Source organism: Paracoccus bogoriensis, from assembly GCF_019431455.1.
GTDB lineage: Bacteria > Pseudomonadota > Alphaproteobacteria > Rhodobacterales > Rhodobacteraceae > Paracoccus > Paracoccus bogoriensis.
The window spans coordinates 1-54,573 of the sequence record NZ_JAHYSR010000022.1 but is presented as its reverse complement, the minus strand read 5'-3'; the positions used below and the strand labels follow the sequence as shown (position 1 = coordinate 54,573).

Here is a 54,573-nt window from a genome sequence, read left to right as displayed (position 1 = left end):
TCGCGCTCAGCAACTCCGCATCACACCATCCCTTGATCCTGACGGCAGCCGAGGGATTTTTTGACAGAGCTACTGCCGAAAGATAAACGTCGAGAAGGCCCCTCGTTCGCAACTCGCTGATGTCCGCACCAAGAAGGACTGCCGCCCGATCGTAATCTTGCGCCTCATACGCTGTTGCGCCATCCTGCAGAGCGCGCTCGATGGTTCCCTTGGGCGCGAGTAACCGTTCTGGGTCAATAGGCGTTTGCTCGACGAAAGACCTTACAAAGTAGGAAAGGCTGCCGATGCGGCTAAGGTAGTCAAGGCTTCTGTGCCCCGAATTGGGAACGTGCATCAGCTTCGCGTCCGGATAGGCGGGAAGCGCCCACCGCTTGACCAAGGCGCTGTCACGGCCATCGCGCGGGTCATACAGGATCGTTGGTGCGTGAGAGGACCTGGGAAGATCCTTCAGCCGTGCTCTGTGGCGAAACCTTCCATCCGAGCTTTCTGGCTGTTCACCGTCCTCCCAGGCCCACGCATTCGTACGAATCGGGTGGTAAGTATTCCGGGGCGAAGCGGCCAAGATGCGCGCATCGACGGCACCACCGAAATAGAGCGCCGCATACCCTCCGGCACTTGGCCCGTATGTGATGACGTCTCTGCCCTCTAAGACAGGAAACACGCAATCTTGGAACCGCTCAAACGAAAGCGATTGGTATCGCGAGCGCGGGGTGTGCCCAACATACAGATGATTCCAGCCGTTTTTCTTGCAGAACTCTGTTCCGAACCCGCTCTGCCCCATGCCCCCGCCTTTTCTCGAGAAGCAAATCAACAGCTTGTCGGATCCTGGGTTGATTTCATGCAGCGCAAGACGGTGATCGTCGCAAACATCAAGATCGATAACAGACAAAGAATGACCTCCAACGCAGCGCGAGATGCCGCGCTACTCTTAGGATACGTTATTGATCAGCCTCCATCAACATGGACTGCTCGATAGGTACCCAAGCCCCACCGCCACCTTGCCCTCATATCGCGCGGACGAAGCCGCCTCATCGGCCACCCGGCGCGCCAGCGCGGATCAGCGCCTGCGTCAGGTGATCCGGGGCCACCTTGGCGATCTGCTTGACCAGCTCGGCCTCGGCCATGTCCTGCAGGTGCTGGCGGGCGCCGAGCTGGTCGCGCTCCAGGCCGAAGCGCCGAAGGCTGTCGGCCGCGCCCTCGTCCACATAGGGCAGCATCTGGCGGGCGGCGGCGCTGATCCGCTTGCCGATCGGCGTGTCCGCCGCCTGGTCCAGTACCCAGGTCAGCGCGAGCGCTGCGGCGCGCTCCATCGCGGTCTGGATGGTCGCACGGGCGCGGGCGTCCAGCTGCGCGCCGACGAGCCGCGCGATGACAGCGGCAATGGCCGAGGTCGCAGCCGTGGCGATAACCGTGATGATCCAGGCCATCGCCTGATCGACGATCCCGGCCGAGGTCGCGGCCAGTGCGGTCAGCGGGGCCACGATCAGCGCAGCCGAGAGGCCCGCCAGAGCGGGGGTGATGCGTTTCATGGGTCTCTCCGATGTCAGGGGTTCAGAAGTTCGCAGCGCACCGCCTCGCGCAGGCGGTTTCCGATCTGGATCGGGTCGCCGGGCGCCTCCATGCCCGGCAGCCAGGTGATGTCCCATTTCCAGCGCTGGACGATGCCAAAGGTCGGCTGGATCTCGGCATGGCTGAGCATCGACCAGGGCGAGACCGGGATGTCGTAGATCCGCGCCAGCCGCGCCGTCTCGCGCACCATCTCGACCAGCTGCACGGGCAGGATCGGCGCCCGGCCCCGGTCAAAGGGCCGTTCATTGGCGCCCGCCATGGCGCAGATCGCGATGCCCACCGCGCCGCCATTGGCATTTCGGGTATGGCTGCGCTGGACGGTCGGCTGGACCGGACGCACAACCGGACCGGTGGCAGGAATCAGGGCGTGATAGGCCGCCAGATCGGTCGGGTTCGGGACGTGGCCGCCTCCGGTCCAATGCCAGTGGATGCGGGTGATCCCCGAGACATGCTGAAAGGGCAGGCCCTTGGCGTGTTGCGCGGCGCGCGCGGCTTCAAAGGCCGCGCGTGTGCGGGGGCCATCCACCCCGTCGATCGGGCCGGGCCAGAAGCCCAAGGCGGCGCAGCGCGCTTGCCGCGCGCGCACCGCGGTCATCACAGCGGTCATGATGTTCTCCAAATGAAAAGCCCCGCGCGAGGCGGGGCGTGGGTCGTGTCAGCAGATGCGCGGGGTCAGCGATGCCGGTGCGCGCGCTCCTCCAGGATGGTCTCGACGCGGGTCATCCGGTCGCGAAGTACTCGAAACTCGCGCTCGCTTTCCTTCTGCGCCGCCGCGAGCTGGCCGCTCATCTTGTCGGTCATGCGGTCTATCTTCTCGGACAGCTTGTCCAAGGCGGCGGCGCTGGCCTGCCCATCGTCGCGGTCGAAGAAGCCGTATCGCAGTGCCAGCTTGTAGCCGACAAACAGCAGGAAGCCGGGCAGCCCGACAGCGGCAATCATGGACGTGAACGCAACTTCAGTCATGGCGCGACCCCTTCCTGGCGGCATCAGCGATGTCAAAGGCCGACAGCAGCGCGACGGCGACGGCCAGCGTACCGGACGCGATGACCACGATATCAACCCCGGCACTCGGCAAGGCGGCGACCACGAAGGACGCGAAATAGGTCATCATCCAGGCGGCGATCACGATGCGCGTCGGCGCCGTCCACCACCGGCGCCCGTTGATGAACAGCGCCGCCAGATAGGCGGATGCGGGCACCAGCATGGCCAGCGCCCACCAGACCGCAGGGTATTTCACGGCAGCGCCATAGACAGCTTCGGACATATGGAAATGCCCGGTCTTGGCGGCGATCCAGAATGCGCCGCCCATCAGGAACAGCAGGAAATAGAAAAAGAAGCGCGCGCCCTTGGTCACATCCCTACTCATCGCAGCCCCTGGCGCCGATAGCTGAATCAATCCATGCGGTCCGCGCAAGGGCGCGACCCTGTTGCTGTGTCATTGGCCGCCGCTACCCAGCAGCGCGCCATCACGCAGGATCGCGCCCAAGTCCCTTCCAGAGCGGTCGAGCGACGGCAAAGGGTTGCCGAGACGGTCAAAACACCACGCTCCCTCTCCCTGCAGCGGTGGCGGAATGATCGGCAGCGGATTGGTGAATTCTTCGACCGTGAAGTCAACCGGCTCGGACCATGCGGGCCCATACCAGCCATCCGTGAGATCAAGGTTCCATGTGTGTAGCCGTGATGCGAGAGCCCCCGCGTCAAGCATCAGCACCTCTCCGCCATCAGGCAGCGTGATCACAATGTCACGGTTGCGGATCGCTGCGGAATTGTCCACGACGCGGATGGCAGCCCGCATCGCCTGCACGCTCTGGAATGCCCCCTTAAAGGAGAGGCGGTCGCCCTTGGCGGGGTCAAACCCGTAAATGTGCGTAACCGCGCCCGGATCGCAGATGATCCGGTTGTTCCAGCCATAGGGAATGCTGACGGTCGCATGAGGACGCGCCTGCGAATAACCGTGGGAGGGCGGGGGTGCAGGGCGCGGATAGGCGGTATAGATGATCGCGGGACCGCCCTGCGACATGACGACGTGATTACCGTTACCGAGCCGCACGACCCCCCCGCCGGTCCCCAGATGGAAATGGTTGCGCTGATAGTAGTCGACCATCTGATGGTGAATGACTGTCTTCCCATCTCCCCCCAGCACCTGCAATGTCACCGCGCCGGTCAGATCTGCGCAGGAATGGAACGTGGTGCCCGATCCGCCGTAACTGACGAACCAGCCGACGAGCGTTTCGGAGATCTGCGCGTTCGGCAGTGCGGGCCTGATCTCGGTCAGACGATGCCAGCCGTCTATCTCGAACTGCGACGGATCCATGCTGTTGAAGCCCCTTAGGCCGTGCTGTTCCCAGCCCTTCACGCCCGACTGCGCGCCCGTGAACCATTCGGGATGGTTGTCCAGAGACCAGTGCTGGATGGCCTCGGCGGTCGAGAAGCGCCGCGCCAGAACAGGATTGTTCGTCCCGAGCGCAATCCTTGTCGCCGATGCCTGCGCCCAGTTGGCGGCCGGCCACCAGCCGACACCCCATTTCTTTTTCCCCGGCCAACCGACGACACGATCCGTCAGCCAGTTGAGATGTCGGCTGCGGAAGTAGTGCTTATAGTTTTCCCCCTCACGCGCCGGATTATGGCATTGACCGAAGATGTTGGTTTCGGTCACGCAGACCGGATCGCTGCCCAGCACTCCCCACCGGGAGACGAGCGCACGATCATGTTGCGCTTGAGTGGCCGCCCGTATGTCAAACCCGACGTAGAAATGGATTGACCATATCAGCCGATCCAAACCAACTGCCTGTCGAATGGCATCCAGACCTGAAATGCCGCCGCGCGATGGCAGCCGGGTCGAGGCGAGCGTGTTGGCGTCGCCGTTGAACGCCCAGGTTGGGGCGAGAATGGCCTTGCCGTCATCCACGCTGCGGATCAGCTGGGCGATGGCTTCGATGTGATCGACAAAGCGGCCGACGAAATAGGGCAGGTTGCCGGGGAAGCTGTTGTTGCCTGCGAAATACGCGGCGGGCTCGTTCATGATTTCGTAGCCTATGGTCTGTGACCAGAGCGATGGCCGCTCTGAAAGCCACTCGAACAGCAAGTTCCACGTCTCAATCTGGCGCGCGCCCAAGCGGATACTTTCCGCGTGCCAGTCGTCGAAATTCTCGACCGGACCGTAGCTGTTGGGCCATTGGCGGACGCGGTTCGGATCGCCTAGGCGCTGCGTCGGACCGTCATGAAAATCCCACAGGATCCAGAAATCCGATCGGTCTGCAGCACATTCTTCGTAAAATTCTTCCATCTGCGGGTGCATTTGCAGCTTCCCGTTTGCGCCCCGGGTCCAGTAATGCTTGTTGAACGGCGCGCGGATGATCCGCAGCTTCGGGAAGGACCGGCGCAGCCCTTGGCAGAAGAGTGTCGCGCTGTCCGGCGCCGAGCCGTTCATGCCCCAATAGATCTGCTGCATCTCGCCATGCCACAGATTCTCCAGCACTTCTCCGGCGTCGATACGTGCCTGCTGTTCTTCGTTGGGCTGACCCCAGATCTGCGGTCCGATCATATGCATGGGCCGGCCAGCGACATAGAGCATGGACTGCGCGTTGAGATTGGTCGGTGCAGGACCATAGGGATGCGGCGTCATGCGTGACCCATCTGGATATTGGTGATCTGGGTGTGCGAAGGCGTTCCGCCGGCCGTCACGAAGGCATAGATCTCGGGGGCGCCGCCACTCAAGGCTGCCGCCGGATCACCGGCCAGGTCCAGAGACAGCACGATGGACCCGCCGACCAGCACTTGGATCACCGAACCCCCGGCAGGACGCCTGATCTCCAGAACGACCGGATAGCCCCAGGTCTGCGAAAAGGACGCCAGAGAGCGGCGGGTGCCATTGGCCTCGATGGCTTGAAGCGTTACGCCTGTGCGCCGCAGCATTGCCCGGAGCGCCGCCGATCCGCTCGAGTTCAGGCCAAGCCCAACCCCGTCCACCCCGTTCGGGTGGGCAACGCTGTCCAAACCGAGGATCGTCGCACGCATGAACTGGCCGGTCGTGAAATAGTCACGGTACCGCGCACGGATCTGCTGGTTGGCATGTGTCGGGCGCGCTACGCCCCCGGACAGAGACAGCCCCCGCGTGCCGATCGACATGTCCTGAACGAGATTCTGCCATTTTGCAGGCCGGACATTAAAGAGCAGCCCGCTCCCGTTCAGGTCAGCGGTAATGTCGTTCGCACTCACGACCACATCGCGGTCGAGATCGCCCTCGCCCCCGCCCACGAAATTGCGGTGCCGGATCGTGACCTGATGCGGCCCGGCGGGGAGACCTCCGACGAGATAAGCCCCGGGAAGAGCGTCTGGCAGCGCGACCCACGGCCTTTCAGACCCGCCCACCCTGCGGTCCACGCCAATGATGGCCGGGTTCTCGTCCGGGATGCTTCGCAGCACGATAGCGATCGATTGGCCATCACGGGCGTCATAAACGTCCCATGACTGCGCCAGCGGCACCGGCGGCTCAGCCGGTGCTGGCAGCCTGACCCAAGTGTCAAACTTGCGCATACGCGCCTGCGGGCTGTCCCAACAACGCCATGTCACGGACATCTCCGGCGTTACCCAGGTCGGCAAGACGGGCAGGTCCGGCCCCACCTGGTTGAGAACAGGGCCGGACATTGCGGTCACTGCCTGCAACTGGCCGATCGCCAGTCCAGCCGCTGCCAGATCAGATTGGTTCGCCTTATTGTTGACCACCACCTCAAGCGCCGCCACACGTGTCTCGCGGGCCAGCTCTATCCATGGCTTCCATTCGCCATCGACTCGGCGCCGCTCAAAGCGTCGGCCGGATTGATCCCGCCAGGTCTGCCACACACCCGTCACGGACTGCTCGACCTGAACCTCTCCAGTGACAGGACTCCCGAGCCCCGAAGGCGCATTCCCGATCGACAGGTCTGCGAAACGATAGCTCCCGGGGACAAGCGTCCAGTTGTTCGCGTTCCGCTCCTGCGCGGTGTTCGCGCTGGAGATCGTGACCAGCTTGCGAGCTAGCGTGGCCAGCTGTGCGTCGATCTCCCAGCCCTGAACGTCCCCTGCGATGACGCGCAACTGGGAACCAAACCGTCGCATCTTGTAGACCCGGCCCACCACGAACCGCCCGGCGCCCCAAGCAGAGCCGTCCGCGCGACGGATCTGGAACGTCGAGCCGCCAATGCTGATCGTCGGGTTCCCGGCTGTATTGGTCGCGATCGGGATATACTCGACCTCAGAGGCAGACCCGAGCGAAGTGACACCGGCGTCGATGAAGGCCGGGTCGATTGTAGCCGTAATCGCGTCACCGGAGCCGCCAATCCCGGTCAGCGGGATGACAGCGCCGAGTCGAATCGCCGTCAGCAATCGGCCGTGCTCGGTCCGCGTGACATCACCCCGCACAACCCGATACAGGCTGCCGACGCGGCGCAGGACGTAGGGACGCCCCGCCACGAAGCCCCGGGCAGGCCACGCTTCCCCATCGCCGCCGCGCACGCCGCGCGCCGTCCCCGTCACCGCCGAGGCGCTGCCTGCCGCCGGGCGATCTATGCGGATCGTCGGGTTTTGTGCCATGTTAGCTGCAGCCGGGACAAACACGAATTCCTGCCCATCCGCCACGTCGCCCTGCCCCAGCAGAACCAGCGCGGCGGGGATTTCTGCCGTGATCGCGTCACCAGTGCCGTCGACCGCGCCGACGGGCAGCGACATGTTTGCCAGCAATGCGCGCGTATCCTGCCGATTGACGACGCCCCACCGGGGCGCGGTCGCATAGAGGGGGTCATCCGCGGTTGCCGTGCGCGACCGGACGACCAGCGCCGTCCCTTCGCGGACAAGGATTTGCGTCACAGACGCAGGCAGGCCGGATGCCGCTGCCTCTGCCGCCGCACGGCTGGCATAAGTCGGCGTGCTGCGTGGGTCGATATCCGCTCGCAGCGTGGCGTTCAGTTCGGTGATGACCCGGTTGATTTCCGCATCATGGGCCGACTTGGACGCAAGCTGATTGGGCGCCGTGCCGCTGACCGGCAGGCTGTAAACAGGAGTATTCATGCTGTCCTCTGGGGTCAGGTGGTGGCGCTTGCAGACGCCGAGAAGCCGCTAAGGTTGCCCCACTGGTCGCGCGCCCGCGTCCAGTAGAAGCGTGTGGTTCCGGCGGTCAGGCCGGTCTCGGATCGCGTAATCGTGGCCGAGGCTCCGACCGAAGGCTGGAACAGGAGCGTGGCCGTCAGCGGGCTGTCCACGCTGTTGCCGTAGATCAGCAGGGATCGCGCGCGGCTGTCGTCCGCCTGCGTGGCCGTGATATCGATCCGCGACGCGCTGATCCTTGCCGCGACGGGTGCGGGCGGCACCGCGACCGCAGCCTCTGGCCCGGCGGCCGTGATGATGCCTGACTGGCGCCAGGCCGACTGTCCCCATGTGCCCACGGTCCGCACCCTCGCGCGGTATTCGTCGCCGATCCTCGGCCACTGAATGACGGCCGAGAACACTCCGACCCCATCCGCCGCACTGAGGTCCAATGTGCCACCGCTTCGCCAGGTCGACCACGTGCCCCCAGCCGGGCGAAACTGCCATTCCCACAAATAGGAGGCTGCCGACGCGCTGGTCGAGCCCGGCCACGCCACGACCACTCCGGGGATGACCGTGTCGCCCGACACGCTGGCAGCCGCCGTCCCGGTTGTCAGCGTAACGGCCGCCGGGGGCTGCACGGCGGCTATAGTAGGAAGGGCACCCGCCTCTCCGACAATCTTCTCTTCCGTCGAGGGCGACCATGCGTAGATTGCGGCGCTTTCCTGTCGCAGCTGCGCGGGGATGCGAATGGTGATACTGTCCTGGTCCGCGATACCCGCCGCGGGCCTGGCACCGACGACCTTGTATGTTCCAGCCCAAGCCCCATACGGCACTCCAAGCTGGACGGATGCTATTGATCCGGCGACCAAATCGAAATCCTCAGGCATCAGCTCTGCGGCGATGCTCCGCTGCATTCGCGACCGCATCGCCATGATTTTAGAAATCCGCTGCGCCTGCCGGTGATCCTGCACGAACGGCAGATCCACGATCAGCCGCTTGGGCGCGCCGCCGTCCTCGGCCTGCGCGCCGGGGATGACATAGGCCGGCGTCTCGGCGCTTTCATAAGCCCTATCGGGCGCGACGTAGCGTGCGACAGCCTCGGTATAAACCTCATCGGACGGCTGCCAGCGCACGAACTCGGCGGGCTGGCCGTCGCTGAAATCCGTGATCGTCCTGACCGGCGACCGGGCAACGGCTGGCACGATGCCCAGCCTGCCCCCGATCCGCGTCAGCTCCGAGGCCCCTGCGTCCAGCAATGGCTGGATCTGGTCCTCAAGCTCCGACCCGTCGCTGAAGACCAGCACACCGTCCGCCCGATAGCGCGGGATGGTGCCCCCGTCGCGCCTGCCGACCTGCTGATCCGCAACGTCCGCCGCCCATCTGAACGTATCCAGGCGCAGGTAATCATCGGCATAGGGGCGCAGTGGGTTGTTACGCAGCGCATCCAGCACCACCAGAGCCTGATTGGCCGACCAGCGGTACTGGCCGTCTCGCGGATCGCGCAGAATCGACCAGCGCCCTGCGACATTCAACTCGGGCGGGGTGACGGGCCAGCGCTGCTGACGCTGCTCATCCTCGCCGCAATCCAGGCGCGCCCACAGAACGGTGCGGCCGCGCCACGCGTCAGTCGCCAGGAAATAGCCGTTCGTCTCTGCCACGATCTGCGCCGGGCAGGTCGTCTGATCGCCGCGCCCGATCCAATATCGCGCATAGGTGCCAGCCGCTTTGCTGCCCGCGATCGAGGACGGGCCGGAAACCGCCGCGCCACCGCCGGTAAAATTGAATTCGTCGCCGGTCTTGGTCACCGCGCGCTTGTCGAAATACACGGTGAAAGGCCCTGCACTCGGGCGGCTGTTGAGCAGATAACAGATGTAAAGCACCCGCCCGACAACCGTCCACGCGACCGGCGTCCCCGGCGCCCAGGTCTCGCCATAGACGAAACGGTAGGGCGGCAGCGATGTCGGGCGCGCCAGTTCGGCCCGGATCGCCTCTTGCTTGGGCTTGCCCTGCGCGCGGGCCAGAAGTGCACTGACACCGATCGAAAGGCCGATCTGGATCAAACTGGAAACGATGATGAACCCAGTCGTGCCAGCGGTGAAGCCGAGTGCGGTTGCCGCCCACACGGCGACCGGCGCGGCCTCGGCAGGCGCGGCGCAGCCGATGCCCACCAGCGCGGTCGTGATCAGCAGCAGTTTACGCATGCCAGCCCCTTTCGGCGGCTCGCAGCAACGCAAAGCCCCGTCTTGTCTTCCCGGCCCACAGGCCCGGTTGGATGCAGATCAGCAGAGACCGGGGCGCGGTAGCCGTGACGGCCAGGCCACCGATCGCGTGGCCCGGCCTGAGCCCGGCCGTCAGACGTGTGAGGGCCGCGTCAGTCCCGCCCTCGGCCCGGATCGCCCGGACGACATCGGCGCGAGTCTCAAGGCCACGCCACCGCGCCAAGGGGTCGATGCCCCAAAGCCGCAGGAACACGTCGCAGGCTGCGCTGACGCAGTCGCAGGCGCCCCAGACGAAGGGGCGCGCCATGACGGCCTCGACCTCGGCCATCACCATCTCGGGGCTCACGGTGCGGGCCACAGAGTCTTCTGTGCAGACGCCTCGGCCAACACCAGGTGCCGCCCAGCTGTGTCATTCGGAAAGGCTCGGCGCTGGTCCTCGTCGCTATGTGCCACGGCGGCCATCGAGCGCATGGACGGCCCGGTCGTCATCGTGACCTTCAGCTCGAAGACGGTCACGACCATGCCGTCCTGCTGCTCGATCTCGACACGCATCGCGAGGCCATCGGCCGTCCCGGCGCAGATCTCGACGGCGCCGATCAGGCCATTGCCGCCTGGTGCCGTCGTCGCGCCCATGAAGACCCGACCCACGCGACCCCGGATCGGCGTATCGGTGTAAGGCTCGATGTCGGGAAAGTCGGTGATCAGCGACAGGTTGAACTCGGTCGGCACGCCCACCAGCGCCTCGTCCGGGATCGAGATGCCGCCGAACCGTCCGACACCCTCCCATGCGTGGCCGGACCAGTTGATCACGCCGACGCCGCTATGCGCCCGCAAGGGGGCGCCGGGCCAGTCCAGATGCACCAGAACGACCGGATGGAAGTTGCCGCTGGCGATGGCCGCCAGAAGCGGTGCCGGGGTGCCACGGATCAGGTCCATGCGTTCGGCCTTTCCTCGAAGCCGCCGACCTCGGCAGAAAATACCTCGCGCAGTTTCCAGGTATAGGACCAGTCACCCGACAGCGGCTGCACGGCCCGAGGCATCGGTCCATCTGGCCGAAACACCGCCTCGTCCTGTCCCGCCATCATCACGCGCGCGCCGCTGATCGTCAGCACCCGATCCAGCTTCAGCGTGACCGAGCCACTGGCATTCGTCGTCGCACGGCGCATCAAGCGCGCCGTCTCAAAGATGGCCGGATCGGTCATGTCGAATATCCGGATGAAATCACCGGTCCGCCCGACCTCGCGTCGGGGCGGCAGGCCCGAAACGGGCAGCGTGCCCCACGGCCCCGAAGTGCCGGGTGTCCCGCCGATCACGGCATTTCCCGTAACCCACGTGATGCCCTGCCAGGTCAGCGGCGCTGGCGGCGTCGTCCAGGACAGCACTTCAGGGTTCAGTTCAGGCGCGCGACGCGGCAACTCGTCCAGCCACCAGTTGATCGGACTTGACCGCAGGCGCACCCCGTGGATGCCCCCGACCAGAAGCTGCCGCAGCATCTCGCAATATCCTGCACCCTGGCGACCGGCGGCAAGGGCCGATACAACGACCGTCGCCACGCGACGGGGCGGTCGCGATGCCTGCGTAACGTCGCGGCCCGTCAGCGCGGACCGGACGCGGTTCACGGGCTGCTCGATCGTCCATTCCGTCGCTAGCGAAGCGACCGGTGGCCAGGGGTAAACGTGAATTGGCATCAGACCCCCAGGAACCCCTTGGACTTGCGAGCGCCGACGCGGACAGCCCCGACCGCGTCCCCCACAATCGACTGCCGTGCCGAGGCCACGACATTGCCCGCAACGTCGTACATGACCGCCGTCAGATCCCCGACCGACGCGTCAAAGCCGATCGACAGATGGCCGGTCCCGGGTGCTGCCTCTGCATCGGCCATGCGCCGCGACAGATCGGCCGGAAAGACGCGAGTGCCGCCCGGCAGATCGAGGATCTCGCCGCCCCGCTCGTTGACCCGCGCAAGGCCCTCGGGCGAGAATGGCGTGCCGCGCGCAAATCCCGGGATCGAGATCGCGTTGTTCAGCGCAGCCGTCAGCGGATCGACTCCAAGAAGACGCCCAAGGAAGCCGCCGCCGATCCGACCGAACAGGCCGTTGATCAGCTGATCGATCCCGCTGCGCCTGATCCGGTCGGCCATGCGCTGCAGCGTGCGGGCGAACTCGACCTCCAGCGTCGTCGTGCGCGTGATCAGACCATCGATCGTGTCAGCGATCCGCATCTTCATCGTGTCGCCCAGACGATCCGTTGCCGCAGCGACATGCGCCTGACCCTGATCAATGCCGATGCCCAGACCTTCGGCGATGAACCGGCCGTAGCCCATCATGACGCGCGACGGCGACCGGATGCCCATTCCGGTGCTGAACCCCTGGCCATAGGCATTCGCGTCCTCGATGCCTTGGACGCGGATACCAGCCGTGCCGCCGGCCAGCCCCTGGCGCATGTCGGCGGTCGGGGCCGGGGGCGCGATGACATCAAAGCCCTCGGGCGCCACCGTGCCATTGTCGCGCCGACCGATATTGCGCAGCCGGCCGCCAAGCTCGCTCGCGTTGTCCCAGACCCATTTCAGCGCATCGATGACCGGGCGGATGCGATCCATCAAGCTGTCGAAAGCCGAGCCGATCGTGGACAGGATGCTGTCAAGGGCACCCGAAAGCCGCTGCCAGCCGCGCTCGATGTTTTCGGTCATGCCCAGGGCGTCGGTGACAGGCTTGATCAGGTGCTCCCAAGCATAGGTGAAGACCCCGGCGACACCGTCCCACAGAGTCTGAAAGAACCCCTGGACGCCGGACCAGACCGCCTTGATGCCACCCCATGCGCGCGACAGGTCGCCCGAGAAGATGCCGCCGACGAAATCCTTGAACCCGCCGAAGATGGCCCGGACCTTGTCCCACATCTCGCTGAACCAGGGCCCGACCCAATCCCATTCCTTGTAGATCAGGTATGCCGCCCCCGCGATCGCTGCCGCAATCAGGCCGATGGGATTGGCAAGCAACGCCGAAGACATCGCGCGGATCGCGGCGCCCGCGCCGATCACGGCCTTGATGAAGGGGCTGATCGCCATCGTCATCAGGCCAAGCCCGGTCAGGACCGGACCGATCACGATCACGGCGGCAGCAAGGGTCGAGATGAAGGTCTGCAGGCGCGGCGAAAGCTCGCGGAAGCGTGCGGCGAAGGCCACGACCATATCCGAGATCCGCGTCAGCGCGGGCGCCAGATTGGCCGTGACCATCGTGGCGATGCCGCCCATCTGCTTCTGCAGCCGAGACAGGTTGTCGCCGAACTGTTCGGCATTCCGGCCCATCTCGGGGGTGATGACGATCCCGAGGCTGTCGGCCTCGTCCATCATGCCACGCAGCGCATCGCGCCCACCGTTCAGCATGGGGATCAGCTCGGCGCCGCCCCTGCCCATCAGCTCCATCGCCAGCGCGGTCTTCTCGGCACCGTCGGGCATCTCGGACAGAACCTGCGCGACATCGGACAGCACATCGGCGGTCGGCCGCAGGTTGCCCTGGGCATCCTCGACCGCGATGCCGAGCTTGCGGAACCGGTCAGGGGTGCTGGCGATCTGGCGCGACAGCCGCCCGACCGCAGTCTGAAGCGAACCCATCGAGACACCCGACATATCCGCCGCGTGCGCAAGCCGAGACAGGTCATCGACCGGGATGCCGATCTTCTGAGCGTCCTTCGTCATCTGGTCGGCCGCGTTCAGCTGCCCGCGGATTGCCAGTGCGATGCCCGCGCCTGCCGCCGAAAAGGCCGCACCGGCGACCGTCAGGCGCCGCCCCATGCGCTGCAGGCTGGCCTCGGCGCCCCGGACGCCCCGCTGGAACTCGGTATCGTCCAGACCGAGAACGGCGCGCATGCGGCCGATCAGGCGCGATGATGCCATGGCAGGATCTCCATCATTCAGGGGTGTCGGAGCGCGGACCGCGCGCCAGCAATTCGCTCAGCCGGACCTTGGGCAGCGACGACTTGGCGACATCGAGATAGAAGCCGATGTCAGCCTTGCCGCCCTTGCCCAGCAGCTTCTTGAGGGGCGGGATCTTCTTGGCCCGGGCAAGCTTCGCCGACAGCCAGGCGACGGTGATGTCCATCTCCTGCTGCTGCTCAAGACGGCGGCGGGCCGCAGAGGTCTCGATCAGATACAGGCCGGGCGTGATCAGCCAGAACCGCTCGGGATCGAGGCCCAGCACCAGCCAGGCCTCGTAGAGCCTCGGGATGTTCAGCGCCCTTTGCGGCTCCGCTTCGCCGGACGGGCTTGGGCCTTTCTTGTCTCGGGGCTGCCGTTTCCCTCCGCGCCACCATCCATCGTCGCGAAGGCTGCATTGACCAGCTCGACGGGCAACTCGGGGTTGGCGCGCATCAGGTCGTCGGCCAGATACGGGTCGGCATCGCCGTGGAACCGTTCAAGGCCGATCTCGACTACCCGCAGCAATGCGCCGAAATCCGGCACCTTGCCCTCTTCCTCCATCTCCCGAAAGATCGTCAGGTTTTGGTCGTATTCACGCTGCAGCTTGGCAAGACCAAACATGCCCAGGATCAGGCTGTAGGATTTGCCGCCATGGCGAACCTGCACGACGCCGTTGATCTGTGCCATGGGATCAGTCCGCGATAACATAGCTGGACAGACGGAAGGTGGCCGCTGCGGTCATCTTGTCGTCGATCGGCGCGGTCCGGGAATAACCCTTCAGGAAGCCGGTGAAGGTCTCGGGGGTCCCTTCCGCGCCCAACTTGAACTCGATCAGAACCTCTTCGCGCGTGGCCCGAATCGCGGTCAACAGCAGGTGGTCGGCCGAGCCCGGAATGTAGTTCATGGGCACCGTCACTTCGCCGCTGTCGATCAGGCCTGCGATGAACTGGCGGCGAGCACCGGGCGATTCCTGATGCGTGACCTGCACCTCATCGACCTGTTCGTCCGGCGCCTCAATGTCGCCGACCTTGTTCAGCTTGTGCCATGTCGGCTGCGCGCCGCCAGCGGTCAACCGCCCGATCCGGACGGTCGAGCCGTAACCAATCATTCCTTCTGCCATGGTCTTTCTCCTGGCTTGTATTTCAAGGATGGGTGACTTCAGGCTGCCAGCTGTGCAGCCTGAAGCTCATGACCAGCGTGCCGACATAGGAATGGGCGCGGCTGTCACTTACGATGGACAAGTCCTCCAGCTGCACCCGCAGCGTGGGCGACCGCAGGGCGCCCAGGACCGTCGCTTCGATCTCGTCGCTGTCGAGGTCCAGCTGATCTTCGACATCGACCCCGCCGATCCGGCGCAGCGCGACCTGCAGCAAGGTGCGTCGGGTTGTGCTGGCCTCGCTATCACGCGCGACCGGCTCGTTCGGCGTCACGACCCCGATCACGGGCAGCGTCTCGTCGTCCACGGTGCCCGGCCAGATCGGCAGGACATCGACATCGGCAAAGCGCGGACGCGCCTGCAGAGCGGCCCGAACGGCCGCGCGGTATTCGCTGCGCCAATGCGTCATCAGGGCGTCTCCTTGTGCAGTTCCCAGATCACAAAGGCATCGGCGGCGGGCGATCCGCTGTCATGGCTGACCATCAGCCGGTAGAGCCCGCGCCCCGGAACGTCGATCCGGTCTCCGCGCGCGGCTTCCGGGACCAGATCGCGGCTGACGCGCCAGGTCGGCGCGTCGATCCGCAGGATCTGCCCATCTGCACCAGTGATCTCGATCGGCGAAAGACGAAAGATCGACTGGACATCGCGGGCGTCGCCCGTTGCGGGCCGAAAGGCCACCATGGACCCGAAGACTCCCGACAGGGTGCCCGCAATGCCGTCGAAGACGCCGGTCATCAGCGGATCATGCCGTCCAGCAGGACAACGCCATCCGCTGAGGGGTTTGCAGCGGGCTCGACGGCGGCACCGATCAGCTTGTTGCCCGAGGCCGCCGTGGTGCAGACCTTGTCGGTGTCGTTCCAGTAGATCTTCGCGCCGACCGTCCAGGCCTGGGCGCTGACCTTGGGCAGACGAAAGACACCCCGCCGGACCAGGACGGCCTGCTCGCCCTGCGCGGCAGCGCCCTGGGCGATGCCGAAGATGTCGCCGACCAGCACGCCCGCGCCGGGCAGGACGGCAGCCGCCATCGTCAGGGTGATGTGCTCACCCGGCTGAATGTAGTTCTTCATAGGGTCTCTCCGATGGTTGGGGGATCAGAACGTCAGCGGGCGGTCTGACCGCCCGCCGTCTCGCCAGAGGCCGGATCAGGCGCCGTTATTCTTGAAGGCGCCGCGATACTCGACCGCAGCGGCCCCGAAGATGTGGCGGGCGTTCATCACGACCGCATCGGGGTTCATGCCCTCGATCGTCTGCACGGTCGGCGCGGCGTAGCCTTCCAGATAGGCATGCGCGATCGGCGGCAGATCGGAGGAGATCAGATACCACGCGGTATCCGAGCCGCCGGCCGCCGCGCCCAGGTTCGGGATGACGGCGGGCGTCAGGCTCGACTTGAAGGGGTTCACGGTGCCATCGGTGGCCGGGGTCGTGGTGGCGGCGAACTGCATCGCGACCAGCTCCAGCGCGGGCGGAACCAGCAGGCGGTCCGGCTCGATCTGCAGGAAGTCGTCGGCCGAGCCCGAACCGAAGGCGCGCTGCTCCCACATCGCCTTGCGGCCAACAGCGACAGAAGCGGCGCTGATCGCAGCGTTGGCGCTGGCCAAATTGCCGTGGTCGGAATGGAAGATCGCCTTGCCGTCCGATTTCAGCACGGCGTTCTGACGCATCAGCGACCAGACCATGCTGCTTTCCATCGTCCGGGCCGCAATGGCGAACTCGGTCGGGATGCGGTTGAAGGCGCCCATGTCGTCGTTCACCACAGCCTCGAAGGTCAGGGTGATGGTGCGACCGCGCCGCTCGACCTTCAGGCCCTCGGCCTCGTCGGCCAGCACGGCGGACTGATACTCGCCGTTCTCCTTGACGGGCTTCAGGCTGAAATCGCCGCCGAAGCGGACCGAATGAAGTTCACGGAAATCGGTCGCGGTCAGCGGATCGCCGGTGACCAGCGTCCAGGTCGCGGCGCGGCGACGATAGGCGTCCTGCAGGCGGCGGTTCATCACGGCGGTCGTGATGTAGCTGAAGTCGCTGACACCATGCGCGCCACCCATGATCGTCGTCGCCATCATGCCGCGACGGATGGCGTCGGTGTCGCTGTAGCCGCGCTGCGGTCCAGCCAGCTCCATCGCCAGATGGCGGATGCGCATGCCGCGATACTGGCTGGCCGCGCCCTCGGTCTCGCCCGACAGCGCGCCGATCATGGCCTGCACTCGGGTTTCGCCCTCGTCCCGGATGATCGTAGCTCGAGGTGAAGCGCTACGGCCCACCGGCTCTGCGGCGGCCATGGTGGCCATCAGGCGCGACCCGGCCATCTCGGCCGAGACGCCTTCATCGACCAGCTGGTCCACATCGGTCTGCTGCAGCCGCCCCGACGCAACAAAGGGCGCGGCCATGTCGCGGATGGCGCGGGCGCGGGCGCGCTCGGCGGCCAGGATGCTATCACGGCTCGCGGCCATCTCGGCAGGGGCCGGGGCGACGGCGGGAACCGGCGACGGGGTTTCGATGACCGGGGTCTGCGCCGCGGTCTGGGTCGGCTCTTGGGGCATGCTGCTCTCCATTGCAAATTGACCGCTCACAGCGGCAGGGGTCGGCGCAGGCCGCGCGGCTTGCGGCGATTGGCGGTGGCGCAGGCGCGCCTTCAGGCGGTCGCGCGCATCCATGTAATGGGCCTGGGCTGCGGCCAACGTCGCCGCCTGAGGCATCTGGGCCCCGATTGCGGGCGAGACTCCAAAGCCGTCCTCGTTGCCGGCGATGCTATCCGCGAAGCCCTCGGCGACCGCGGCCTCGGGGCCGTACCAGGTCTCGGCGCGCATCAGGGCGCGCACCTCTTCGGGCGTTTTTCCCGATGCTGCGGCATAGACGGCGGCGTAGGTGTTGGCGGTCACCGCCAGCTGGTCGGCATGGCGCCGCGCATCATCCTCGTTGCCCCAGATGAGGCCCGAAGGATCGTGGATCATGATATGCGAACCTGCCGACATCACGCGCTCGGCGCCTGCCATCAGGATCAGGCTGGCGGCCGAGGCGGCGATCCCCTCGACCACGATGCGGACGCCGCCGGGATGCCCGGCCAGCATCGCGCGGATCTGCTCGCCCGCGTTGACATGGCCTCCCATGGAGTTCAGGCGGACCGTCACGCGGCCCTCGCCCAGATCGGTCAGCGCGCGGCGCACCATGGCCGGGCAGAAGAACACGTCCTCGTCCCGCATCCACGACGCGTATTCATCTTCCAGAACCGATCCGCTCAGGATCAGCTCGCCATTGACGATCATGTCAGGCATCAGTTTCGTCCTCGTCTTGCGCCTGCGGCGGGGTGATGGCGGGCGGCAGCGTCGGGCCACCCCCGAGACGGCTGTCGTCCTCGGCGTCCTGGATGCGCTCGGCCCGGATTCGGGCGGGGTCGCGGCCCAGCTCGCGCTGAACGCCCTGCCTGCTGTTCAGCCCGGCCTCGACCTCATCGATCATGGCGGGGATCTCGCGCGTCGGATCGACCAGGATGCGGCGCGGCGGGGTCCAATCCATCGTGAAGGTCAGGTCGCCCCGCCCGGTCAGGCGCAGGCCCTCACGGAACCAGCGCTCCATCCCGGCGCCGAACTGCATGACCATCAGGCCGCGCTGCCACATGCGGACAAGCCGGTCCATCTCGTTGCGGCCCATCCGCCCGGACGAGAAATTGACCCCACGCAGATCCGCCGTCAGTGCCTCATAAGTCACGCCGATCCCGGCTGCGATCGTGCGCAGGCCACGACCCATGAAATCGTCATAGCCATCGACAGAAGGCGGCTCGACCAGCTTGGCCTCGGCCCCTTCGGGTAGCTCGACGATCGCGCCCGGGGCCAGCTGTTCCAGGCCGGCCCCGGCCTGCGCCGGACGGTTTGCCCCAGGCTGATACTGCAGCATGACGGCGAGAAGGGCCGACATGCGCTGCTTGACGATCTGCGCATCCTCGTAATCCGCTAGATCGGCCAGCGCCAGCATGACGGGCGCCAGCCATGGCACGCCGCGCAGCTGACCCGGCCTGTCGAAGCGGCGGATATGGATGATGTCCGACCAGTGGACGCGGGTCGACTCCAGCGGGCGGCGATGGCGCACCGCGCCGGGATGCTCATTATAGAGATGATAGGCCTCGATCGCGCCGGTCGGCCCGTATTCGACGCCCTCGATCACCAGGTTCTCGCCATAGCTCTGAACGGTCGTGTCGAGGCAATCGACCTCGACCAGTTCGCATTGATAGGGCAGCACCAGACCGCGCCCGAAGCGGCCAGTTCGCATCCGGCGCCGGATCAGCGCCTCGCCATCGGTGAAGACCGCCGACATCGCGATCTGCTGCATTTCCAGCAGGTCGTATTCTTCCATCGCGTCCAGCGACGAGGTCAGCAGATGCTGGCGCATCAGCGCGGCGACCTCGGCCTGATGCGCCTCGTTGTCAGACCGGATCGACGGCATGATCCCGTCGCCGACGATGTTCGCTACGATCACCTCGCGCGCGCGGGCCGCATAGGCGCGGTTGCGCACCATATCGCGCGACACCTGACGCAGCCGCTCGCGCGACCCATAGGCGGCGGCGTCGGCCGAGGTGCTGGGCGCCTTCCAGTCCAAGGTTCTGCGGCTGCGGCTGGCCGCGTCGAAATGCATCAGCGCCGAGGCCTGCACCCGCGCCGCCACCCGGCGCAGCCCCGCCTCGGGCGCGAAGAAACCGATCACCCGGTCAAGAGCGTTCAGCGAGGGGCGCGCATCATCGGGCCTTCCCATCACAGCCCCCGCGACGTGACGGGATAGCTGACCCGCGCCGCGCCGCGCGGCTGGCCAGCCAGTTCGTCCTCGATCATCTGCAGCGCCTGGCGCATCTCGGCCAGTGACCGATAGCTGACCTTTTCGCCGTTGATCTCGACGGACTGGACGCCCTTCGCAATCGCCGCCTTCAATGCGGCGGCGTCGGCTGGCGTGAAAGCCATGTGCTTATCTCCTCAGATAGCCGATGCGCTTGGGCACGGATTTGGCAGCGGGCGCAGGCTGCGCGCTGTCGGGATCGCCGGGCCGCTCAAGCGGCACGGCATTGGGGTTTTCCAGCCCGGCCAGACACCAGGCGGGCGGGGCCTCCCAGTTGACCCGGTTCAGGCCCAGATACTCGGCAAGGGCGAGGCCCTGCACGCAATGGTCGAGGCTCTCGTTGCGTTTCTGGCCGGGTCGCAGCGACCAGCCCTTGTCGCCCCGCTCCTCGGCCAGCAGTTCGGCCAGATGCTCGGCATCAAGCCAATTCGGCACATGCTGCGCCCCGACCGGAGTGTCGGTGCGGCCCAAGGCCGCCCAGACCGAATCCTTCAGACGATCCACCGCCATGTTCAGCAGGCGGATGCCCCGGGCGCGCTTGCCGTTCGACGCGCGCTCGGGCGCCTCGTACCAGACGCGGTCACGCTGGTTCAGACCGTCCCGACCGATCGACAGGTAGAAGCAACCGCCCCGCCCCTCGCGGGCCTGCTTGCGCCAGAATTTCTCGGCATGATCAGCCCAGCCCTTCGGGCCGTTGAAGTCGATCACGACCCCGACCGGCTTCAGCCCCCAAGCCTGACCCTCTACCGGAAAGACCCGGTCCGGCAGATCGGCCAGCGCGTCGGCATCCTCGGCATATCGCCCGGGATCGACAGCCCGGTATCTCCCATCCTCACCCTTGGCGCGCGGCGCGTGGTCAGGCGGCTGATGGATCGCATAGCGGTCGATGATCTGCCGCTCGCCCTCGGCGCCCCAGGCCATCGCCATGACCTCGAAGCGATTGCCCTGCACGTCCACCATCACCGTGACGAAGCGCGTCCAGGACGGTGCGACACCCCGATCCCCGCTCAAGGCGTGCGCCTTCAGGCTCTCGACGCTCAGCGCGTCAGCGTCCGCGTCCCTCGGGCGGCGATACGGAATTCCGATCTCGGTATAGTGGACGCCCGAGAAATCCGTCTCGTCGCCCGTCGCTTCCAAGGTCCGGCGCGCCGATTCGTAGCGCTCGACCAGTCCTGACCACGACGCGAAGGCTGCAGCTGCCCCGTTCAGCGCATAGCTGACGAAGGGCACGCTGCGGACTGCCTCATCATCGACGCGGCAAAGCTGGCGTTCGCCCGCCTCGTTCACCACGCGGCTCTCATGCAGCCAGCCCCCGTGCCTCTGCAGCGCGCGCCGATTCAGCTCGGCCTTGTGGCGGTGCGGGATGACGCTGCCGCAATGCGGGCAGACCATCGCCGCCATTTCCCCGGCCTCGCCAGGATCGAGGTCCGGGTTGTAGTCCAGCCGGTCATAGCGCGGCTCGAAATGCCCCGCGCAATCGGGGCATTCCCAGAACCAGCGGCCCCGCGTCCCCTCGTTATAGAGGTTCACGATCCCGCCTGTCGTGGCAGGCAGCAGATGCGGGTCCAACGCCGTGGCGGGCTGGGCCTTGGCCTCGTCCACCGGAAAGGCCGGCGTGCTTTCCACCACGACGCAGCCGCGGCTCAGATAGGTCCGGATCCGCTGCAGCGCCATCCCGAAGGGGCTGGCCTCGGGCGCATCCTTGGGACCAAGCCGTTGCGGCATGTGGTCGTAATCCGTAAGCATCACCAGACGCTGCGACCGCGACGACAGCTGGTTGGCGACCGGATAGCCGATTGTGAGCCTCATCCCCTTGAACCGCTTGCGGCTGAAGGTGCTGTCATCGCGCGCCCTCCCCAGCCTTTCGACCAGCGAGGGGCTGTTGAAGATCGCCGGGTCCAGCTTTTCCTCGACCCACGCATCCGCATCGGTCTTGGTCATGTGGATCAGCTGCACCGGCCCCGGTGCGCTGGTGATCGCATGAGCCGAGACCGACAGCAGCATCTGCGACTTGCCGCATTGCGACGGCCCCACGAAGATGACCGCCTTGAACCGGCGCGACTGCGTCATGTCCTGCGGTTCGACCATGTAGGGCGTGACCGTCCGGTCGTATTGCTGCCAGCGTCCCGCCACCGGCACCCGGAGGGCCTGCTCCGCTGCCGTGGTCACCGTCACCCGGCTCGGCGGGTCCAGCAGAGGCAGGGCATCAGCGACCAGTTCCTCGGGCGTGACGAAGGGCGGCAGAGGCGGGATCCGCGACAGCGGCCCCAGACCCCGGTCCAGCATCTCGACCATCAGAGCCCCAGTTCCGTCTGCCGACCGTCCAAGGCCACCACGACACCCGGGCGCCCCAGCTTCTCCTCGATCAGCCGCCGGACCTCACCCCGCAGCTGGTCACAGCGCGCCTGCAGCTGATCGACCTGCGCGGCGGTCAGGCCGAACTGCATCTCGCAATAGTCGGGCAGCGTGTCCATTTCGGCCCCGAAGGTAACGAAGATGTCCTCGATCAGCGCCCGCATCCGGTCCGCACGCAGCAGATCGCCGCGCTGTTCCGCCACCCGGTTGCGGTGATACTCGGCCTCGGACCACTTGCGCAGGTCGTCGGCCGTCAGCTCACCCTCTTCCTCGGCCTGATCGTCGTCCAGGTTGCGGAAGGCCAGCGCCGCCTGAGCCGCCAGCTGATCGCCCCGCGCCTTCGAGGCGCGCAGCTTCTCGTCCCGATCCTGACGCCATGCCCAGCAATGGGTCAGCCGGAATTCATAGCTGACGCCGTTGGCGCCGGTGCTCTCGACCGGCATGCCCTGGCCGAGCCATTTGGTGATCGTGTTCTCGGACACGCCGAAGGCGCGCGCGAGCTGGGCACGGTTGAGGGGCGTGCCGTCATCCTCGACGCCCGCCGGAAGCGGCCAGCGCGAGACATCCAGCACGCTCCCATCGGCGAGCGTGATGGGCGACGTCATGCGATCCTCTCAAGAACAACAGCAACCCCAACCGCAGCAGGCGATTGAAATTACTGACCCAAATGTCACGGGGTGCGAATTACCCGCGTGCGATCCATGCGGGGAAGGACCCGCGAACTTTCAGGCGCCCGAGGCCAGCCGCTGGACCATCCTGTCGAGGATGCGGGCGAAGTGCTCGGGCATCCGCTCGGCATAAAGCCGTTCGGCGCCATCCTGAAACCCGAGGCGCTCGGAATAGACCGGCGCGACGGCGCTGAAGTGCAGCACCTTGCTGATCGACCCGTCCGGGTCGCGCTTCCAGATGCCGGGCGACAGCCTGGACCCCGGCTTGGGCACGAAGAAGCCCGCGCGCCGCCGGTTCCTGCGGCGCGAGGCGTCGGTCGTGTTCGCCGTGCCATCGCGCTGCGCCCTCACGCCGGACAGCGCCTGATTGCGCTCGCCCGTGGACCAGTTGCCATAGGCATCCAGCTTTGCGCCCGAGGCGGGAACAGCAGCTTGCAGCACCCCGTCATAGGCCAGCCGCGACCCGAGCAGCTTTTCCAGCCCGGTCTGGCCGCGCCGACCGCCGATCTCCTGAACCTTCAGGTAGTGACGGCTGCCGACCGATGGCCGCTCGATGACTTCCGCCTCAAGCTTGTTCGGCTTGGCGCGCCAGACCATCAAGGCATTCTTCGTGAAGCGGGTCGGGCGATCGAAGACCTGATCCATGCGAGACTGCATGTGATCCAGCACGTCCTGCGCCGTATCGTTCAAAGACCAGGCTGCCGCGCGGCGCACGTCCTTCTCGGCCAGCTGGCGGATGTTTCGCTTCACCTGTTCGTCTTCGAAGGACAGTTTCAGCATGACGCTACCCCTCGGAACGACGAACGCCCGCGAGGGATGATCCCTGCGGGCGCACGTCTGGATAATAACGATTCTCCTGCCACAGAGCGACGTAAGCGGTCAAGAGGTTTTTTCAGCCCCGATATCCGATCATCGCATCCAGCGAGGCGCTCAATGCCTCCATAGCCGCACGGCAGTTCCGACCACTATCCGACCACCGGAACGTCTTCAGCGCCTGCTTGATGCTCAGCCCTTTCAGGCAGACCGCATCGACCAGATCGCGGCGCGTGAAGATTTCCGGCGCGCGCTCGCCTGGCGCAAGGTCGCGGTGACGCTGCGAGGGACGGATGCGCCGCAGCACCATGACCGGGCCAACGCCCAGCCTCCGACGCATCGCCTCCAGCTCACGGGAAAAGGCCAAGCGGCGGTCCATCCAGTCGCGCGCATCCGGCCCGCCGCACGACGCTTCCAGGCTGGACAGCTTCGTGCCATCCGAAGCCAGCAGCTCGACCAGATCGCGGTAGCGCCGCCCGATCGAGATCTGGCCGTGGGTCAGGGGCGACGGCTGCTTGCGACGGGCAGCGGCGGCCAGCATCGCGTCAAACGCATCGGCCTGCCGGATCGCCGCGCGGCCGCCATAGCCGCGATGGACGGCCTCCACCCTGTCGCCCACGGGCAGAAGCTCAAGATTGCGGACCAGCACGAAGCCGCCGCGCGCAGGCGCTGGCGCGATATCCGGCCCGCATGCAGCCGGTACGGCTACAGCGGACCTCACGGCTTCAAGTCGGGCCGCAACGGCCATGGACATCAGTTCAACCTTGGTGGCCTTGGCGTTGATCAACATATTGCGTCCCTTTTCCTTCATCCTACTATCCGTTGCTTTTCTTGTGCAAAGATTGGGCTTGGTGGGCTTAGTGAGAGGTTGAGAGGGCTTGAAAACCAAGGTGGGCTTAGTGGGTCCGATGTAATCAAATCATGGGCTTATCCTGACAATTTGGGCCGGACGGGCCTGACGGGCTTGAAATATCCACCTATGCATGAGGCAATTTTCCCCCTGACCCCGCTGATTACACGCGCGCGCATGGGTCAGAATTTCAGGCCCGTCAGGCCCGTCCGGCCCAAAATCAGCCTCTAAGCATCTGAAACCATTGAACCGGCATCCCCCTGACCCCTCTGTCAGTCGCGCCCAACCGCTCGCCCCGCTAAGCCCGTCCGGCCCACGCGCCACGGCGATAGCCAGACATGCGCGACGGGCCCGAAGGCCCGCCTGGTCGAAGATCATGATAATGGGGTGCGGGGTCATCGCGTCCATAAGCCGCTCCAGCTCGGCGCGCTGTCCTTTGCCGTGCCCTCTCGCATCCGGCGCCCGAACTCGTCGGTCAGCCTGATCCCGCGATAGCCCGTAACGCCCGACTTTCCGGCCGCAAAGGTCTTCTGCGTCTCAGGGTGCCGCCAGGTGTCGGCCTTGGCCTTCAGGCGGTTCGACACCGTCCTACTGCCCCATCGCGTCTCGCCACGCTCCTCGATCCAGTAGTTGAAGGCCTCCATCAGCTCGCGGGCTGTCATGAAGTCGCCCTCATAGCCGGTGACCAGCGTGGCATCAGCCAGGAAGGTGCCGATCGGGTCACTATCCTTGCGATAGTCCTCGGTCGCGGCCAGCACCTCGTCGGGCTCCTGCAGGCCGCCATCGAGGAAGTCGAGCAGCCCCTGAACCATCCAGTTGAGGATGCCCGACCGCTCCTCCCAGAGCATGGCGTCCATGTCCTTCTTGGGGATGCGCTTGGCCTCCGGTATCTGCACCGGGAACTTGACCAGCATCACCCGCCGCCAGATACCGTCATCGCCGCCGCGGATCTCGGGCAGGTGGTTGCCGCTGATCGTCAGCTTGAAATAGGGCTGCACGACGATCATCCCCGAGAAGAGATCGCGGATCATCATCGGCTCGCCCCCGGTCAGCGCCTTGACGAACGCCTCCTGCAGGCGCTCGCCGTCTTCTGGTTCGGATGTCCGAACGCTGCGGGCGCCGATCAGCGGGATCAGGTCCGGCTGCGCGGCCTCGCCGGACTTCTTGTTCTTGCCGGTCAGGCTTTCGATCTTCGCGGTGGCGGAATAGTCGCCCATGATCCGCGAGATAACGTCCACCAGGACCGACTTTCCGTTCGCGCCCGCGCCGTGGAAGAAGGCCAGCTTCTGGATCGGGATGCCGCTCATCGACAGGCCGAACCAGCGCTGCAGGAACTGCCGAACCTCGATATTCGGCTGGATGGTTCGCAGGAACTCGTCGAAGCGCGGACATTTGGCCTCGGGGTCGTATTCGACCGGCATCAGCTTGCTCAGCATCTGGTCGCGGTCATGTGGCAGCAGATGGACCTCGGGCATCGCGGATGCGCCCGAAACGGGGTCCGGGGTCACGCTGAACTTCAGCACGCCCGAAAGGGTGTTCGCGACCAGATCGTCCTGGTCGAGGTCATCGACCGTGATCGACTTCATGACCGAGGCCTCGTTGACCATGTTGGTCATCGGCCCCGAATTGCCTGCGTTCTTGGCATGGGTGACGATGCGGCCGATCGAGGTGCGATAGCCCTTCAACTTGCTCTCGATCCCGCGCAGACGGCCATCGATCGTGCCCAACTCGCTCAGCAGTGACTCGTCGGCAGCATATCCGGCCGTGCCCTCGATCTCGGCGCGCCGCTTCACCAGCTGGTATTCCTCTTCCAGCAGCTTTCGCTCCCGGGGCGAGGGCACCATGAAGTCGATCTCCTGCTTGATCAGCTCGGACATCTGCTGGGCCAGCTTGCGGATCGTGGGCGACAGCCCCTTGCTGATCTCGGCATCCTTGCGCCACCGGCGTCCATCCCAGATGTGCCAGCCGACCTGCGAAACGTGGCGAACGTCATCCCCGAAATGGATCACGAACCGCTTGGCGTTGCCGATGTCGTTCAACGGCTGCGCTGCGGCCAGGGCGATAGGATTCGGTGACTCATCATCGCCCGCACCATCCTCGGGCAGCGGCGGGGGTGGGAAATAGCCCTCGGGATAGCTGTCCGCCGGATCCTCGTCTGCGACATCCTGCGGCAGCTCGATCCCCTCGGGCAGATCGACCTCTTCGGGCGCGGCCATGGCGGCGCGTGCCTTCTCGATTCCGTCGTCGTTCATTCGTCCCCCTCCCGCTGTGTGACGTCTGTCGCGCCCATCAGCAGGTCGTTCATGTCGATGCCCTCGCCCGGATGGACGATGGCGGCGGTCAGGCCGGGCCGCAGCGCCATGGCGCGGCGCAGGCCGGACAGCAACTTGGCGCGGGTCAGCTTCGGCTCGCTGTCGCCGTCCTGGACGAAGACCAGGCGCTTGACCCATTGCGGCGGCACGAATGCGTCCCGATCGGTCAGGTCGGGCAGGCCCGCATACTTCAGGCCCGGACCGAGGCGGCGCGCGCCGGCCATGTTGCCCAGATCGACTCCGGCCCAGAAAGCGGCGCCCTCAAGCTGTCCGTCGCGCGCGACCATGGCCGACAGAGTCGTCTCGATCCCCTCGGCCATCACCATCGCCTCGGCATCGCGCGGCGTGTGGATGCGGATCGCCCCGCCCTTCTTGGATCCATAGACCTTCTTGGCCGCGACCGTCTCACCAGCCTTGAACGGGTGCGGAATCACGACCTTGCCCTTGGGCTGGCCAAGGTCGATCCATGTCCGGTGAACGCCGGTCAGCGCGCCCGAGGCATCGCTGATCGCGGCCAGCATGGCCGGGCCCTCATGGACGGTGACGAATTCGCCGCGGCGGTTGTCATCCGGCACGACCAGGCGTGCGGATGGCTCGAAGCGGAAACAGCCCGGCATCTGAGCGCTGTCGCGCAGGATGATCCCGCGCCGGGCAAGATAATCCACGACCGGCGTCCGGGTGGCAGGCTCTGCCCGGGACCATATCTGGCGGGCCAGCGCGATCGCGTCCTGCCTGCGACGCTCGGCCTCGGCCTCACGCTGACGGCGGTGCTGATCGGCCCGGCGCCGCTGCTCGGCGCGCTGCTGCGGTGTCAGGTTCTGACGCGGCCCGACCAGCCATTCCAGCGCGGCCGGGAAATCCAGACCCAGCACCAGCTTCACCAGCGCGATCTGGTCCCCCTTGGCATCGCAGCGGCGGCACAGGAACACGCCCTTGCGCAGGCTGACTCCGAATCGATCCTTGCCGCCGCAGCCAGGGCATGGCCCGACCAACTCGTCGCCAGTGCGGATCAGCGACGGGATCGCCAGCCGATCAACCAGCTCTGCCATCGGCACCCGATGCGCCAGCTCAACCCGGCCATCATCACGCATGGCGGTCGTCCTTGTTGGTCAGGCGCTTGTATTCGTCGCGAGGCAACCGCACGGCGGAGACAACCTGCGCGGGGCCGATTTCCATGCCCGCCAATGCCGCCAGAAAGCGGGCGTCACGAGATCGAAAGTAGCGGCTGGCAGAGTGCAGCACGCCTTCCGGATTTCCACGCCTACGGCCCAGTTCCTTGTTGAACTGGGCGTTGAAATCGTCCAGCACCGCCAGCAGGACCGAGGCGAACAGCTTGCGACACCGCGCCGCGTCGATGTCCATCACGACCGCGCCTCGCGGCTGACTTCGCGGATTGCCGCGATCACCTGGTCGATGGGATCGACTTGGCGCGCCACCGGCCGGCGGATCGGCAGGGTCTTCGGCGCGGTTTCGTCCACAAGCGCGGGCGGCGTCTCGAATGGCGGCTCGGCCAAGGTCACGGCGACCTTGTAGCGCTTGGCCTCCCAAGGCTTGACAGGAACCAGCTTGTCGCGGCTGCGGGGCCTGGGCTTCTCGACCGTCATTTCACCCCCCGAGCGGCATCCCAATGAGCGCCCAGGGCGGCGCGGTCGAAATCGGCCAGCGCGCGGGCGATGTGATGAGCGGTGCCCCGATGCAGGGCCTCGTCAGGATGGACATGGCGCGCAGCAGCGACCAGATCGGCCATCAACCCTTCGCGGCTGGCGCGCTCGGCTGCGACGGCCACGATCCCGGCGACCAGCCGGTGATCATCGGGTCGCGGCACGATCGGCGGGCGGGCCAGCAGGCCCAGACCATGGATCACGCAACGGTCGTAATGGGTCAGCTTCATGGATCAGCCCTCGATATCAACCCGCGCGACGGGCTGCGGCCAGCAGGATCGCTCGACCGCGCGGAACAGGCTCTCGCCTGCCTTGGTCAAAAGTTCCGGGTTGCGGCGGGACAGCGGGAACAGGTCGGCAAAGTGCCGGACCTCGACGGCCAGCGGATCGGCCTGATCAAAGCTGTCTCCGACCGCGATCACAGCCAAAGCCAGCGCCTCGGGATCCGGCTCGCCCAACTTGGCGCGCATCGCCAAACCCAAGGCGATCATGCGCGCGGCGATGCGGTTGCGATATGCCATCGGGGTCCTTGATCTGATTCAGCGCTGAAAGGGTGCGCGGGGGTGGACATGGAAAGGGACGCGGCAGCGATGGGACGCCGCCGCGTCAGTTGCCGGGCCGAAGCAGAACAGGCACCGGGAAAGCTGCCCTGCTGCCGCGAGGCAGCTCTCGGCCGGGCCAGCCGCAGGTTCCGTGATCGCGCACCAGTCCGCAGACCCGAGGGCGGACGCAATCACGGCTTGAGCGGGTTTAAGGTGGACCCCGGCCGGGACTTGATACCTGGCCGCCACTCCCGCCCTCGGGTGTCCTGAGAACCCGGTCTGCATGTCACCCCATGATCTCGCCGTAGCGCGGCAGGGTGCGCACCGCATGGGCGACGTGATGGCCATAGGGCGCATTCGCACCATCGAACCAGTTGCAGGCCGCCTGGAAGGTCACGCCGAAATGCACGGCGCAGGCCTCGCGACTGGCAAAGCTGGCGATCATCAGCAGCGACCACTGCCGCAGAAATGCCTCGCGATCCGATCCGATACGGCCATGCGCGCGGCGAGCCGCAGCGCGGCCCCGGCCCCGGCCGTCAAACGGATTGGCCAAGGACGTAGGACGGGACATTGGACCGCAAAGCAGGTCAGGCTGCGTCGGTGCAGTCAGAGGATGGGTCATCATGGGTTACCTCAGGGTTGGAGTTGGATGGCGTGGGCCAGTTGGCGTCAAACCACGCCATGGCGGCGTTGAAACGCCGCACAGTGATGTCGCCGCCTCGCCTCAAGGCGCCGAGCTTCTTGGTGTCTCCGAAAACACGATGAGACACGGTCGTGTCCTCGTTGATCCCGGTCGCTGCCTTGTAGGCATCTGCACGTTCAATGAGTGTTGCGGTGTCGATCATGCGCCAGTTGTGCGGTTAAAAAACCGCAATGTCAACGGTAATCTAACCGCTGCCGTCGCCCTAGTGGGTGCGGTAACATGCCCCGCATGGACATGGACGCCGTGATCAACCGCATTGCCGAGAGAATCGCCGAACTGAAGGCCGCCGGACGTAAGGTCAGCGAGCGATCTATCTCGGTTGAGGCGACAGGCTCGCCGGACACGATCCGCAACTGGCGGCGATCGTTACAGAGCGGGCGCGAATCAGGGGCGACGACGGTAAAACTCCAGCAAGTGGCAAAGGCCTTGGGCGTAACACCTGAATGGCTTATGGTTGGCGGGACGAACGACGATCGAGCGCTGGCCATAGCGGAGATTGTGGCCCTTCTTCGAGAGCTAGAACCTGAAGAGATCGAGATGCTGCGAGCTGCCGCAGAAGGCGTTCGCGCTCGGCGCCACAAGGCAAACTCGTAAGGCGCTTCAATTCCGAAAGGACATGGCCTGCAGCGTCCATCCGACCCCCTCAATTGCGAACATTAAAAGAACATTTGCCGTGATATTCAGCCGCGCCGCAAGACGTTTTCATAAACGGCACGGCTTCACCGATGCAGCTATGCGGTTAATATACCGTATTTCATCTTGACAGCGGTTTTATTACCGCGCACCTTGCCTTTCATCGCTTACCGATGGAGGTTCCCATGCACTCCCCCGAACAGAGGCACGTTCTGCGGATTCGCCAGCAAGCCCGCGCGCTGCTGACCGACCCGCAGCTTGCCGCTCGTGCCAGCGCCCAGACCCGCCGCTTTGCCTGGTATATCGAGGCCAGCGCGCGCGGTGCAGCACCCCGCCAGACGCACCGCCCCGCCAACACCGCCGGCAGGCCGCACCAATGACCGGCCATCATCCTTTCAGCGGCAAGCCTCTGCCGCGCGCCCGGCCATTCTCGCGCCCCCTGTCCGAGGCCGAGGCCGAAACCGTCATCCGCAACATTGACCAAGGATGGGATGCCGCCACGCTGGCCGAGGCGCGCGATGTCCAGATCGCAGCGCAGCGGCGCGCCATGGATCACCTGCGCCACGACTGGATCGCCGAGGCCAGCAACCAGCCCCACGCGCCGGTCGGCGACTGCCGCAGCGAAGGCCCGGCCAGGATGACCGCCGCCAAGGCGTTGTTCGTCATCCTGCTCTGCCTGATCGCAGGCGGCTTGGGACTGTTGGGCGCCCACATGGTCGCATTGCTGCTCTGGGGGCCGACATGACGCAAATTGTTCCCGGCCCGATGAACACCAGTAATGCCACTGCTGTCGATGCTTATGAGCTGGACGATAGCGGCAATCTTGAGCGAGTCGTCTGTCTTGCCATCGGCGATATCGAGGGGGCGCATACCAATCTGCGTGCCATGGTCGAGATGACGCCCAGTGGCGCGCGAGAATTGGCCTTCGAACTGATCGACGCCGCCGATCTGGCCGAGGGCGAATGTCACCTGCGGCGTGTCACCGCGCGGGCGGTGCTGTCATGAGGTCGCAGATCGAATATCGGGGCGCGTCGATCATGCTCACCGACATGCCCGGGCCGCTCTTTGCCTGGACGCATGACGCGACGGATGGCCACGGCACCGCGGCGACCCTGTTGCAGGCCAAGATCCAGATCGACGCGCATCTGCGCCGCGTGACACCCCCACCCCTGCCCTTGCCCGGCACCACCCTCAGAGGTCTGGACTGCCCCGCCCACAACCCGCGTGCCGATGCGGCGCGCGAGGCGCTCGACACCCTGGGTGACATTTGCCGCACCGCGCGGCCCGACGCCAGCAAGGTGACGCGATGACGATGATCGAAAAGCATCCCTGCCCGATGGTCCTGCATATCGGGCGCAGCACGATCCAGCACACCCACCCGGACCTGCTGAAACCGGCAGCGATCCGGGCAGCGCTGATCGCCAGCCGCGCCGGGCCGGCCGATCAGGACGCGACCAGCCCGGCGCGGCTGGCGATGCCCTACATCGAGGCGCCACGCGATGGCGAGATGGAGATCGTCACGCAGCAAGGCCGTCAGATCTACAGGCCGGGCGACGCCGCCGCCCGCAACATGCTGGCCAGCGCCCGCGCCATGACCTCGGAGGGCGTGACATGACCAGCCATTTCCGCCGCATCGACATCGAGGGGATGCAGCCCTGCGAACTGGCCTCGCAACCTGCGCCCCAAGTCATGTGGGTCGAGATCGACCAGCTTCTGATCGACGACCGCTATCAGCGGCCTCTGAATGCGGGCAACCGCGCCGCGATCCGCCGGATCGCCGCAGATTTCAGATGGTCGCGCTTCACGCCGGTGATCGTCGCCCCGGCCGAGGGCGGGGGCTATGCGCTCATCGACGGCCAGCATCGCGCCCATGCGGCGGCCCTGGTCGGGATCAAGTCGATCCCCGCCATGGTCGCGCTGGTCGCACCCGAGGAACAGGCGCAGGCGTTCATCGACATTAACACACGCCAGATCCGCGTGACCGGGCACCAGATCTACCGCGCGGCTCTGACCGCAGGCGAATACTGGGCGCAGGCCTGTCATGACGCTGTCGCCGAGGCCGGCTGCCGCCTGATGACCAGCAAGTATAGCCTCAGCGCCCGCAAGCCCGGCCAGGTCTTCGCCATCGGGACGATCCGGGGGCTCATCGAGGCCCGGCAGAACGCGGCGGTGACGGCAGGGCTCAAGGCGATGCTGGACTACGACCCCGACTCGGTCGTCAATTTCAATGATGCCCTGCTGACGCCGTGGCTCAAGGCGGCAGCCGAGACCGGCGCCCGCGCCGATGTGCTGCTTGAGGCGTTGCGCGCCCGCCGCCCCTGGCTGGTGATCGATGCCGCCGACCGCATGGCCGAGAACGACCGAACGCCCAAAGCGACCGCCCGCCGGGATTTCTTCGTCGCTGCGATCCGGGAAAGGCAAGCCAATGGATGAGCAAAAGGCCAAAGTTCTCTATCGCTACTACGACGACAACGGCCTGTTGCTATACATCGGCATCAGCGAGCGTTTTGATGCACGTGTACGCCAGCATGAGAACAAGCCCTGGATTCACCAAGCAAAGAAAATTGTTCTCGAACAACATCCAGATCGCAGCGCCCTGCTTCAGGCTGAGAAGCTCGCAATCCTGCGCGAAAGACCGCTATTCAACGTTCATCACAACACGCGCATCCGTCCGGCCAAATCGCTTCCAAAGGTCGTGCGACTTGGCACGATTTATGTTTCTGCGGTAGATCAGTCGGATCGCGCGCGCGAGATGCTGGAGAACAGGATCTGGCACCTAACGAACTTCGTCCGACTGATGGGCTACTACTTTTATCAGTCGCCGTTTCGCCCGCAGAAGTATCGGTCAAGTCAGATAGCTGCCATCTCTAACGCACGAGAAGTATCGTCTTTGACAGGCGTCTCCTTTCGGGACATCTGCTTGGCTGTGGGGCTCGACTGGGAGTTTCGTCGCACCTATGCGGCGATCCGGGACTGGCGCTCTCAGCAAAGCGATGAGGGTTGCACATGCGCATCCTGATCGCCTGCGAGACCTCGGGCGTGATGCGGCGCGCCTTCGCCGCGCGCGGGCATGACGTATGGTCCTGCGACCTGCTGCCGGCCGAGGATGGCAGCAACCGCCACATCCGGGGCGACGTGCGCGACATCTTGGCCGATGGCTGGGACATGATGGCGTTGATGCACCCGCCCTGCACGCGCCTCTGTCGCTCTGGGCGTCGCTGGATGTCCGGCCCCGGCAAGTGGACGCCGCCCAAGCAGCTGCCGCGCGGGCGCAGCTGGGCCGACCTGCGCGCCGAGTTCGAGGACGGCGTGGATTTGTTCATCGCCTGCTGGCGCGCCCCGATCGAGCGCGTGGCGATCGAGAACCCCGAGATGAACGATCTCGCCTGCGACCGGATGCCCGCCGACCTGCCCGTGCCGCAGATTGTCCAGCCGTTCTGGTTCGGTGAGCCTGCATACAAGGCGACCGGCTTCTACCTGCGCGGCCTGCCGCCGCTGGTCGAGACAAACCGCCTGCCCGAGCCCGCGCGGGGCAGCGACGAATGGAAGGCCTGGAGCGCGATCCACCGCGCCCCGCCCGGCCCGGACCGCTGGAGGATCCGCAGCCGCACCTTCAGGGGCGTGGCCGAGGCCTGCGCCGAACAATGGGGCGGCCATGCCGCCGAAGCAATGGAGATGACGAAATGACCGACCCGCGCAGCACACTGAAAGACCACATCACCGCCCTCATCGAAGGCATCCGGCACCTCAGCGTCGATGATGCCGCCGACCTGCTGGCCGAGGTCGCCGACGATCTGGCAGAGGATCAGAGCGAGGACATGATCAACGGGGCGATCCTGGACGGCATCCGATGGGGATACGCCGCAGCCGTGAGCGTCGAGATGGGCGGCGGGGCGATGCTGCGCGCGATCCTGCCCGGCGGCTGCGGCATCACCCACGAGTGGGCAGATCACGCCGTGGCTCAGCCCCAGATCCGGGCCGCGTTGGAAGGTCTGCATCATGCGCGGGTCAGCGCGAACAATGTGGGGGATGAATGTTGACCGACCAAGACATGGAGCGCATCCTGAACGAGGCCTTCGCGGCCGTCTGGCGCAAGCGGGGCGACAAGTGACCGCCCTGCAGCAGTTCCACGCCCTGAGGCCCTTCGGCGGCTTCGACATGATCATGGCGGACCCGCCCTGGTCCTACGAAATGCGGTCCGAGAAGGGGCATTCGCCGAGGCCGAGCGCCTGATGCCCACCGCCCGCCGGATCGAGGTCTTCAGCCGCCAGCGCCGCCCCGGCTGGTCGAACTGGGGCAATGAGGCCGAGAAATTCGAGGAGACGAGCTGATGCCACGAGGCGCGAGCTTTACCGAGGCGCAGGTCAAGCGGGCAATCCGCGCCGCGCGGGAAATCGACCCGAGGCTGATTGTGGAGTTGACCCGCGACGGCATTATCCGGATCCTTCCGCCGGCCAAGTCACAGGCCCCACAGAGCGAGGTCGATAGCTGGTTCGATGGTCAGGGTTAACCTAAAGGGCATTCACCGCGTCCGCATGAAGCTCGCGGACGGATCTGCGCGCGAATACCACTATGCATGGAGAGGGAAGGGGGCTCCCAAGTTCTGGGACAGCGCCAGTGGCATCCCTATGGGCGGCGCCGAGTATCTGGAGGCTCTGGCGGCAGCCCGCCCGAAAGCCCAGGCCGCAAAGGGGAAGTTCCGCGAAGCGATCATCGCATTTCTGGACAGCGCGGATTTCACCACGTTGGCGCCCCGCACGCAGGCCGACATGCGCAAATCGATGTATCATCCGACCTCGGGCATTGATGCCAAGTTCGGCGGCGCGCCCATGGCAGCGATGAACGATCCACGCATCCGGACCGAGGCGCTGAAATGGCGGGACGGCATAGGTGGCAAGGTCGGCGACGACCGCATCCGGCATCTGCAGCGAATCGTCAGGTTCGCCCTTGATCGCCGCATGATCCAGCAGAACCAGCTGCGCGACATCCGTTCGGTCTATCGATCGAACCGCGCCGAGATCTTCTGGCTTCCTGACGAGATCGAGGCCTTCCACAAGGGGGCGCCCGCCCACGTCTCGCGCATCCTCGCCATTGCGCTAGAGACGGGGCTGCGGCCCGGCGATCTGGCATTGCTGTCCCGCGAACACATCCACCGCACCCCTCACGGCCGGCGGATCGTGATCTGGACGCAGAAGCGCAAACGGCTGGCGTCGATCCCGGTCACCGACCGGATGGCAGCGCTGATCGACGCCACGCCCGCCGATCAGGCGCGGCTCATCGTGAACAAGCGCGGCAGTCCGTACCAGCACGAAAACTACCTTGGGGACGCCGTCAGCCAGTGGCGTGACACCCTGAAGCTGCGGCGCGAGCTGAGGCTGTATGATGCTCGCGGGACCGCGGCGACCCGGCTGCTTGAGGCGGGGGCCGAGCTGAAGGAGATCGCCACCCATATGGGCTGGTCCCTCAAGCATGCTTCGGAGGTCATCGAGCGCTATGTGGCCCTGTCGCCCGCCATGTCCGACAGCCTCGCCGAGAAGCTGCGGAAGGCCGAAAAGCGAACGTCTCTGTAAAATGACCTGTAAAACGGAGACTAGGGAAGACCCCTAAGCCATGGTCGGGGCGAGAGGATTCGAACCTCCGGCCTACGGTACCCAAAACCGTCGCGCTACCAGGCTGCGCTACGCCCCGACGCGTGCCGCATACCCCATCGACCGGCCCGAGAAAAGCGCAAAGAGCCATTCAGCGGCTACAAGCTTCGCGCGCGCCAGAAGTGCGCGAAGTTCGGGACGGCATGAACCCGCAATCCGTGCCCGCCCAAGCGCCGCTTGGATCGCCTTGACGCTTGGCAGACTGTCGCGGGCAATGGCGCGCGTGATCGTGTGCACACCAATCTCGGAACAGGGTCAGAGAACCGCCCCGCGATCAGGCACCGTCTCGCCCGGATGGCCGCGAGGATCGTGGGGCCGAGGCGGGTGAGATAGTCGTCCAGATGCGCGCGAGAGCCCGATCAAAACCAGGCTCTTTTCAGAACGCGTGCAGGCGAAGGCGTTGTCAACGCTTCGCAGCGACTTCTGGTGATCTCGTCGGCCGTGTTCGCCAGCCGCACGACGGTCCGGTTCCGCCCATCAATCAGGGGATCGCGCCCGATCGGACTCAGCCGGTTGAGCCTGCCGAGGTTCAACACAACGCGAATGCAGACCTTTCCCTGCGCGTCGCGATGGCCCTCGACGGGTTGGATGTGGCTGCGGCCGCCCGATGTCTTGATGCGCCTGCGGATTGGCGAATGATGCAGCTTCTGCTGACCGCCGCGCAAGCCCGAAAACCGGCAGACATGCCGCAACAAGATAACGCTGAAACCGTCGCCTTGACGCCTCCGTGCCGCTGAAGATCATCAGGCCGCCCGCGCGGAGGAAGGCCAATTCCCGCCTGTCTCGGTCGAACGTCCATGGGTGATACCGACCTGCTTTCCATCTTCATGATGGGCTGCTGCACGATGCCGGCATCGCGCAGACACATACCGCCGCTATGTCATCGACGCGAACCGGGGCAGACCACGACCGGGTTGCTTTCGCTGACCGCCGCTCTCTTGGGGATGGGGATTGGAGTCATCTGCGTCGCGACATGGCCAAGGATCCGCATGAGCTGGCCGTCGATGACAGCAGCGGCTGCGCCGCCCGCACATGGGAGGAGTTCGAGCCAACCTGCCACAGCCTGCACGCGGCGCCGGAGGACCAGGCCCCATCGGGCAAGATGGCAGTATTTCGGCGAACTCGAAACCTGGCGACTGGCCATTCATGGCCAGTCGGTGGCGGGCATCATGCTCCATACAAGCCCCGGGGCATCTTTCTGGGCACAGACGAGAATCCCGCCCAAACCGGACGATAGCATTGAGCCGCAATCCGCGCGGATGCCGGATCCCGCGACAGGATGGTCGGCAAGATGGGGCAAAGCGGCCCCACCCGCGATCAAGACCGGCGTGTTCTGGCGCTGTTTCGGCCGCCCGGTCGCTCCGAAGCGACTGATGGCCGCCATGTCCCATGGCCTCTCGAACCGCCTTCCGAAAGGGCCGAACAAACAAAGATCAATATTTGCTTTGCCGCTCGCAGACATGATACCAAATGATGAGTAAACGGCCAGATACCTGCGCTGACTCAAGGGGGTGATGCAATGGCTGGCGAGAGGGCGATCAGAACCAGACCCGAACGATCCGGACGTTTCATGCGGGCCCTCGGTGCGGCCCTGATGGCGCGGCGCAGCCTGCGTTACGAGATCACGTTCGCCCTGTCAGCCATCGCGATCTCCACCTGGCTGCGACACGCTCTGGACACTATCTTGCCACCCGGCTTTCCTTTCCTGACCTTCTTTCCGGCAGCGATGCTGACGCTGGTCCTGTCATCGTTGCGTTCGGGCATCGTGGTGGGCGTCGTTTGCGGCGTAATCGCGCTACATTCCTTCATCGAGCCAGTGGGCAGACTGACGCTCGACCCCGGTTCGATGCTGGCCCTCGGCTTCTACACGCTGATCATTGGGACCGATGTCGTCTTCATCACCGCAGCCCGGCGCGCCTTGTGGCAGCGCATGCGGGCCGAGGCGCGGGCCAGCCATCTGGCCCATGCCCGAAGCCTGATGTTCTCGGAACTTCAGCATCGCATCTCGAACAACCTCTCGACGGTCGCGGCGCTCCTCAGGCTGCAGAGCCAGCAGATCGCCGACGAGACGGCGCGACATGCCCTGATGGCGGCGCAATCGCGCATCCGGTCGATCTCGTTGCTGCAGCGCCGCCTGCACGCGCCCGACATGCAGGATCTGGACGCCGCCGATTACCTGCGCGACGTTCTGTCCGACGTGGTCGAGGTCGCGGGTGCGGGCGACGTGAAACTGGATTTCAGCGCAGACAGCCTGCCTTTGCCCCATGATAGCGCCGTGCCTCTGGGTCTGATCGCCAGCGAGCTTGTGATGAACGCGATCGAGCACGGGGCGGCCGATGGCCGCGTGAACCACGTCACCGCGCGTCTCAAGGTGGACGGCCCGGCGGGCCAGGGCCGCACCGCCGCCACGCTGGAAATCCGCGACCGCGGCCCTGGCCTGCCCGAGGGCTTCGCGCTGGAACGCTCGGACAGCCTGGGCCTCATCGTGGCACGTCAGTTCGCAACGGCGCTGAACGGCGAATTGTCGCTGAACCGTCACCCTCAGGGCGGCACGGTCGCCCGATTGGGTTTTGCGGTCTCTCCCCCGCAGGACAGCCTCGCCGCATGATCAAGGGGCGCTTGCAGGCACCCCCCTTTCATTTCAGAAATCCCAGTCCTCGTCCTGGGTCGCGACGGTCTTGCCGATCACATAGGACGAACCCGACCCCGAGAAGAAGTCATGATTCTCGCTGTCCGGCGACAGGGCGGCCAGAATCGCGGGGTTCACCTCGCAGGCGGCCGGCGGGAAAAGCGCCTCATAGCCCAGGTTCTGCAGCGCCTTGTTGGCGTTGTAATGCAGGAAGGCCTTCACATCTTCGGTCAGGCCGATTCCGTCATAAAGCTGCTCGGTATAGCGGCTCTCGACCTCGTAAAGATCGAATATCAGCGAAAAGGCAAAATCCTTCAGCGCGGCCCGCTCGGCCTCGGTCAGCCGCTCCAGCCCACGCTGAAACTTGTAGCCGACATAATAACCATGCACCGCCTCGTCGCGGATGATCAGGCGGATCAGGTCGGCGGTGTTCGTCAGCTTCGCCCGGCTCGACCAATACATCGGCAGGTAGAAGCCCGAATAGAACATGAAGCTTTCCAGAAAGACGCTGGCAATCTTGCGCTTCAGCGGATCGGCCCCGGCCTGATACTCCTCCAGGATCAGCCGCGCTTTCTGCTGCAGATGCGGGTTCTCCTCGGACCAGCGGAAGGCGTCATCGACTTCGGGCGTCAGGCAGAGTGTCGAGAAAATCGACGAATAGGACCGCGCATGGACTGCCTCCATGAAGGCGATGTTGGACAGGACCGCCTCTTCATGCGGCGTGATCGCATCGGCCATCAGCGCAGGCGCACCGATACTGCTCTGGATCGTGTCCAGCATCGTCAGCCCGGTAAAGACGCGAATGGTCAGCTCGCGCTCCGCCGGCCGCAGCGTTGCCCAGGACTGCACATCATTCGACAGCGGCACCTTCTCGGGCAGCCAGAAATTCACCGTCAGCCGATTCCAGACCTCCAGGTCCTTATCGTCCTCCAGCCGGTTCCAGTTGATCGCGCGCGCCGCGCCCGTCACCATGTCACGCATCGCCCAAGCCTCTTCTCCGTTGTCCAAATACCCCACGGGGGTCCGGGGGTGTGAAACCCCCGGTCCGACGCCCCCTCACAGCGAGCAGCTGACGCAGCCCTGCACCTCGGTCCCCTCCAGCGCGGCCTGACGCAGTCGGACATAGTAGATTGTCTTGATCCCCGACTTCCACGCCTTGATCTGCGCCCGGTTGATGTCGCGCGTCGTCGCCCCGGCCGGAAAGAACAACGTCAGCGACAGGCCCTGGTCCACATGCTCGGTTGCCGCCGCATAAATGTCGATGATCGCATCCGGCCCGATCTCGTAGGCGTCGCGGTAATATTCCAGGTTCTCGTTCGACATGAAGGGCGCCGGGTAATAGACGCGGCCGATCTTGCCTTCCTTGCGGATCTCGATCTTCGAGACGATCGGGTGGATCGAGCTGGTCGAGTTGTTGATATAGCTGATCGAGCCGGTCGGCGGCACCGCCTGAAGGTTGCGGTTGTAAAGCCCGTCCCTCATCACCGCCTCGCGCAGCGCCGCCCAATCCTCGCGGGTCGGCAGTGCGATCCCCTGGAACAGGCGCACGACCTCAGGCCGCTCGGGCAGCCAGTCGCGGGTCACATATTTCTCGAAGAATGACCCGTCCGCATAGCGCGACTTGTCGAAGTCCTTGAAGGTCTTCCCCTTCTCGCGCGCCAGCGCATTCGAGGTGCGGATCGCGTGATAGGTGATTGCCGCGAAATAGACGCTGGTGAACTCGACCGCCTCGGGGCTGTCATAGTGGATCCGCTCGCGCGCCAGGAACCCGTGCAGGTTCATCTGGCCCAGTCCCACGGCATGGGCCTCGTCATTGCCGCGCCGGATCGAGGGCACCGCGTCGATGGCCGACATTTCGCTGACCGCCGTCAGCGCGCGGATCGCGGTTTCGACCGTCGCGCCGAAATCCGGTCCGTCCATGGTCTGCGCGATGTTCAGGCTGCCGAGGTTGCACGATATGTCCGTGCCCAGTTTGGCATAGCTCAGATCCTCGTTGAACTCGGAGGCCTCGGCCACCTGCAGGATCTCGCTGCACAGGTTCGACATGGTGATCCGCCCCGCGATGGGGTTGGCGCGGTTCACCGTGTCCTCGAACATGATATAGGGATAGCCCGATTCGAACTGGATCTCGGCCAGGGTCTGGAAGAAGGCGCGCGCGTTGATCTTCTTCTTCCTGATGCGCTTGTCCTCGACCATCTCGTGATATTTCTCGCTGACCGAGATTTCCGAGAAGGGCACGCCATAGACCTTCTGCACGTCATGGGGCGAAAACAGATACATGTCCTCGTTCCGCTTCGCCAGTTCAAAGGTCACGTCGGGGATCACCACGCCAAGCGACAGGGTCTTGATGCGGATCTTCTCATCCGCATTCTCGCGCTTGGTATCGAGGAAACGCAGGATGTCAGGATGATGCGCGTTAAGGTAAACCGCCCCCGCCCCCTGCCGCGCGCCAAGCTGGTTGGCATAGCTGAAACTGTCCTCGAGCAGCTTCATCACCGGGATCACGCCGGATGACTGGTTCTCGATCCCCTTGATGGGCGCGCCGGCCTCGCGGATATTGGTCAGCATCAGGGCCACACCGCCGCCCCGCTTGGACAGTTGCAGCGAGGAATTGATGGCGCGGCCGATGGACTCCATGTTGTCCTCGATCCTGAGCAGGAAACAGCTGATCAACTCGCCGCGCGATTTCTTGCCTGCGTTGAGGAAGGTCGGCGTCGCAGGCTGGAAGCGGCCCGACAGGATCTCGTCCATGAAGCGCATCGCCAGAGCCTGATCGCCGCGCGCCAGGGTCAGCGCGACCATGACCACGCGATCCTCGTAACGCTCGAGGTAACGCTGCCCGTCGCGGGTCTTCAGCGTGTAGCTGGTGTAATACTTGAACGCGCCGAGAAAGGTCGGAAAGCGGAACTTCCGCTTGAAGGCGGCGGCCCAGATCGCGTGCAGGAACTCACGCGGATACTGCTCCAGCACCTCGGCCTCATAGTAACCTTCGTCCACCAGGTAGTCGAGCTTCTCGTCCAGCGAGTGGAAGAACACCGTGTTCTGGTTGACGTGCTGCAGAAAATACTGCCGCGCGGCCATACGGTCCGCGTCGAAGCGGATTTTCCCCTCGGCGTCATAGAGGTTCAGCATCGCATTCAGCGCGTGGTAGTCAAGGTCGGGCTTCACGGCGTCAAGCATGGCTCTCTCCAGAACAGGGTCAGCCCGTCGCGGATGCGGGCAATATCGGTTTGCGTCCCGGCCAGCTCGAATGTGGCCAGCACCGGGACGCGGCATTTCTCGGCGATGATCCGGGCCGACAGGGCATAGGTCGGCCCGAAATTGCGGTTGCCCGCGCCGATGACACCCCGGATCAGGGCGCGGCGGGCCGGGTCGTTCAGAAAGCGGATCACCTGTCTGGGAACCGCACCGCGACCCTCGCCATCGGCATAGGTCGGACAGATCAGCACATAGGGATCTGTGGGGGCGGGCACCGGCTCGCTCTCGCGGATCGGGATGCGGTGTGCGGGCAGGCCAAGTGCCTGCACGAACCGCGCGGTATTCCCCGAGCCCGACGAGAAATAGACCAACCCCACCATGACACGGATCAGGCCAGCGCGCTGATCATGTCTGGCCGAAAGCCCGCCCAGTGCGTGTCTCCTGCGATGACGACGGGGGCCTGCCGATAGCCAAGCTCGGTCACGCGCGCCATGGCCTCGTCATCCTGGGTCAGGTCAATCACGTCATATTCCAGTCCACGGGCATCCAGCGCGCGGGTTGTCGCGGTGCATTGCACACAGGCGGGTTTGCTGTAAACGATGATGGTCATGCCCTGGTCGCTTTCCTGTCAGAGGCGCGGGGCAAGGGCCTTTCCGCCCCCGGACCCGCTGCCCGGTCCTTGTGATGTCGTGTCGTCGCGTCCTTTCGCCGACCGGGCGAAACGCCCGGTGAAAAGGGCGTCTCGACGGGCTGAACCCGTTCCTCCACGGCGCGAGCGATGGACGCGATGCCACATCATATAGAATGCACCGTCAGCCGAGTGTCAATATCTGGTATCGTCATCTTGACGATTTCGTGGACACCAAGGCGCAGGCGAAACCCGACGGGCGGATTGTCCAGGTTCCAGAACCCGCAAACTTCCCTAAGCAAGCTGCGACGGCGCGCCTCAAGCTCCCGAAATGGTGGGCAAGATGAGCGATCTCTATTTGCTGACAGACGAACCGGGGGCGCAGCGGTTCATCGGGCGCAGCACGGGGCTGAACTGGACGTTGCAGGCGCTGGCCGATGCCCTGGGGCGGCCGATCACCTTCTTCATGACTGCCGGGCAGAGCTTGGACCATATCGGCGCGCGGGCATTCCCGGGGTCTCTGCCGAAGGCCAGGGCGCTGCTGGCCGACCGTGGTCATGACGCCGACTGGTTCCACGACGCCTTGATCGAGCAGGAAATCATCCCCTGCATCCCGGGCGGAAGGCGCGAAAGCTTCCCGTCGAATGCGACGCCGAACTCTACAAGGAACGCCGCCGGATCGAGAACTGTTCGGCCGCCTCAGGAACTGGCGCCGCATCGCCACTCGCTACGACCGCTGCGCGGACTTGTTCCTGTCAGCCTGTTGCCTCGGCGCCGTCGTGCTCTATGGGTTGTGAGGCCCGAGCCTGGCCGAAACCGGCAGTTCACGTGCGCCAGACGGTCTTGCTCGCGCCTGCGACCGAACAGGGGTGCCGCGCGTCTCAAGCCGTGGGCGGCGGGATCCGTCCGGAACTCCGGGGGCCTACCCGGCCCGTTCAGCCAGCGTCTGGCTGGCCCATTCATGCGCCTTGGCCAGAGCCTGCGGAGACATGATGATGTTGTTCCCCAGATTGGATTTCATGCGGAACCGTTCGCCATGTTCGTCCGCCAGGATGAAGGAATAGCGGATCGGGCGCACATGCGACAATCGTGCGAAGTCGCGCGACCGGGCGGCGTATTGGCGGGCCGTGATCTCGATGACGCGGCCCCCCTGCCCGAGAAAGCCGCCATTGATCATGCCGGCGCCATGGCAGCCGACCAGAACCCGCGCGGCTCGGACCATCGCGATCTGCTCGGGCAGGGCATAATTTTCAAGAACCACTCGCCGGGCGCCAAGCGGGGCGAGGCTTGCGACCAGATCATCCTCGTTCACGATCTTGCGGTTGTCGAGATGCGCGCGCGACACGATCAGGATGGGGGCCCTGATCGGCGGCTCGGGCAGGCTGACATGGCCATGATCGAAGGCGTCGAAGAAATCCCACATCCCCTCGGAAACCGGAAAGGGATAAGGACCGGGTTGCGGCACATTCAGCAGCGCGCCGGTATCAGGGTCACGGGCGTAGCCCTGCGGGCTGTGGACGATGAAATACCCGTCATCGACGATGAAGGGACCAGCCTCGTAACGGACGGGGATTGTCAGGCGCGCCAGCATCAGGTCCAGATAGGCGCGCCGGAACCCGCCTTCGGGCTGGGCGCCATAGATGACCAACTGCTCGACCCCCAGACTGGCCGCGGCGCCGATGGCGCGGGCGAGGTTCGGCATCACATCCGCGATGAAGTGGTAGTAATTCGCCGTGTCGCTCATGAAGACCACAAGCGAGCGTTCGGCGATGCGCGCAATACCCGGACCGGCGCGATAGACCTTGCCTTCAATAATGTATCGTCGCAAGAATTTGTCGCGGGAAAAGCCCATGACTGGGATCTTATCTGCCGTAAAGAGCACGCCCCGATCGCAGACCGCACCAGCCAGCGGCACGATGCCCGAACCGCGCACAATCCAGTTGCGGCGCTGAACACCTTGCAGGGATTTCATACCACCGCTGCCCTTGATGCGCGGCCAGGGACAGATCGTTCGGCCATCGAACAGATCGATCGCGACCTGCCCCAGTTCCCTTCCGTGAAGCGTCCCTTTGGGGTGAGGCACCATCGGGCCGTCCACGCCGGGGATATAAGGGCTATGCATCGTTACGCGCTTTCATCACGGCCCGATTGCGGGGCCAGCCTCGGGTTGAAACGGCCGCGCCCGAACGACACGCACGGGCGCGGCGCCTGGATCAGGGCATCGCCCGCGCGGCCTCGCGCAGACCGTTCAGCACGTCCAGGCAGCGTTTTTCGGGCAAAAGCGAAAAGGGCAAGGCGTCGACTCCGTCTTTCAGCGTGGTCTCGACGATCTCGGCGCTGGTCCGGTGACAGAACCCTTCACGCCCGACGCCCTGGAAATAGTCCTGGTATTTCCAGGGGACCGTCGCGTCGCTTTCCTTCCAGAACAGGCTGGGAATGCCGTAGGCATCCGCAAAGATCAGCCCGTGCAGGCTGGACAACACGATGCGCGAGCAATGCGCCAGCTTCGACAACGTCCCGGCGATGTCGGGGTCGGTGAAGTCCAGGATCTCGACCTCGCCGAAGGCCTGCGCGAATTGGTTCAGCGCCGGATGTTTCAACATGCTGTGATGCGGGATCAGGCCGATCCTGGTTCGCTCGGTCCCCTCGGGGGGGGGGGGGGGCCGGGCCAGATCTCGCGCACGAAAAGGCCGGGATCGCCAAAGGGCACATCGGGGCACCCCTCGATCTGGCCGGCGGTCAGCGGGCCGCGCAGGGCCGAGATCGTGACCGACATCTGCCGCATCGCGCAGGGCATGGGCTTGCCCGTTCCGCTGCCCCAGACGAACAGGGGCCCGGTGCGTTTGCGACGATCCGCCATCGCTGGGTTGAACACGCTGCCGATGGCGATGCCGTCGCAATCTTTCGGCGATCCGCGAACGACCTTGCGGCCGCTGACATGCGACAGCACCAGGGGCGAAATCTCGTCTCCAAGGTTGATACCCTTGTTCCTTGGAACCCACCAGAACAGGCGGAAAGCGTCTTTGCAGGCGTCATCGGGCAAGTGACTTTTCCCTGAACCGAAACTCGTGAACCGCAGCGCCGCCCGGACGGAGGCGCTTTTCATGTATCGACTTGTCATGCCTCTGCGGCGCCGTGTCAACGGCGGATAGGGCACCGGTCAAGGCCGGACCGGCAGGCAGGCGGCGGTCTCTGCAAGCACTGCGGCGATCCTGTGCAGGCGGACGGAAAAGCGCCGCGCCTTGACTTGTATGGAAGTATGCCGTAGCAGGATGACATGCGTCTGACCCGTCCCATCTCGACCGCGCAGCAGGTTTACGAATGGCTGCATGGCTGTGTTCTGCGCGGCGACCTTCCGCCTGGGGCGCGCCTTTCGGAATCCGAGATCGCCCAGCAGGTCGGCCTGTCGCGCCAGCCCGTCCGCGAGGCCTTCATCCGGCTGGCCGCCGATGGCCTGGCCGAGGTGCTGCCGCAGCGCGGCACCTATATCGGCCGCATCTCGACCAGCGCCATCCTGTCCGCCCGCCTGATCCGCGAGGCGGTCGAGGCCGACCTGGCGCGGATGGTCGCCCGCGCCCGCCCCGACCTGTCGGCCCTGCAAGCCCAGATCGAGGCGCAGGACCACGCCCATGCGGCCGGCGACGTGCCCGCCTTCATCCAGGCCGACGACCTCTTTCATCGCGCGATGGCCGAGGCTGCGGGCCACCCCGCGGTCTGGTCGGATCTGGAGCGGCTGAAGGCGCAGATGAACCGCCTGCGCCACATGGCGATGCGCCATTTCGACCGGGCCGAGACCATCGCCCAGCACCGCGCCATCCTTGCGGCGCTGCTGGCGGGCGACGCGGATGCAGCCGAGGCCGCGACCCGCGCCCATCTGCGGCAGATGCTGACCGAACTGCCGCAGATCGCCGCCGCTTATCCCGAGTATTTCACCACCTGAGAGGCCACGATGCGACAGACCTGGCGCTGGTTCGGACCCGCCGACACCGTCTCGATCGACGACATGATGCAGGCCGGGGTGCAGGGCGTGGTGACTGCCCTGCACCACATCCCCACCGGCGCGGTCTGGTCCTCTGCCGAGATCGAGACCCGCCAGCAGGCCATCGCCCATATGCGCGACGGCACGCCCTCGGGCCTTGCCTGGGAGGTCGTCGAGAGCCTGCCCGTCAGCGAGGCGATCAAGACCCAGACCGGCGATTGGCGCGGCCATGTGGCGAACTGGATCGTCTCGATGCGGAATCTGCACGCCGCGGGGATTCGCGTAATCTGCTACAACTTCATGCCGGTGCTGGACTGGACGCGCACCGACCTGTCATGGCGGCGGCCGAACGGGGCGCGCTGCATGCGCTTCGATCTGGTCGATTTCGCGGCCTTCGACATTCATATCCTGGCGCGCCCCGGCGCCGCCGCCGACCTGCCCGAACCGCTGCGCGAGGCCGCTGCGCGCCGCTTTGCCGACATGCCGGACCAGCGCCGCGCGGAACTGGCGCGCAACATCGTCTGCGGTCTGCCCGGCGCGGCCGACAGCCTGACGATGCCGCAGCTGCGCGACCTTCTGGACAGCTATGCCCCCGTGACCGATACCGTTCTGCGCCGCCATTTCCACGACTTCCTGGAGCAGGTCGCCCCCGTCGCGCAGGATCTGGGGATGCGGCTCTGCTGTCATCCCGACGATCCGCCCTTCCCGCTCTTGGGCCTGCCCCGCGTCATGTCGACCGAAGCCGATTACGCCGAACGCATGGCCGCCGTGGACCTGCCCGCGAACGGCATCACCTTGTGCTCGGGCTCTTTGGGCGCGCGGCCGGACAACGACCTGCCCGGCATGATGCGCCGCCTTGGCGACCGGGTGCATTTCCTGCATCTGCGCAACGTGCGCCGCGATGGTGACACCATCCCCGACAGCTTCTTCGAGGATGAGCATCTGGGCGGCCAGACCGACATGGTGGCCCTGATCGACGCCGTCCTGGACGAGGAGGCCCGCCGCCGCGCCCAGGGCCGCGCGGATGCCGTCATTCCCATGCGCCCCGATCACGGCCAGGACATCCTGGACGATATCGGCCGCGGCGGTCAGCCCGGCTATCCGGCCATCGGCCGCCTGAAGGGCCTGGCCGAGTTGCGCGGCGTCGAGGCCGCCCTGTCGCGAAAGCCCCGCCCATGACCCGCATCCTGTCCATCGGCGAGGCCATGGTCGAACTGTCCGGCGCGGGTCAGCCGGACCTGTGGCGCGCGGGCATCGCGGGCGATACGCTGAACACCGCCTGGTATCTGCGCCGCCTGCTGGGCGAGGACTGGCAGGTGGGCTATCTGTCGCGGGTGGGGACTGGCCCCTTCTCGGAGCGCGCGGTGGCGTTCATGGCAGCCGAAGGGCTGGACGTGACCCATGTCGCCCGCGATCCCGCGCGCGAGATCGGCCTCTATGCGATCACCCTGACCGACGGGGAGCGCAGCTTTTCCTACTGGCGCGACAGCTCCGCGGCGCGGCGGCTGGCCGATGATCCGGCGGTGCTGGCCCGCGCGCTCAGGGGCTGCGCGCTGGCCTATCTGTCGGGCATCACGCTGGCGATCCTGCCGCCCGAGGGGCGCGGGAATCTGATGGCAGCGCTGGCCGCGGCGCGGGCGCAGGGCACGCAGGTGGTCTTTGATCCGAACCTGCGCCCGCGCCTTTGGTCCGACTCCGCAACGATGCGCCGCCTGGTGCAGGAGGCCGCCGGGCAGGCGGACCTGGTCCTGCCCAGTTTCGACGATGAGGCCACGCATTTCGGCGATGCCGATCCGCGCGCGACGCTGAACCGTTATCTGGCGCTTGGCGCGGGGCATGTGGTCGTCAAGAACGGCGGGGGGCCGATCGTATGGGACGGCGCCCATGGCACGGGCATCATCGACGACATGCGCCCCGAGGCAGCCCTGGACACGACCGCCGCGGGCGACAGCTTCAACGCGGGCTATCTGGCGGCCTGGCTGGCGCGGCCCGATTGCGGCGCGGCGGTGCGGGCGGGCCACGCGCTCAGTCGGCGGGTGATCCGCCATCCGGGCGCGCTGGTCCGGGCAGCGCTGCCCGCCTGACCCGTGCGGGTCAGGCCACCGCCGCCCGCGCACCCCGTTCGACCAGCCGATGAAGCGCGTCCGAAAGGTCGCGCACGAAGCCCGCATCGCGGCGCAGCGCCTGCGGAAAGACCTGCTCCAGCGTCATGGCGTTCTGCACCGTGCGGGCCGGGTCATCGTTCCACAGCGCGGCCAGCCGTGCCGCCATCGGGTCGCGCACGTCGATGGGCGCGCCCGCCTCGTCCCGCCCCGAAACATAGCGCAGCCAGGCCGCCACCGCCAGGGTCAGGCCCGGCACCGCCCGCCCCGCCGCGCGACCTTCGGCGATGGTGCCCAGGATACGCTGCGGCAGCTTCTGGCTGCCATCCATGGCGATCTGCCAGGTCCGGTGCCGGATCGCCGGATTGGCAAAGCGCGCGGCCAGCGCATCGGCATAGGCCGCCAGGTCCACCCCCGGCGGCGGGGTCAGCGCCGGGATGATCTCGTCTTGCCACAGCCGCCGGACATAGGCGCCGAAAACCGGATCGGCGACCGTGTCCGCGATGGTCCGATGTCCGGCCAGATAGCCCAGATAGGCCAGCGCCGAATGGGCGCCGTTCAGCATCCGCAGCTTCATGTGCTCGAAGGGGGTCACATCCTCGACCAGCTGCACGCCGACCGCGCCCAGATCCGGGCGACCCGCGCAGAAGCGGTCCTCGACGACCCATTGCCGGAAGGGCTCGTGCACCACCAGCGCTTCGTCACGCGCGCCGGTCAGCGCCTCCAGCCGGTCCAGATCGGCGGGCGTGGTGGCGGGCACGATCCGGTCCACCATGGTCGAGGGAAAGGCGCCCTCGGCCGCGATCCAGTCGGCCAGGGCCGGGTCGATCAGGCGCGCAAGCTCCAGCACGACACCGCGCAGAACGCGGCCGTTCCCGGGCAGGTTGTCGCAACAGAGCACCGTGAAGGGCGGCAGCCTCCGGTCGCGGCGCAGGGCCAGCGCGCGGACCAGAAAGCCTGGCGCGGATTTCGGCAGAGGCTGGTCCAGATCATGCCGGATGTCGGGGTGATCGGCGTTCAGCCGCCCCGTCGAAGGTTCGTGGCAATAGCCCTTTTCGGTCACGGTCAGGCTGACGATCCTGACCGAGGGCGCGGCCATCGCCTCCAGTACCGCCTGCGGATCCTCGGGGGCGACAAGGACGCCTTGCAGCACGGTCACGACCTGCGGCGTCTCGCCCTCGGGGCCCAGTTCCAGCGCCGTATAGGCCCAGCCTTGCGGGGCCAGCCTGTCGCGCGTGCCGGCCGATTGCAGCGAGACGCCCATGATCCCCCAATCGCCGCCCGAGGCCGCCATGGCCTCGGCGACATAGATCGCGCCATGCGCGCGGAAGAAGGCGCCAAGGCCCAGATGGACGATGCCCGCGGGGGCCTTGGACGGGGTGCGGTTAAATCTAGCGGGCAAGCCAGCCTCCATCGACATTGAGGATCGCGCCATTGATGTAATCGGATGCGGGCGCGGCAAGGAACACGGCGGTCTGGACGATATCCTCGGGGCGACCCCACCGGCCGGCGGGGATGCGTTCCAGGATCGCGCGGTTGCGGTCGGGATCGGCGCGCAGGGCCCCGGTGTTGGCGGTCTCGATATAGCCCGGCGCGATGGCGTTGACGTTCAGCCCGCGCACGGCCCATTCGTTGGCCATCAGCTTCGTTAGCCCCGCCACCCCGTGCTTGGACGCCGTGTAGGACGGCACGCGGATGCCGCCTTGGAAAGACAGCAGGGACGCGATGTTGATGATCTTGCCCATGCCCCGCGGCAGGGCGGCGCGGGCGAAGGCCTGACAGGTGAAGAACAGCGCCTTGAGGTTCGTGTCCATCACCGCGTCCCAATCGGCCTCGGAGAAGTCCACCGCGTCGTCGCGGCGGATGATACCGGCATTGTTCACCAGGATGTCGATGCGCTGATCGGCAAAGACATCGCGTGCAGCCATGGGGTCGGCGAAATCCAGTGTCAGGCTGCGACCGGACCCCATCAGCGCCAGCGTCTCGTCGCAATCGCGCCGCCCCGCGACGATGACCTCGGCCCCCGCCTGCGCCAGCGCCACCGCGATGGCCTGGCCGATGCCGGTATTCGCGCCGGTCACCAGCGCCGTGCGGCCGGTCAGGGAAAAGGGGGTCATTGCAGATCCTCGGGTTGGACAAAGTCCATGTCGGTATAGTCCACATTGTCCCCGGCCATGGCCCATATGAAGGTATAGCCGCCGATCCCCGCGCCCGAATGGATCGACCAAGGGGGCGACAGCACCGCCTGTTCATTGGCGACGAACAGATGGCGGGTTTCCTGCGGCTCGCCCATCAGGTGCAACACGCGCGATTCAGGCGTCATGCTGTGATAGAGATAGGCCTCCATCCGCCGGTCATGGACATGGGCGGGCATGGTGTTCCAGACTGAGCCATCCTCCAGCGTGGTATAGCCCAGCACAAGCTGGCAGCTTTCCATGACCAGCGGATGGATGAACTGCTTGATGGTGCGCTTGTTCGATGTTTCCACCGCGCCCATATGGACATGTTTCGCCTCGGCCACGGTGACCAGCCGATGCGGCAGCGCCCGATGCGCAGGCGCCGAGGTGATGTAGAACCGCCCCTGCCCCGAAAATGTCACCGGCCCCGCGCCCATGCCCAGATAGAGGACATCGCCCGTCGCCATATCCCAGCCCTCGCCCGCGGCCTCGATCCGGCCGGGGCCGCCGATATTCACGACGCCCATCTCGCGGCGGTCGAGAAAGCTGGGGGTGCGGGTCTCGGCGATCTGGTCGAGGGTCAGGGCGGCGCCGTCCGGCACCGCACCGCCGACGACGAAGCAGTCGTAATGGGTGTAGGTCAGCCGGATCTCACCCGTGGCGAAGAGCCCCTCGACCAGGAAATGCTGCCGCAGCGTCGCGCTGTCCATGGCTTTGGCATGTTCGGGATGGACCGCGTGGCGGGTCTCGACTTGGATCATCGGGGGCCTTTCACAGAAAATCGTCGCGGCGGGGCGTGAAGCTGTCGATCAGCACGCCGGCCTCGAGGCAGGTGCAGCCATGGACGGCGCCCGAGGGGATGACGAAGGCGTCGCCCGGTCCGACCTCGGACGGCTCGCCGTCGATGGTGAAGCGGTAGCGGCCCGACTGCACATAGGTCGATTGCACATGCGGGTGGCTGTGCAGCGCGCCCTGGTCGCCCGCCTCGAAGGCGAAACGGACGACCATCAGTTCGGGCGCATGGGCCAACACGGTGCGGACGGGATCGGGCATGGGGGACCTCAGCGGAAGAGCGACGGCAGCCACAGCGACAGCGCGGGAACATAGGTGACCAGCATCAGCGTCGCGAAGGCCGCGCCGTAGAAGGGCCAGATCGTGCGCATTGCCTGCCAGATGCTGATGCGCCCCACCGCGCAGCCCACGAAGAGCACCGCGCCCACCGGCGGGGTGCAGAGGCCGATGCCGAGGTTCAGGATCAGGATCACCCCGAAATGGACCGGGTCCACGCCGAAGGCCATGGCGACGGGCAGAAAGATCGGCGTGGTGATGACGATCAGCGGCGACATGTCCATGAACGTGCCCAGCACCAGCAGGATGATGTTCATCAGGAGCAGGATCACGATGGGGTTGGTGGACACGCTTTGCAGCAGATCGACCAGCTGGGCGGGCACGCGCAGATAGGCCAGGAGCCAGCCGAAGCAAGCCGCGCAGCCGATGACCAGAAGCACCATCGCGGTGGTGCGGACGGCACCCTTGGTCGCCTCGACGAACTCGCTCCACGGCAGGCTGCGATAGACCAGCGCGGTGATGGCCAGCGCATAGACCACGGCGATGTTGCTGCTTTCCGACGCGGTGAAGATGCCCGAGCGCACGCCGCCGAAGATGATCGCGATCAGGATCAGCCCCGGCAGGGCCGAGACGAACAGCACGCCCAGCATCCGCAGGCCGGGGAACGGCTCGGTCGGATAGCCCTTCTTGCGCGCCACCCACCATGCGGCCATCATCAGCATCATCGCCAGCAGCATCCCCGGCACAATGCCCGCGGTGAACAGGTCCGCAATCGACAGCCGGCCCCCCGCGGCGATGGAGTAGATGATCATGTTGTGGCTGGGCGGGATCATCAGCGCGATGATCGAGCTGACGACGGTGATGTTGACCGCGTAATCCACGTCATAGCCCTTTTCCTTCATCTGCGGGACCATCAGGCCGCCGACCGCGCTGGCATCCGCCGCGGCCGAGCCCGAGACGCCGCCGAACATCAGGCTGGCGGTGATGTTCACCTGCCCCAGCCCCCCGCGCATATGCCCGACCAGCGCCCCCGCCAGCGCTACCAGCCTGCGCGCGATGTCGCCGCGCACCATCAGGTCGCCCGCATAGATGAAGAACGGGATCGCCATGAGCGCAAAGACCGAGATGCCCGAGTTCAGCCGCTGGAACACCACCACCGGCGGCAGGCCCAGATAGAGGACGGTCGCAAAGCTCGCCGCGCCAAGGCAGAAGGCGACCGGCGTGCCGATCAGCAAAAGCCCCGCGAAGCTGCCGAAGAGGATCCAGTATTCCATGCTATTTCTTCCCCTGCAGCATCGTCTCGGCCTGCCCCTCGGCGCCCGTCCCGTCGCGCGCGCCATCCGCGGCATCGTCCATGTCGCCGAAGCGCCGTGTCCGCAGCCCCGCCGCGCGGCGCAGGATGCGCTCGACGGAAAACAGGACCAGCAGCACGCCGCCACCGATCAGCGGCGCGAAATCCCACAGCCGCGAGATGCCCAGACCCGGCACCACGCCCGAGGCCGCCCGCGCCGCCAGTTGCCAGCCGAACCAGACCATCCCCACCCCGAAGGCGGTCACGACCAGATCGGACAGGGTGTGGAACCACGGCCGCCAGCCTTCCGGCATCACCATCAGCCCCACGTCGAAGGACAGGTGATAGCCCTCTTTCACGCCCACGGCCGCGCCGATGAAGATGAACCAGCCCATCAGCATGACGGCGGCGGGCTCGGCCCAGAACAGGCTGAAGCCCAGCAGATAGCGCGCGACCACCTGCGCAAAGACGCAGGCGCACATCAGGACGAGGCCGGTTCCCGCCAGCCACAATCCCGCCTGTGCGACGGCGCCGGTCAGCCGGGCCAGTCCGATCAAGGCATCGCGCATCGCGCATCTCCAATGGGAAAAGGGCCGCCCCGGGCGGGGGCGGCCCATCACGTCACTCGGTCGCGCGGATGCGCTCGACCAGATCCTGCGCCTCGGGGCTGGTCGCGTATTTCTCGTAAACCGGGGCCATGGCGTCCATGAAGGGCTGCTTGTCGATGCCCTCGACGATCTCGGCGCCGGCGGCCTCGACGCGCTCGCGCGAGGCGGCCTCGGCCTCGGCCCAGAGCTGGCGCTGCGTGGCCGAGGAATTGCGCGCGGCCTCGCGGATCACAGCCTGATCCTCGGACGACAGGCGGTCCCAGGTGGTCTTGGACATGGCGACCAGTTCGGGCACCATCAGATGCTCGTCCAGCGTGTAGAACTTGGCCACCTCGGCATGGCCCGAGCTGTCATAGCTGGGGAAGTTGTTTTCGGCCCCGTCGATGACGCCGGTCTGGATGGCGGAATAGACCTCGCCGTAAGGCATCGCCGTCGCGGTCGCGCCAAGCGCGGCCATCATGTCCACGAAGACGTCGTTCTGGATGACGCGGATCTTCATGCCCTGAAGATCCTCGATCGAATTGATCGGGCGCTGCGAGTTGTAGAAGCTGCGCGCGCCGCCGTCCTAATAGGCCAGGACGACCAGATCGCGTTCCTCGAAGGCTGCGCCGATCTCTTCGCCGATGGGGCCGTCCATGACCGCGTGCATGTGATCCACGTCGCGGAACAGATAGGGCAGCGAGAAGGTCTGTGTCATCGGCACGATGTCGTTGAAGGTGCCGAAGCTGGCGCGGACCATGTCGATCACGCCGAACTGGGTCTGTTCGATGGTGTCACGCTCTTCGCCCAGTTGGGCCGAGGGAAAGACCTCGATGCAGACTCGGCCCTCGGTGCGCTCGCGTACCTCTTCGGCCATGGCCTTGACGCCCTCGACGTGACCTGCCCCTGTTTTCAGGGCCACCCGTAAGTCGAGTTTGTTCTCTTTTTGTGTGCCATTATTCGGCGGCGTGAGCAATGGGCGCAGGCGCGG

General features: G+C 65.9%; 62 protein-coding genes, 1 tRNA gene and 3 pseudogenes (1 of these 66 only partly in view). 17 read left to right on the top strand and 49 right to left on the bottom strand.

Going from position 1 to position 54,573, the window contains the following annotated elements; translation table 11 throughout:
- The 33 genes from KY389_RS11550 to KY389_RS11390 form a co-directional block, all read right to left on the bottom strand.
- Positions 1–889: the 5' portion of a hypothetical protein gene (locus KY389_RS11550; RefSeq protein ID WP_219831113.1), read on the bottom strand. The gene continues 68 nt to the left of window position 1, outside the view; 889 of the gene's 957 nt are visible here — the first part of the coding sequence; the start codon lies at positions 887–889; its stop codon lies beyond the left edge, outside the window.
- 139 nt (positions 890–1,028) lie between these two features.
- Positions 1,029–1,529, bottom strand: coding sequence for a hypothetical protein (locus KY389_RS11545; protein WP_219831112.1), 501 nt, complete (start codon positions 1,527–1,529; stop codon positions 1,029–1,031).
- A 14-nt stretch (positions 1,530–1,543) separates the two neighbouring features.
- Positions 1,544–2,176: a peptidoglycan recognition protein family protein gene (locus KY389_RS11540; protein WP_246588086.1), complete on the bottom strand. Its 633-nt coding sequence runs from the start codon at positions 2,174–2,176 to the stop codon at positions 1,544–1,546.
- 65 nt (positions 2,177–2,241) lie between these two features.
- Complete coding sequence (locus KY389_RS11535) at positions 2,242–2,532, bottom strand: hypothetical protein (RefSeq protein ID WP_219831111.1); 291 nt, start codon at positions 2,530–2,532, stop codon at positions 2,242–2,244.
- On the bottom strand, positions 2,525–2,935 hold the full coding sequence (locus KY389_RS11530; protein ID WP_219831110.1) for a hypothetical protein: 411 nt from the start codon (positions 2,933–2,935) through the stop codon (positions 2,525–2,527). Before KY389_RS11530 ends, KY389_RS11535 begins: the two co-directional genes overlap by 8 nt.
- A 69-nt stretch (positions 2,936–3,004) precedes the next feature.
- Positions 3,005–5,194 (bottom strand): cellulase family glycosylhydrolase, encoded by a 2,190-nt coding sequence (locus KY389_RS11525; RefSeq protein WP_219831109.1) that lies wholly within the window; start codon positions 5,192–5,194, stop codon positions 3,005–3,007.
- Positions 5,191–7,614 carry a pyocin knob domain-containing protein gene (locus tag KY389_RS11520; RefSeq protein WP_219831108.1) on the bottom strand — a complete coding sequence of 808 codons (2,424 nt, stop codon included), beginning with the start codon at positions 7,612–7,614 and terminating at the stop codon, positions 5,191–5,193. The genes KY389_RS11525 and KY389_RS11520 overlap by 4 nt, the downstream gene beginning before the upstream one ends.
- A 14-nt stretch (positions 7,615–7,628) precedes the next feature.
- Positions 7,629–9,833, bottom strand: coding sequence for a phage tail protein (locus tag KY389_RS11515; RefSeq protein ID WP_219831107.1), 2,205 nt, complete (start codon positions 9,831–9,833; stop codon positions 7,629–7,631).
- The gene (locus tag KY389_RS11510) at positions 9,826–10,209 is read right to left on the bottom strand and encodes a DUF6950 family protein (RefSeq protein WP_219831106.1); all 384 of its coding nucleotides are present in this window, start codon (positions 10,207–10,209) and stop codon (positions 9,826–9,828) included. Before KY389_RS11510 ends, KY389_RS11515 begins: the two co-directional genes overlap by 8 nt.
- The gene (locus tag KY389_RS11505; RefSeq protein ID WP_219831105.1) at positions 10,194–10,787 is read right to left on the bottom strand and encodes a hypothetical protein; all 594 of its coding nucleotides are present in this window, start codon (positions 10,785–10,787) and stop codon (positions 10,194–10,196) included. Before KY389_RS11505 ends, KY389_RS11510 begins: the two co-directional genes overlap by 16 nt.
- On the bottom strand, positions 10,778–11,344 hold the full coding sequence (locus KY389_RS11500; protein ID WP_219831104.1) for a hypothetical protein: 567 nt from the start codon (positions 11,342–11,344) through the stop codon (positions 10,778–10,780). Before KY389_RS11500 ends, KY389_RS11505 begins: the two co-directional genes overlap by 10 nt.
- A gap of 194 nt (positions 11,345–11,538) precedes the next feature.
- Positions 11,539–13,743, bottom strand: a complete 2,205-nt coding sequence (locus KY389_RS11495) for a phage tail tape measure protein (RefSeq protein ID WP_219831103.1) — start codon at positions 13,741–13,743, stop codon at positions 11,539–11,541.
- A 13-nt stretch (positions 13,744–13,756) separates the two neighbouring features.
- Positions 13,757–14,047 (bottom strand): hypothetical protein, encoded by a 291-nt coding sequence (locus tag KY389_RS11490; protein ID WP_219831102.1) that lies wholly within the window; start codon positions 14,045–14,047, stop codon positions 13,757–13,759.
- A gap of 29 nt (positions 14,048–14,076) precedes the next feature.
- A complete protein-coding gene (locus KY389_RS11485; RefSeq protein WP_219831101.1) occupies positions 14,077–14,451 on the bottom strand; it encodes a hypothetical protein in 375 nt (124 codons plus the stop codon).
- A gap of 4 nt (positions 14,452–14,455) precedes the next feature.
- Positions 14,456–14,884 carry a phage tail tube protein gene (locus KY389_RS11480; protein WP_219831100.1) on the bottom strand — a complete coding sequence of 143 codons (429 nt, stop codon included), beginning with the start codon at positions 14,882–14,884 and terminating at the stop codon, positions 14,456–14,458.
- A 22-nt stretch (positions 14,885–14,906) separates the two neighbouring features.
- Entirely contained in the window at positions 14,907–15,329 is a 423-nt protein-coding gene (locus KY389_RS11475; protein ID WP_219831099.1) for a hypothetical protein, read from the bottom strand.
- On the bottom strand, positions 15,329–15,655 hold the full coding sequence (locus KY389_RS11470) for a head-tail joining protein (RefSeq protein WP_219831098.1): 327 nt from the start codon (positions 15,653–15,655) through the stop codon (positions 15,329–15,331). Before KY389_RS11470 ends, KY389_RS11475 begins: the two co-directional genes overlap by 1 nt.
- Positions 15,655–15,987, bottom strand: a complete 333-nt coding sequence (locus KY389_RS11465; RefSeq protein WP_219831097.1) for a DUF2190 family protein — start codon at positions 15,985–15,987, stop codon at positions 15,655–15,657. Before KY389_RS11465 ends, KY389_RS11470 begins: the two co-directional genes overlap by 1 nt.
- A gap of 75 nt (positions 15,988–16,062) precedes the next feature.
- Positions 16,063–18,189, bottom strand: a complete 2,127-nt coding sequence (locus KY389_RS11460) for a head maturation protease, ClpP-related (RefSeq protein WP_219831096.1) — start codon at positions 18,187–18,189, stop codon at positions 16,063–16,065.
- Positions 18,182–19,660, bottom strand: a complete 1,479-nt coding sequence (locus KY389_RS11455) for a phage portal protein (RefSeq protein ID WP_219831095.1) — start codon at positions 19,658–19,660, stop codon at positions 18,182–18,184. The genes KY389_RS11460 and KY389_RS11455 overlap by 8 nt, the downstream gene beginning before the upstream one ends.
- Entirely contained in the window at positions 19,660–19,863 is a 204-nt protein-coding gene (locus tag KY389_RS11450; RefSeq protein WP_219831094.1) for a phage head-tail joining protein, read from the bottom strand. The genes KY389_RS11455 and KY389_RS11450 overlap by 1 nt, the downstream gene beginning before the upstream one ends.
- 4 nt (positions 19,864–19,867) lie before the next feature.
- Positions 19,868–22,033, bottom strand: coding sequence for a terminase gpA endonuclease subunit (locus KY389_RS11445; protein ID WP_219831093.1), 2,166 nt, complete (start codon positions 22,031–22,033; stop codon positions 19,868–19,870).
- Positions 22,033–22,698 carry a terminase small subunit gene (locus tag KY389_RS11440; RefSeq protein ID WP_219831092.1) on the bottom strand — a complete coding sequence of 222 codons (666 nt, stop codon included), beginning with the start codon at positions 22,696–22,698 and terminating at the stop codon, positions 22,033–22,035. Before KY389_RS11440 ends, KY389_RS11445 begins: the two co-directional genes overlap by 1 nt.
- A 120-nt stretch (positions 22,699–22,818) precedes the next feature.
- A complete protein-coding gene (locus KY389_RS11435) occupies positions 22,819–23,541 on the bottom strand; it encodes a hypothetical protein (protein WP_246588085.1) in 723 nt (240 codons plus the stop codon).
- Positions 23,542–23,653: 112 nt separating this feature from the next.
- Positions 23,654–24,463 (bottom strand): hypothetical protein, encoded by an 810-nt coding sequence (locus KY389_RS11430; protein ID WP_219831091.1) that lies wholly within the window; start codon positions 24,461–24,463, stop codon positions 23,654–23,656.
- Between the two features lie 356 nt (positions 24,464–24,819).
- Entirely contained in the window at positions 24,820–26,676 is a 1,857-nt protein-coding gene (locus KY389_RS11425) for a DNA primase family protein (RefSeq protein WP_219831090.1), read from the bottom strand.
- Complete coding sequence (locus tag KY389_RS11420; RefSeq protein WP_219831089.1) at positions 26,673–27,827, bottom strand: DUF7146 domain-containing protein; 1,155 nt, start codon at positions 27,825–27,827, stop codon at positions 26,673–26,675. Before KY389_RS11420 ends, KY389_RS11425 begins: the two co-directional genes overlap by 4 nt.
- The gene (locus KY389_RS11415; protein ID WP_219831088.1) at positions 27,820–28,101 is read right to left on the bottom strand and encodes a hypothetical protein; all 282 of its coding nucleotides are present in this window, start codon (positions 28,099–28,101) and stop codon (positions 27,820–27,822) included. The genes KY389_RS11420 and KY389_RS11415 overlap by 8 nt, the downstream gene beginning before the upstream one ends.
- The gene (locus KY389_RS11410) at positions 28,098–28,340 is read right to left on the bottom strand and encodes a hypothetical protein (protein WP_219831087.1); all 243 of its coding nucleotides are present in this window, start codon (positions 28,338–28,340) and stop codon (positions 28,098–28,100) included. The genes KY389_RS11415 and KY389_RS11410 overlap by 4 nt, the downstream gene beginning before the upstream one ends.
- Positions 28,337–28,627: a hypothetical protein gene (locus tag KY389_RS11405; protein ID WP_219831086.1), complete on the bottom strand. Its 291-nt coding sequence runs from the start codon at positions 28,625–28,627 to the stop codon at positions 28,337–28,339. Before KY389_RS11405 ends, KY389_RS11410 begins: the two co-directional genes overlap by 4 nt.
- 3 nt (positions 28,628–28,630) lie before the next feature.
- Positions 28,631–28,918 (bottom strand): hypothetical protein, encoded by a 288-nt coding sequence (locus KY389_RS11400; RefSeq protein WP_219831085.1) that lies wholly within the window; start codon positions 28,916–28,918, stop codon positions 28,631–28,633.
- A 307-nt stretch (positions 28,919–29,225) separates the two neighbouring features.
- Complete coding sequence (locus tag KY389_RS11395; protein WP_219831084.1) at positions 29,226–29,561, bottom strand: hypothetical protein; 336 nt, start codon at positions 29,559–29,561, stop codon at positions 29,226–29,228.
- On the bottom strand, positions 29,527–29,784 hold the full coding sequence (locus KY389_RS11390; protein ID WP_219831083.1) for a hypothetical protein: 258 nt from the start codon (positions 29,782–29,784) through the stop codon (positions 29,527–29,529). The genes KY389_RS11395 and KY389_RS11390 overlap by 35 nt, the downstream gene beginning before the upstream one ends.
- Positions 29,785–29,870: 86 nt before the next feature.
- Between KY389_RS11390 and KY389_RS11385 the strand changes: the two genes are divergently transcribed.
- The 12 genes from KY389_RS11385 (at position 29,871) to KY389_RS11330 (ending at position 35,845) form a co-directional block, all read left to right on the top strand.
- Positions 29,871–30,236 (top strand): hypothetical protein, encoded by a 366-nt coding sequence (locus tag KY389_RS11385; RefSeq protein WP_219831082.1) that lies wholly within the window; start codon positions 29,871–29,873, stop codon positions 30,234–30,236.
- Positions 30,237–30,460: 224 nt separating this feature from the next.
- A complete protein-coding gene (locus KY389_RS11380) occupies positions 30,461–30,655 on the top strand; it encodes a hypothetical protein (protein ID WP_219831081.1) in 195 nt (64 codons plus the stop codon).
- Positions 30,652–31,020 carry a hypothetical protein gene (locus KY389_RS11375; RefSeq protein ID WP_219831080.1) on the top strand — a complete coding sequence of 123 codons (369 nt, stop codon included), beginning with the start codon at positions 30,652–30,654 and terminating at the stop codon, positions 31,018–31,020. The genes KY389_RS11380 and KY389_RS11375 overlap by 4 nt, the downstream gene beginning before the upstream one ends.
- Positions 31,017–31,280: a hypothetical protein gene (locus KY389_RS11370; RefSeq protein ID WP_219831079.1), complete on the top strand. Its 264-nt coding sequence runs from the start codon at positions 31,017–31,019 to the stop codon at positions 31,278–31,280. The genes KY389_RS11375 and KY389_RS11370 overlap by 4 nt, the downstream gene beginning before the upstream one ends.
- Complete coding sequence (locus tag KY389_RS11365; RefSeq protein ID WP_219831078.1) at positions 31,277–31,585, top strand: hypothetical protein; 309 nt, start codon at positions 31,277–31,279, stop codon at positions 31,583–31,585. The genes KY389_RS11370 and KY389_RS11365 overlap by 4 nt, the downstream gene beginning before the upstream one ends.
- On the top strand, positions 31,582–31,890 hold the full coding sequence (locus KY389_RS11360) for a hypothetical protein (protein ID WP_219831077.1): 309 nt from the start codon (positions 31,582–31,584) through the stop codon (positions 31,888–31,890). Before KY389_RS11365 ends, KY389_RS11360 begins: the two co-directional genes overlap by 4 nt.
- Complete coding sequence (locus tag KY389_RS11355; RefSeq protein WP_219831076.1) at positions 31,887–32,708, top strand: ParB N-terminal domain-containing protein; 822 nt, start codon at positions 31,887–31,889, stop codon at positions 32,706–32,708. Before KY389_RS11360 ends, KY389_RS11355 begins: the two co-directional genes overlap by 4 nt.
- On the top strand, positions 32,701–33,294 hold the full coding sequence (locus tag KY389_RS11350; protein WP_219831075.1) for a GIY-YIG nuclease family protein: 594 nt from the start codon (positions 32,701–32,703) through the stop codon (positions 33,292–33,294). Before KY389_RS11355 ends, KY389_RS11350 begins: the two co-directional genes overlap by 8 nt.
- Complete coding sequence (locus KY389_RS11345; protein ID WP_219831074.1) at positions 33,282–33,962, top strand: hypothetical protein; 681 nt, start codon at positions 33,282–33,284, stop codon at positions 33,960–33,962. The genes KY389_RS11350 and KY389_RS11345 overlap by 13 nt, the downstream gene beginning before the upstream one ends.
- The gene (locus KY389_RS11340) at positions 33,959–34,315 is read left to right on the top strand and encodes a hypothetical protein (RefSeq protein WP_219831073.1); all 357 of its coding nucleotides are present in this window, start codon (positions 33,959–33,961) and stop codon (positions 34,313–34,315) included. Before KY389_RS11345 ends, KY389_RS11340 begins: the two co-directional genes overlap by 4 nt.
- Positions 34,316–34,605: 290 nt before the next feature.
- On the top strand, positions 34,606–34,785 hold the full coding sequence (locus tag KY389_RS11335; RefSeq protein WP_219831072.1) for a hypothetical protein: 180 nt from the start codon (positions 34,606–34,608) through the stop codon (positions 34,783–34,785).
- A gap of 118 nt (positions 34,786–34,903) precedes the next feature.
- Positions 34,904–35,845 (top strand): tyrosine-type recombinase/integrase, encoded by a 942-nt coding sequence (locus KY389_RS11330; protein WP_219831071.1) that lies wholly within the window; start codon positions 34,904–34,906, stop codon positions 35,843–35,845.
- 41 nt (positions 35,846–35,886) lie between these two features.
- On the opposite strand, the gene KY389_RS11325 is transcribed toward KY389_RS11330, so the two are convergent.
- Together KY389_RS11325 and KY389_RS15860 are read right to left on the bottom strand one after the other, a co-directional pair.
- Positions 35,887–35,963, bottom strand: a tRNA-Pro gene (locus KY389_RS11325).
- A 385-nt stretch (positions 35,964–36,348) separates the two neighbouring features.
- Positions 36,349–36,552, bottom strand: a pseudogene (locus KY389_RS15860) (IS1634 family transposase); the annotation flags it as partial.
- 941 nt (positions 36,553–37,493) lie between these two features.
- On the opposite strand from KY389_RS15860, the gene KY389_RS11315 reads away from it, so the two are divergent.
- On the top strand, positions 37,494–38,531 hold the full coding sequence (locus KY389_RS11315; protein ID WP_219831069.1) for a sensor histidine kinase: 1,038 nt from the start codon (positions 37,494–37,496) through the stop codon (positions 38,529–38,531).
- 33 nt (positions 38,532–38,564) lie between these two features.
- Here the strand turns inward: KY389_RS11315 and nrdF are convergent, their stop codons facing one another.
- The 4 genes from nrdF to nrdH all read right to left on the bottom strand — a co-directional run bounded on the left by nrdF (position 38,565) and on the right by nrdH (position 42,360).
- Positions 38,565–39,533 (bottom strand): class 1b ribonucleoside-diphosphate reductase subunit beta, encoded by a 969-nt coding sequence (gene nrdF / locus KY389_RS11310; RefSeq protein WP_219831068.1) that lies wholly within the window; start codon positions 39,531–39,533, stop codon positions 38,565–38,567.
- Between the two features lie 75 nt (positions 39,534–39,608).
- Positions 39,609–41,732 carry a class 1b ribonucleoside-diphosphate reductase subunit alpha gene (nrdE, locus tag KY389_RS11305; RefSeq protein ID WP_219831067.1) on the bottom strand — a complete coding sequence of 708 codons (2,124 nt, stop codon included), beginning with the start codon at positions 41,730–41,732 and terminating at the stop codon, positions 39,609–39,611.
- Positions 41,717–42,130, bottom strand: a complete 414-nt coding sequence (gene nrdI / locus KY389_RS11300; RefSeq protein ID WP_219831066.1) for a class Ib ribonucleoside-diphosphate reductase assembly flavoprotein NrdI — start codon at positions 42,128–42,130, stop codon at positions 41,717–41,719. The genes nrdE and nrdI overlap by 16 nt, the downstream gene beginning before the upstream one ends.
- A gap of 8 nt (positions 42,131–42,138) precedes the next feature.
- Positions 42,139–42,360, bottom strand: coding sequence for a glutaredoxin-like protein NrdH (gene nrdH, locus KY389_RS11295; protein WP_219831065.1), 222 nt, complete (start codon positions 42,358–42,360; stop codon positions 42,139–42,141).
- Between the two features lie 391 nt (positions 42,361–42,751).
- Here nrdH and KY389_RS15435 point away from each other — a divergent pair.
- A pseudogene (locus tag KY389_RS15435) lies at positions 42,752–43,175 on the top strand (transposase); the annotation flags it as partial.
- A 125-nt stretch (positions 43,176–43,300) separates the two neighbouring features.
- Here the strand turns inward: KY389_RS15435 and KY389_RS11290 are convergent.
- The 3 genes from KY389_RS11290 to KY389_RS11280 form a co-directional block, all read right to left on the bottom strand.
- Complete coding sequence (locus KY389_RS11290) at positions 43,301–44,206, bottom strand: glycosyltransferase family 61 protein (RefSeq protein WP_219831064.1); 906 nt, start codon at positions 44,204–44,206, stop codon at positions 43,301–43,303.
- Positions 44,207–44,591: 385 nt separating this feature from the next.
- Positions 44,592–44,981, bottom strand: coding sequence for a glycosyltransferase family protein (locus KY389_RS11285; RefSeq protein WP_219831063.1), 390 nt, complete (start codon positions 44,979–44,981; stop codon positions 44,592–44,594).
- A 14-nt stretch (positions 44,982–44,995) separates the two neighbouring features.
- On the bottom strand, positions 44,996–45,421 hold the full coding sequence (locus tag KY389_RS11280; RefSeq protein ID WP_219831062.1) for a hypothetical protein: 426 nt from the start codon (positions 45,419–45,421) through the stop codon (positions 44,996–44,998).
- A 234-nt stretch (positions 45,422–45,655) separates the two neighbouring features.
- Between KY389_RS11280 and KY389_RS11275 the strand changes: the two genes are divergently transcribed.
- Genes KY389_RS11275 through KY389_RS11265 form a run of 3 tightly spaced genes read left to right on the top strand, consistent with a single transcriptional unit; the run spans position 45,656 to position 48,441 of the window.
- Entirely contained in the window at positions 45,656–46,318 is a 663-nt protein-coding gene (locus KY389_RS11275) for a GntR family transcriptional regulator (RefSeq protein WP_219831061.1), read from the top strand.
- Between the two features lie 9 nt (positions 46,319–46,327).
- Positions 46,328–47,536 carry a mannonate dehydratase gene (uxuA, locus tag KY389_RS11270; RefSeq protein WP_219831060.1) on the top strand — a complete coding sequence of 403 codons (1,209 nt, stop codon included), beginning with the start codon at positions 46,328–46,330 and terminating at the stop codon, positions 47,534–47,536.
- Entirely contained in the window at positions 47,533–48,441 is a 909-nt protein-coding gene (locus KY389_RS11265; RefSeq protein ID WP_219831059.1) for a sugar kinase, read from the top strand. The genes uxuA and KY389_RS11265 overlap by 4 nt, the downstream gene beginning before the upstream one ends.
- A gap of 10 nt (positions 48,442–48,451) precedes the next feature.
- Here KY389_RS11265 and KY389_RS11260 read toward each other — a convergent pair whose 3' ends face one another.
- The 7 genes and pseudogenes from KY389_RS11260 to KY389_RS11230 form a co-directional block, all read right to left on the bottom strand.
- The gene (locus KY389_RS11260) at positions 48,452–49,873 is read right to left on the bottom strand and encodes a mannitol dehydrogenase family protein (RefSeq protein WP_219831119.1); all 1,422 of its coding nucleotides are present in this window, start codon (positions 49,871–49,873) and stop codon (positions 48,452–48,454) included.
- On the bottom strand, positions 49,851–50,576 hold the full coding sequence (gene kduD / locus KY389_RS11255; RefSeq protein WP_219831058.1) for a 2-dehydro-3-deoxy-D-gluconate 5-dehydrogenase KduD: 726 nt from the start codon (positions 50,574–50,576) through the stop codon (positions 49,851–49,853). Before kduD ends, KY389_RS11260 begins: the two co-directional genes overlap by 23 nt.
- A complete protein-coding gene (gene kduI / locus KY389_RS11250) occupies positions 50,573–51,397 on the bottom strand; it encodes a 5-dehydro-4-deoxy-D-glucuronate isomerase (RefSeq protein WP_219831057.1) in 825 nt (274 codons plus the stop codon). The genes kduD and kduI overlap by 4 nt, the downstream gene beginning before the upstream one ends.
- Before the next feature lie 10 nt (positions 51,398–51,407).
- Complete coding sequence (locus KY389_RS11245) at positions 51,408–51,689, bottom strand: cupin domain-containing protein (protein WP_219831056.1); 282 nt, start codon at positions 51,687–51,689, stop codon at positions 51,408–51,410.
- An 8-nt stretch (positions 51,690–51,697) separates the two neighbouring features.
- Positions 51,698–52,978, bottom strand: a complete 1,281-nt coding sequence (locus KY389_RS11240; protein WP_219831055.1) for a TRAP transporter large permease — start codon at positions 52,976–52,978, stop codon at positions 51,698–51,700.
- A gap of 1 nt (position 52,979) precedes the next feature.
- Positions 52,980–53,564, bottom strand: a complete 585-nt coding sequence (locus tag KY389_RS11235; protein WP_219831054.1) for a TRAP transporter small permease — start codon at positions 53,562–53,564, stop codon at positions 52,980–52,982.
- Positions 53,565–53,616: 52 nt separating this feature from the next.
- A pseudogene (locus KY389_RS11230) lies at positions 53,617–54,504 on the bottom strand (TRAP transporter substrate-binding protein).
- Positions 54,505–54,573: the final 69 nt, after the last annotated feature.

Excerpts from the sequence above, each read along its gene's own strand:
- KY389_RS11545 (WP_219831112.1), bottom strand. The coding sequence starts at position 1,529 with ATGAAACGCATCACCCCCGCTCTGGCGGGCCTCTCGGCTGCGCTGATC.
- KY389_RS11540 (WP_246588086.1), bottom strand. The coding sequence starts at position 2,176 with ATGACCGCTGTGATGACCGCGGTGCGCGCGCGGCAAGCGCGCTGCGCC.
- KY389_RS11535 (WP_219831111.1), bottom strand. The coding sequence starts at position 2,532 with ATGACTGAAGTTGCGTTCACGTCCATGATTGCCGCTGTCGGGCTGCCC.
- KY389_RS11530 (WP_219831110.1), bottom strand. The coding sequence starts at position 2,935 with ATGAGTAGGGATGTGACCAAGGGCGCGCGCTTCTTTTTCTATTTCCTG.
- KY389_RS11525 (WP_219831109.1), bottom strand. The coding sequence starts at position 5,194 with ATGACGCCGCATCCCTATGGTCCTGCACCGACCAATCTCAACGCGCAG.
- KY389_RS11520 (WP_219831108.1), bottom strand. The coding sequence starts at position 7,614 with ATGAATACTCCTGTTTACAGCCTGCCGGTCAGCGGCACGGCGCCCAAT.
- KY389_RS11515 (WP_219831107.1), bottom strand. The coding sequence starts at position 9,833 with ATGCGTAAACTGCTGCTGATCACGACCGCGCTGGTGGGCATCGGCTGC.
- KY389_RS11505 (WP_219831105.1), bottom strand. The coding sequence starts at position 10,787 with ATGGACCTGATCCGTGGCACCCCGGCACCGCTTCTGGCGGCCATCGCC.
- KY389_RS11500 (WP_219831104.1), bottom strand. The coding sequence starts at position 11,344 with ATGCTGCGGCAGCTTCTGGTCGGGGGCATCCACGGGGTGCGCCTGCGG.
- KY389_RS11495 (WP_219831103.1), bottom strand. The coding sequence starts at position 13,743 with ATGGCATCATCGCGCCTGATCGGCCGCATGCGCGCCGTTCTCGGTCTG.
- KY389_RS11485 (WP_219831101.1), bottom strand. The coding sequence starts at position 14,451 with ATGGCACAGATCAACGGCGTCGTGCAGGTTCGCCATGGCGGCAAATCC.
- KY389_RS11480 (WP_219831100.1), bottom strand. The coding sequence starts at position 14,884 with ATGGCAGAAGGAATGATTGGTTACGGCTCGACCGTCCGGATCGGGCGG.
- KY389_RS11475 (WP_219831099.1), bottom strand. The coding sequence starts at position 15,329 with ATGACGCATTGGCGCAGCGAATACCGCGCGGCCGTTCGGGCCGCTCTG.
- KY389_RS11470 (WP_219831098.1), bottom strand. The coding sequence starts at position 15,655 with ATGACCGGCGTCTTCGACGGCATTGCGGGCACCCTGTCGGGAGTCTTC.
- KY389_RS11465 (WP_219831097.1), bottom strand. The coding sequence starts at position 15,987 with ATGAAGAACTACATTCAGCCGGGTGAGCACATCACCCTGACGATGGCG.
- KY389_RS11460 (WP_219831096.1), bottom strand. The coding sequence starts at position 18,189 with ATGCCTGACATGATCGTCAATGGCGAGCTGATCCTGAGCGGATCGGTT.
- KY389_RS11455 (WP_219831095.1), bottom strand. The coding sequence starts at position 19,660 with ATGGGAAGGCCCGATGATGCGCGCCCCTCGCTGAACGCTCTTGACCGG.
- KY389_RS11450 (WP_219831094.1), bottom strand. The coding sequence starts at position 19,863 with ATGGCTTTCACGCCAGCCGACGCCGCCGCATTGAAGGCGGCGATTGCG.
- KY389_RS11445 (WP_219831093.1), bottom strand. The coding sequence starts at position 22,033 with ATGGTCGAGATGCTGGACCGGGGTCTGGGGCCGCTGTCGCGGATCCCG.
- KY389_RS11440 (WP_219831092.1), bottom strand. The coding sequence starts at position 22,698 with ATGACGTCGCCCATCACGCTCGCCGATGGGAGCGTGCTGGATGTCTCG.
- KY389_RS11435 (WP_246588085.1), bottom strand. The coding sequence starts at position 23,541 with ATGCTGAAACTGTCCTTCGAAGACGAACAGGTGAAGCGAAACATCCGC.
- KY389_RS11425 (WP_219831090.1), bottom strand. The coding sequence starts at position 26,676 with ATGAACGACGACGGAATCGAGAAGGCACGCGCCGCCATGGCCGCGCCC.
- KY389_RS11420 (WP_219831089.1), bottom strand. The coding sequence starts at position 27,827 with ATGCGTGATGATGGCCGGGTTGAGCTGGCGCATCGGGTGCCGATGGCA.
- KY389_RS11410 (WP_219831087.1), bottom strand. The coding sequence starts at position 28,340 with ATGACGGTCGAGAAGCCCAGGCCCCGCAGCCGCGACAAGCTGGTTCCT.
- KY389_RS11405 (WP_219831086.1), bottom strand. The coding sequence starts at position 28,627 with ATGAAGCTGACCCATTACGACCGTTGCGTGATCCATGGTCTGGGCCTG.
- KY389_RS11400 (WP_219831085.1), bottom strand. The coding sequence starts at position 28,918 with ATGGCATATCGCAACCGCATCGCCGCGCGCATGATCGCCTTGGGTTTG.
- KY389_RS11395 (WP_219831084.1), bottom strand. The coding sequence starts at position 29,561 with ATGACCCATCCTCTGACTGCACCGACGCAGCCTGACCTGCTTTGCGGT.
- KY389_RS11390 (WP_219831083.1), bottom strand. The coding sequence starts at position 29,784 with ATGATCGACACCGCAACACTCATTGAACGTGCAGATGCCTACAAGGCA.
- KY389_RS11385 (WP_219831082.1), top strand. The coding sequence starts at position 29,871 with ATGGACATGGACGCCGTGATCAACCGCATTGCCGAGAGAATCGCCGAA.
- KY389_RS11380 (WP_219831081.1), top strand. The coding sequence starts at position 30,461 with ATGCACTCCCCCGAACAGAGGCACGTTCTGCGGATTCGCCAGCAAGCC.
- KY389_RS11375 (WP_219831080.1), top strand. The coding sequence starts at position 30,652 with ATGACCGGCCATCATCCTTTCAGCGGCAAGCCTCTGCCGCGCGCCCGG.
- KY389_RS11370 (WP_219831079.1), top strand. The coding sequence starts at position 31,017 with ATGACGCAAATTGTTCCCGGCCCGATGAACACCAGTAATGCCACTGCT.
- KY389_RS11365 (WP_219831078.1), top strand. The coding sequence starts at position 31,277 with ATGAGGTCGCAGATCGAATATCGGGGCGCGTCGATCATGCTCACCGAC.
- KY389_RS11360 (WP_219831077.1), top strand. The coding sequence starts at position 31,582 with ATGACGATGATCGAAAAGCATCCCTGCCCGATGGTCCTGCATATCGGG.
- KY389_RS11355 (WP_219831076.1), top strand. The coding sequence starts at position 31,887 with ATGACCAGCCATTTCCGCCGCATCGACATCGAGGGGATGCAGCCCTGC.
- KY389_RS11350 (WP_219831075.1), top strand. The coding sequence starts at position 32,701 with ATGGATGAGCAAAAGGCCAAAGTTCTCTATCGCTACTACGACGACAAC.
- KY389_RS11345 (WP_219831074.1), top strand. The coding sequence starts at position 33,282 with ATGCGCATCCTGATCGCCTGCGAGACCTCGGGCGTGATGCGGCGCGCC.
- KY389_RS11340 (WP_219831073.1), top strand. The coding sequence starts at position 33,959 with ATGACCGACCCGCGCAGCACACTGAAAGACCACATCACCGCCCTCATC.
- KY389_RS11335 (WP_219831072.1), top strand. The coding sequence starts at position 34,606 with ATGCCACGAGGCGCGAGCTTTACCGAGGCGCAGGTCAAGCGGGCAATC.
- KY389_RS11330 (WP_219831071.1), top strand. The coding sequence starts at position 34,904 with ATGGGCGGCGCCGAGTATCTGGAGGCTCTGGCGGCAGCCCGCCCGAAA.
- KY389_RS11315 (WP_219831069.1), top strand. The coding sequence starts at position 37,494 with ATGCGGGCCCTCGGTGCGGCCCTGATGGCGCGGCGCAGCCTGCGTTAC.
- nrdF (WP_219831068.1), bottom strand. The coding sequence starts at position 39,533 with ATGCGTGACATGGTGACGGGCGCGGCGCGCGCGATCAACTGGAACCGG.
- nrdE (WP_219831067.1), bottom strand. The coding sequence starts at position 41,732 with ATGCTTGACGCCGTGAAGCCCGACCTTGACTACCACGCGCTGAATGCG.
- nrdI (WP_219831066.1), bottom strand. The coding sequence starts at position 42,130 with ATGGTGGGGTTGGTCTATTTCTCGTCGGGCTCGGGGAATACCGCGCGG.
- nrdH (WP_219831065.1), bottom strand. The coding sequence starts at position 42,360 with ATGACCATCATCGTTTACAGCAAACCCGCCTGTGTGCAATGCACCGCG.
- KY389_RS11285 (WP_219831063.1), bottom strand. The coding sequence starts at position 44,981 with ATGTTGAAACATCCGGCGCTGAACCAATTCGCGCAGGCCTTCGGCGAG.
- KY389_RS11275 (WP_219831061.1), top strand. The coding sequence starts at position 45,656 with ATGCGTCTGACCCGTCCCATCTCGACCGCGCAGCAGGTTTACGAATGG.
- uxuA (WP_219831060.1), top strand. The coding sequence starts at position 46,328 with ATGCGACAGACCTGGCGCTGGTTCGGACCCGCCGACACCGTCTCGATC.
- KY389_RS11265 (WP_219831059.1), top strand. The coding sequence starts at position 47,533 with ATGACCCGCATCCTGTCCATCGGCGAGGCCATGGTCGAACTGTCCGGC.
- KY389_RS11260 (WP_219831119.1), bottom strand. The coding sequence starts at position 49,873 with ATGGAGGCTGGCTTGCCCGCTAGATTTAACCGCACCCCGTCCAAGGCC.
- kduD (WP_219831058.1), bottom strand. The coding sequence starts at position 50,576 with ATGACCCCCTTTTCCCTGACCGGCCGCACGGCGCTGGTGACCGGCGCG.
- kduI (WP_219831057.1), bottom strand. The coding sequence starts at position 51,397 with ATGATCCAAGTCGAGACCCGCCACGCGGTCCATCCCGAACATGCCAAA.
- KY389_RS11245 (WP_219831056.1), bottom strand. The coding sequence starts at position 51,689 with ATGCCCGATCCCGTCCGCACCGTGTTGGCCCATGCGCCCGAACTGATG.
- KY389_RS11240 (WP_219831055.1), bottom strand. The coding sequence starts at position 52,978 with ATGGAATACTGGATCCTCTTCGGCAGCTTCGCGGGGCTTTTGCTGATC.
- KY389_RS11235 (WP_219831054.1), bottom strand. The coding sequence starts at position 53,564 with ATGCGCGATGCCTTGATCGGACTGGCCCGGCTGACCGGCGCCGTCGCA.